This is a genomic window from Bacteroides sp. NSJ-48 (genome assembly GCF_014287405.1).
Lineage (GTDB): Bacteria > Bacteroidota > Bacteroidia > Bacteroidales > Bacteroidaceae > Bacteroides > Bacteroides stercoris.
The window spans coordinates 1-57,671 of sequence record NZ_JACOOD010000024.1; the positions used below are offsets into that span (position 1 = coordinate 1).

Annotated in this window: 51 protein-coding genes, 1 pseudogene and 1 riboswitch (1 of these 53 running past the window's edge); of the genes and pseudogenes, 15 read left to right on the plus strand and 37 right to left on the minus strand. The window is 44.5% G+C overall.

Annotated elements, in window-relative coordinates; all coding sequences use genetic code 11:
- Positions 1–226: 226 nt before the first annotated feature.
- The 11 genes from H8S52_RS11960 to fabD all read right to left on the minus strand — a co-directional run bounded on the left by H8S52_RS11960 (position 227) and on the right by fabD (position 9,217).
- Positions 227–451, minus strand: a complete 225-nt coding sequence (locus H8S52_RS11960) for a DUF4248 domain-containing protein (RefSeq protein ID WP_186909901.1) — start codon at positions 449–451, stop codon at positions 227–229.
- 88 nt (positions 452–539) lie between these two features.
- Entirely contained in the window at positions 540–1,442 is a 903-nt protein-coding gene (thiD, locus tag H8S52_RS11965; protein WP_186909902.1) for a bifunctional hydroxymethylpyrimidine kinase/phosphomethylpyrimidine kinase, read from the minus strand.
- Between the two features lie 20 nt (positions 1,443–1,462).
- Positions 1,463–2,056 carry a thiamine phosphate synthase gene (locus H8S52_RS11970; protein WP_117906267.1) on the minus strand — a complete coding sequence of 198 codons (594 nt, stop codon included), beginning with the start codon at positions 2,054–2,056 and terminating at the stop codon, positions 1,463–1,465.
- Between the two features lie 15 nt (positions 2,057–2,071).
- Positions 2,072–2,767 carry a HesA/MoeB/ThiF family protein gene (locus H8S52_RS11975; protein ID WP_117906268.1) on the minus strand — a complete coding sequence of 232 codons (696 nt, stop codon included), beginning with the start codon at positions 2,765–2,767 and terminating at the stop codon, positions 2,072–2,074.
- Between the two features lie 30 nt (positions 2,768–2,797).
- The gene (gene thiH / locus H8S52_RS11980) at positions 2,798–3,925 is read right to left on the minus strand and encodes a 2-iminoacetate synthase ThiH (protein ID WP_005654091.1); all 1,128 of its coding nucleotides are present in this window, start codon (positions 3,923–3,925) and stop codon (positions 2,798–2,800) included.
- 187 nt (positions 3,926–4,112) lie between these two features.
- The gene (gene thiC, locus H8S52_RS11985) at positions 4,113–5,801 is read right to left on the minus strand and encodes a phosphomethylpyrimidine synthase ThiC (RefSeq protein WP_117857143.1); all 1,689 of its coding nucleotides are present in this window, start codon (positions 5,799–5,801) and stop codon (positions 4,113–4,115) included.
- Between the two features lie 22 nt (positions 5,802–5,823).
- Positions 5,824–6,600: a thiazole synthase gene (locus tag H8S52_RS11990; RefSeq protein ID WP_016662663.1), complete on the minus strand. Its 777-nt coding sequence runs from the start codon at positions 6,598–6,600 to the stop codon at positions 5,824–5,826.
- A gap of 20 nt (positions 6,601–6,620) precedes the next feature.
- Entirely contained in the window at positions 6,621–7,274 is a 654-nt protein-coding gene (locus H8S52_RS11995; protein ID WP_117742409.1) for a thiamine phosphate synthase, read from the minus strand.
- A 3-nt stretch (positions 7,275–7,277) separates the two neighbouring features.
- Positions 7,278–7,475, minus strand: coding sequence for a sulfur carrier protein ThiS (thiS, locus tag H8S52_RS12000; protein WP_005654098.1), 198 nt, complete (start codon positions 7,473–7,475; stop codon positions 7,278–7,280).
- Positions 7,476–7,542: 67 nt separating this feature from the next.
- Positions 7,543–7,633: riboswitch (TPP riboswitch) on the minus strand.
- A gap of 88 nt (positions 7,634–7,721) precedes the next feature.
- Positions 7,722–8,249 (minus strand): hypothetical protein, encoded by a 528-nt coding sequence (locus H8S52_RS12005; protein WP_186909903.1) that lies wholly within the window; start codon positions 8,247–8,249, stop codon positions 7,722–7,724.
- An 80-nt stretch (positions 8,250–8,329) separates the two neighbouring features.
- Positions 8,330–9,217, minus strand: coding sequence for an ACP S-malonyltransferase (fabD, locus tag H8S52_RS12010; protein ID WP_016662660.1), 888 nt, complete (start codon positions 9,215–9,217; stop codon positions 8,330–8,332).
- A gap of 393 nt (positions 9,218–9,610) precedes the next feature.
- Between fabD and H8S52_RS12015 the strand changes: the two genes are divergently transcribed.
- From H8S52_RS12015 to xylE, 4 genes are all read left to right on the plus strand, one after another.
- Entirely contained in the window at positions 9,611–10,342 is a 732-nt protein-coding gene (locus H8S52_RS12015; protein WP_060385105.1) for an NUDIX domain-containing protein, read from the plus strand.
- A gap of 67 nt (positions 10,343–10,409) precedes the next feature.
- A complete protein-coding gene (locus tag H8S52_RS12020; RefSeq protein WP_151870553.1) occupies positions 10,410–11,903 on the plus strand; it encodes a xylulokinase in 1,494 nt (497 codons plus the stop codon).
- 263 nt (positions 11,904–12,166) lie between these two features.
- Positions 12,167–13,483: a xylose isomerase gene (gene xylA / locus H8S52_RS12025; protein WP_034536238.1), complete on the plus strand. Its 1,317-nt coding sequence runs from the start codon at positions 12,167–12,169 to the stop codon at positions 13,481–13,483.
- Positions 13,484–13,648: 165 nt separating this feature from the next.
- The gene (xylE, locus tag H8S52_RS12030; protein WP_022103427.1) at positions 13,649–15,124 is read left to right on the plus strand and encodes a D-xylose transporter XylE; all 1,476 of its coding nucleotides are present in this window, start codon (positions 13,649–13,651) and stop codon (positions 15,122–15,124) included.
- A 247-nt stretch (positions 15,125–15,371) separates the two neighbouring features.
- On the opposite strand, the gene H8S52_RS12035 is transcribed toward xylE, so the two are convergent.
- Positions 15,372–16,565: an ectonucleotide pyrophosphatase/phosphodiesterase gene (locus H8S52_RS12035; RefSeq protein WP_118939797.1), complete on the minus strand. Its 1,194-nt coding sequence runs from the start codon at positions 16,563–16,565 to the stop codon at positions 15,372–15,374.
- Between the two features lie 141 nt (positions 16,566–16,706).
- Here H8S52_RS12035 and H8S52_RS12040 point away from each other — a divergent pair, with 141 nt between their 5' ends.
- From H8S52_RS12040 to H8S52_RS19965, 6 genes are all read left to right on the plus strand, one after another.
- Positions 16,707–18,242, plus strand: coding sequence for a carbon-nitrogen hydrolase family protein (locus tag H8S52_RS12040; RefSeq protein WP_005654113.1), 1,536 nt, complete (start codon positions 16,707–16,709; stop codon positions 18,240–18,242).
- A 181-nt stretch (positions 18,243–18,423) separates the two neighbouring features.
- Entirely contained in the window at positions 18,424–21,912 is a 3,489-nt protein-coding gene (ileS, locus tag H8S52_RS12045) for an isoleucine--tRNA ligase (RefSeq protein WP_117954595.1), read from the plus strand.
- A 33-nt stretch (positions 21,913–21,945) separates the two neighbouring features.
- Positions 21,946–22,326 (plus strand): TraR/DksA C4-type zinc finger protein, encoded by a 381-nt coding sequence (locus H8S52_RS12050; RefSeq protein WP_005654117.1) that lies wholly within the window; start codon positions 21,946–21,948, stop codon positions 22,324–22,326.
- A gap of 2 nt (positions 22,327–22,328) precedes the next feature.
- Entirely contained in the window at positions 22,329–22,958 is a 630-nt protein-coding gene (locus tag H8S52_RS12055; RefSeq protein ID WP_005654120.1) for a lipoprotein signal peptidase, read from the plus strand.
- Positions 22,955–23,899 carry a DUF4296 domain-containing protein gene (locus H8S52_RS12060; protein WP_117954593.1) on the plus strand — a complete coding sequence of 315 codons (945 nt, stop codon included), beginning with the start codon at positions 22,955–22,957 and terminating at the stop codon, positions 23,897–23,899. Before H8S52_RS12055 ends, H8S52_RS12060 begins: the two co-directional genes overlap by 4 nt.
- Positions 23,896–24,234, plus strand: coding sequence for a hypothetical protein (locus H8S52_RS19965; protein ID WP_117906275.1), 339 nt, complete (start codon positions 23,896–23,898; stop codon positions 24,232–24,234). Before H8S52_RS12060 ends, H8S52_RS19965 begins: the two co-directional genes overlap by 4 nt.
- Here H8S52_RS19965 and H8S52_RS12065 read toward each other — a convergent pair.
- The gene (locus H8S52_RS12065) at positions 24,173–24,946 is read right to left on the minus strand and encodes an RNA methyltransferase (protein WP_016662650.1); all 774 of its coding nucleotides are present in this window, start codon (positions 24,944–24,946) and stop codon (positions 24,173–24,175) included. The genes H8S52_RS19965 and H8S52_RS12065 overlap by 62 nt on opposite strands.
- A gap of 79 nt (positions 24,947–25,025) precedes the next feature.
- On the opposite strand from H8S52_RS12065, the gene H8S52_RS12070 reads away from it, so the two are divergent.
- Positions 25,026–27,338 carry a BamA/TamA family outer membrane protein gene (locus tag H8S52_RS12070; protein ID WP_117742415.1) on the plus strand — a complete coding sequence of 771 codons (2,313 nt, stop codon included), beginning with the start codon at positions 25,026–25,028 and terminating at the stop codon, positions 27,336–27,338.
- Positions 27,339–27,429: 91 nt separating this feature from the next.
- Here the strand turns inward: H8S52_RS12070 and H8S52_RS12075 are convergent, their stop codons facing one another.
- Positions 27,430–27,984, minus strand: a complete 555-nt coding sequence (locus H8S52_RS12075; RefSeq protein WP_005654124.1) for a DUF3332 domain-containing protein — start codon at positions 27,982–27,984, stop codon at positions 27,430–27,432.
- Between the two features lie 149 nt (positions 27,985–28,133).
- Positions 28,134–28,562: a DoxX family protein gene (locus tag H8S52_RS12080; protein WP_022103419.1), complete on the minus strand. Its 429-nt coding sequence runs from the start codon at positions 28,560–28,562 to the stop codon at positions 28,134–28,136.
- Positions 28,563–28,846: 284 nt separating this feature from the next.
- On the opposite strand from H8S52_RS12080, the gene H8S52_RS12085 reads away from it, so the two are divergent.
- Both H8S52_RS12085 and H8S52_RS12090 read left to right on the plus strand, forming a co-directional pair.
- On the plus strand, positions 28,847–30,040 hold the full coding sequence (locus H8S52_RS12085) for a BamA/TamA family outer membrane protein (RefSeq protein WP_117985276.1): 1,194 nt from the start codon (positions 28,847–28,849) through the stop codon (positions 30,038–30,040).
- Positions 30,027–31,733 (plus strand): lipid A phosphoethanolamine transferase, encoded by a 1,707-nt coding sequence (locus H8S52_RS12090; RefSeq protein WP_117985275.1) that lies wholly within the window; start codon positions 30,027–30,029, stop codon positions 31,731–31,733. Before H8S52_RS12085 ends, H8S52_RS12090 begins: the two co-directional genes overlap by 14 nt.
- A 97-nt stretch (positions 31,734–31,830) precedes the next feature.
- Here H8S52_RS12090 and H8S52_RS12095 read toward each other — a convergent pair whose 3' ends face one another.
- The 15 genes from H8S52_RS12095 to H8S52_RS12160 form a co-directional block, all read right to left on the minus strand.
- Positions 31,831–32,388 (minus strand): NAD(P)H-dependent oxidoreductase, encoded by a 558-nt coding sequence (locus H8S52_RS12095; RefSeq protein ID WP_117985274.1) that lies wholly within the window; start codon positions 32,386–32,388, stop codon positions 31,831–31,833.
- A 165-nt stretch (positions 32,389–32,553) separates the two neighbouring features.
- Positions 32,554–33,654 (minus strand): toxin-antitoxin system YwqK family antitoxin, encoded by a 1,101-nt coding sequence (locus H8S52_RS12100; RefSeq protein ID WP_117985273.1) that lies wholly within the window; start codon positions 33,652–33,654, stop codon positions 32,554–32,556.
- A gap of 30 nt (positions 33,655–33,684) precedes the next feature.
- Positions 33,685–36,000 carry a rhomboid family intramembrane serine protease gene (locus tag H8S52_RS12105; protein WP_186909904.1) on the minus strand — a complete coding sequence of 772 codons (2,316 nt, stop codon included), beginning with the start codon at positions 35,998–36,000 and terminating at the stop codon, positions 33,685–33,687.
- 201 nt (positions 36,001–36,201) lie between these two features.
- A complete protein-coding gene (locus H8S52_RS12110; protein ID WP_016662640.1) occupies positions 36,202–36,999 on the minus strand; it encodes a DUF1266 domain-containing protein in 798 nt (265 codons plus the stop codon).
- A gap of 30 nt (positions 37,000–37,029) precedes the next feature.
- On the minus strand, positions 37,030–38,016 hold the full coding sequence (locus H8S52_RS12115) for a DUF1266 domain-containing protein (protein WP_118206828.1): 987 nt from the start codon (positions 38,014–38,016) through the stop codon (positions 37,030–37,032).
- A gap of 30 nt (positions 38,017–38,046) precedes the next feature.
- A complete protein-coding gene (locus H8S52_RS12120; protein ID WP_034536213.1) occupies positions 38,047–39,021 on the minus strand; it encodes an ankyrin repeat domain-containing protein in 975 nt (324 codons plus the stop codon).
- Between the two features lie 7 nt (positions 39,022–39,028).
- Entirely contained in the window at positions 39,029–40,609 is a 1,581-nt protein-coding gene (locus tag H8S52_RS12125) for an ankyrin repeat domain-containing protein (RefSeq protein ID WP_186909905.1), read from the minus strand.
- Positions 40,596–41,072 (minus strand): hypothetical protein, encoded by a 477-nt coding sequence (locus H8S52_RS12130; protein WP_259323372.1) that lies wholly within the window; start codon positions 41,070–41,072, stop codon positions 40,596–40,598. The genes H8S52_RS12125 and H8S52_RS12130 overlap by 14 nt, the downstream gene beginning before the upstream one ends.
- Before the next feature lie 101 nt (positions 41,073–41,173).
- Complete coding sequence (locus tag H8S52_RS12135) at positions 41,174–41,665, minus strand: hypothetical protein (RefSeq protein ID WP_186909906.1); 492 nt, start codon at positions 41,663–41,665, stop codon at positions 41,174–41,176.
- 11 nt (positions 41,666–41,676) lie between these two features.
- A complete protein-coding gene (locus H8S52_RS12140) occupies positions 41,677–46,110 on the minus strand; it encodes an Imm5 family immunity protein (protein ID WP_016662634.1) in 4,434 nt (1,477 codons plus the stop codon).
- Positions 46,111–46,395: 285 nt separating this feature from the next.
- Positions 46,396–46,989 carry a hypothetical protein gene (locus tag H8S52_RS12145; protein WP_034536211.1) on the minus strand — a complete coding sequence of 198 codons (594 nt, stop codon included), beginning with the start codon at positions 46,987–46,989 and terminating at the stop codon, positions 46,396–46,398.
- A 67-nt stretch (positions 46,990–47,056) separates the two neighbouring features.
- On the minus strand, positions 47,057–47,590 hold the full coding sequence (locus H8S52_RS12150; protein WP_231376915.1) for an ankyrin repeat domain-containing protein: 534 nt from the start codon (positions 47,588–47,590) through the stop codon (positions 47,057–47,059).
- Between the two features lie 226 nt (positions 47,591–47,816).
- Positions 47,817–48,290 carry a hypothetical protein gene (locus tag H8S52_RS20165; protein ID WP_016662631.1) on the minus strand — a complete coding sequence of 158 codons (474 nt, stop codon included), beginning with the start codon at positions 48,288–48,290 and terminating at the stop codon, positions 47,817–47,819.
- 66 nt (positions 48,291–48,356) lie between these two features.
- Entirely contained in the window at positions 48,357–48,788 is a 432-nt protein-coding gene (locus H8S52_RS12155) for a hypothetical protein (RefSeq protein WP_016662630.1), read from the minus strand.
- Between the two features lie 386 nt (positions 48,789–49,174).
- The gene (locus H8S52_RS12160) at positions 49,175–49,786 is read right to left on the minus strand and encodes a TetR/AcrR family transcriptional regulator (RefSeq protein ID WP_016662629.1); all 612 of its coding nucleotides are present in this window, start codon (positions 49,784–49,786) and stop codon (positions 49,175–49,177) included.
- Positions 49,787–49,988: 202 nt separating this feature from the next.
- Here H8S52_RS12160 and H8S52_RS12165 point away from each other — a divergent pair.
- Positions 49,989–50,210 (plus strand): annotated as a pseudogene (locus H8S52_RS12165) (transposase); the annotation flags it as partial.
- Between the two features lie 19 nt (positions 50,211–50,229).
- Here the strand turns inward: H8S52_RS12165 and H8S52_RS19970 are convergent.
- Positions 50,230–50,553: an Abi family protein gene (locus tag H8S52_RS19970; RefSeq protein WP_016662628.1), complete on the minus strand. Its 324-nt coding sequence runs from the start codon at positions 50,551–50,553 to the stop codon at positions 50,230–50,232.
- Between the two features lie 383 nt (positions 50,554–50,936).
- Between H8S52_RS19970 and H8S52_RS12175 the strand changes: the two genes are divergently transcribed.
- On the plus strand, positions 50,937–51,323 hold the full coding sequence (locus tag H8S52_RS12175; RefSeq protein ID WP_016662626.1) for a hypothetical protein: 387 nt from the start codon (positions 50,937–50,939) through the stop codon (positions 51,321–51,323).
- Positions 51,324–51,899: 576 nt separating this feature from the next.
- On the opposite strand, the gene H8S52_RS12180 is transcribed toward H8S52_RS12175, so the two are convergent.
- The 6 genes in view from H8S52_RS12180 to H8S52_RS12205 are tightly spaced (at most 25 nt apart) and all read right to left on the minus strand, a layout consistent with a single transcriptional unit that may run on beyond the window.
- Entirely contained in the window at positions 51,900–52,598 is a 699-nt protein-coding gene (locus H8S52_RS12180; protein ID WP_016662623.1) for a hypothetical protein, read from the minus strand.
- A gap of 24 nt (positions 52,599–52,622) precedes the next feature.
- Positions 52,623–53,492 carry an AraC family transcriptional regulator gene (locus H8S52_RS12185; protein WP_016662622.1) on the minus strand — a complete coding sequence of 290 codons (870 nt, stop codon included), beginning with the start codon at positions 53,490–53,492 and terminating at the stop codon, positions 52,623–52,625.
- Between the two features lie 11 nt (positions 53,493–53,503).
- Positions 53,504–54,637, minus strand: coding sequence for an energy transducer TonB (locus H8S52_RS12190; RefSeq protein WP_016662621.1), 1,134 nt, complete (start codon positions 54,635–54,637; stop codon positions 53,504–53,506).
- A gap of 16 nt (positions 54,638–54,653) precedes the next feature.
- Positions 54,654–54,797, minus strand: a complete 144-nt coding sequence (locus H8S52_RS12195; RefSeq protein ID WP_016662620.1) for a hypothetical protein — start codon at positions 54,795–54,797, stop codon at positions 54,654–54,656.
- Positions 54,798–54,805: 8 nt separating this feature from the next.
- Complete coding sequence (locus H8S52_RS12200; RefSeq protein ID WP_117985265.1) at positions 54,806–56,392, minus strand: energy transducer TonB; 1,587 nt, start codon at positions 56,390–56,392, stop codon at positions 54,806–54,808.
- A 25-nt stretch (positions 56,393–56,417) separates the two neighbouring features.
- A protein-coding gene (locus tag H8S52_RS12205) for an energy transducer TonB (RefSeq protein ID WP_186909907.1) crosses the window boundary here: on the minus strand, positions 56,418–57,671 show its 3' portion. 756 nt of this gene lie beyond the right edge of the window; 1,254 of the gene's 2,010 nt are visible here — the last part of the coding sequence; the start codon falls outside the window, past its right edge; it ends in the stop codon at positions 56,418–56,420.

The following is a 57,671-nucleotide window of genomic DNA, read 5'->3' on the forward strand; positions in this document are numbered from 1 at the left end:
TGGAAACATAGTGGTAATCGTTTAAATGTTATAATTCAGCACTATAAATTTAATACTTTTATCGCTATGTTTCTAATTATAAGTGAAATATATTTATTCTTATTTCGAACTCACGTTAATTTATTAATAGGCGTTTTAAGACTATAAATGAAATTATGAACTATAAGTACAAAAAAAACGGCAAATCACTGTGTGAAATGCCGTTTTTTTATGTCGTTTTAGGAACTTAATCAGGGTATGGGTCACCCAAATTCTCGAATATAAGCATTTGCTGCTTGGGCGACAGCCAGCGGTGATTGTAAGGAAGATAGCCGGTTTCTGCCAACAATGTTGCCAATTTTGTACATCTTTTGATGCTGCGTTGCAGACATCGCACTGCATTTTTGGGAGTAGCGCAACCGGGGAAATATATTTGCGCCAATTCAGAAAAGGAAGAAGTAGATTTTGCCATTTGCTAAGTTTTAGGTTAATGTTATCAATTGTACGATATGCAAATATACGAAATCAAGATACCCTTTGTCAAGTATTTCGGGCTTTAATTATGAAGTTTCTCCTTGAAAGTTTTCCTCTCTATATTCCGCTTGTTGTTTGTGGGGGAATTTTCTGATAACTTCTTCGGTGGAATTTAAGGGAACAAAATTAATTTCCCCGGAAAAGAAATGGCACAAAGGTCCGTTTCCATGTCCTATATGCAGGTCTTTACCATGATAAATTGCTTTGCTTATATAAACTTTGGCTTGACGGACAGCTTCTTCAAGTCCGTTGTTGCGGGCGGCAAAGGCAGCGATGGCGGAAGAAAGCGTGCATCCCGTACCGTGAAGGTTGCCGCTCTCTATTTTTTGCTGTTCGAACAGGCTGAAACGGCCGTTGTTGTACAGTACATCGCACATTGTATTGCCGGATAAGTGACCGCCCTTTACCAGTACGGCGCAGTGATAGCGGTTTGCTAATTCACAGGCGGCCAGTTTCATCTCCTCTATATCCGTAACGGGATTTGAAAGGAGCAGGGACGCTTCGCCCAAATTGGGGGTTATCAGGGAACAGAGAGGAAACAACTCCTCTTGAATGGTGCGCACGGTATCTTCCGTCATTAGCTTTCGCCCGCTGGTGGATACCATAACGGGGTCATAAACGACAAAACGAGGCCGGAATTTTTGCAAACACTCCGCTACGGTGTGCACGATAGCGGCATTGTGCACCATTCCTATCTTGATAGCGACAGGCTGCAAATCATCCATGACGGATGTTATCTGTGCACGGACAATGTCCGGTGGGATAGGGCATACAGCCTGAACCCCCATTGTGTTTTGTGCCGTAACGGCAGTAATGACAGAGGCAGCATATCCTTTGAGCGCGGAAATCGTTTTAATATCCGCTTGTATGCCTGCACCGCCGGAGCAGTCGGAGCCGGCAATGGTGAGAATGACCGGAATAGTCGACATGATAATAAAATATTTGATGGTTAAAATAAAGACGCCGCATGGAGCAATTCCTTGAAATGCCCGATAAAATCCGTTCCCGTCCGTTTCCATATATCTCCCAAAAGGACCGCACCGCCGAAGCCCAATGAGCTGATTTCAGGGAAATGCGCTGCCGTAACGCCGCCCAATGCCATTACTTTAGCGTCTATAATGCCTGCCTGCCGCGCCTTTTGCAAACTGTCGGTAGTATAAGCAGAGGGATATCCTTCTTTGGAAATGCTGTCGTATATGGGACTGAGAAATACGTAATCGCATGTTGCTTTGTATTTGGCGACTTCTTCCAGCGAATGGCAGGAACGGCTGATGTGTCCGGTGAAGCCTGCCGGTGCTGTCGGGTTGCGTCCGTTCAGATGAATGCCTTTCAAATTTCGGAAAGACGCCAGTTGGAAATGCTCGTGTGTGACGATGCGTTTCAGATATTCAGGCGGAAGCCGGTTCAATAATTGTTCCATGTCTTCATAAGAAGCGCCGGGTTTCCGGAGATGCAGTATCTCAAGTCCTGCATCGAACAGGGAAGTGATTGCTTCGGCTTCTCCCTCAAAGAATGCAGGCTGGGTAATTGTTATCAGTTTCATGTTTTCCGAGGTATTTTACAGTAAAAGAACGAATGATTGCATGGTTCTTAAATCGACAGTCCATAGTTTTCCGGCCAAAACCTCGCCGTAGCCGCAAATGAGCTTCAGCGTTTCGCTTGCTTCCACACTGCCTACCACGGCAGGAGTAACGCCTATGACGGAATTGTCGGGAGCGGGCATCTGCAATGTTGCGGTTTCGTCGGGAAACAAATCCCTGTATGTCCTGGGCCGATCACCGTAACAGAATACGGAGACTTGCCCTTCAAAGCCCTGGATGGCACCGTACACATACGGTTTGTGCAGTGCGCTGCAACTGTCGCTAATCAGATAACGGGTGGAGAAGTTGTCGCATCCGTCTACAATGATGTCATAATCGGCAATCAGACGGCGGGCATTCTCCCGGTTGAGGCGAAAAGGGTGGGCGTGCACTTCTATATTACCGTTCAAAGCCCGCAATCTTTGGGCGGCACAGTGTACCTTAAGCTGTCCTACTTCGTTCTCCGTATACAATATCTGGCGTTGCAGGTTGCTGATACCGACCGTATCATCGTCCGCCAAACCTATTGTACCTACTCCTGCACCTGCAAGGTAGAGGGCGGCAGGGGAACCAAGTCCGCCTGCGCCTACTATCAGAACTCTTGCCTTATGCAGTTTTTCCTGTCCGCCTTCTCCGATTTCGGGAAGGGAAATTTGTCTGCTGTATCGGGTCATGATGAGAATTATAAACTATGAAAAAGGGATTTAAACCCGTTTCAGGTCGAAACTGGCATCCCAGTCTTTCCATACGGGTTCGCGTCCTAAACTCTTTAAGGCTTTGTCTACTTCTACGGCCTTGCGCTCGTCGCTGACGTGGAATTGCTCCAAAGTCTGCGGATAGCTGTAATATCCGCCCGGTTCCGTTTTGCTTTCCGCGCTCATGGTAGTGACTCCCAGAGTGGCCATGTGGTCGCGTATGAAAGCCGGTTCGCGGGTAGAGTAGGATATGTCCACATCATGGTCGAATATCCGCATGGCAAATGTAACTTGTGCCAGTTCGCGGTCGCTCATTACCACATTGGGTTGGAAACCGCCGTTTTCCGAAGGACGCATACGCGGGAAGTTGACGCTGTATTTCGTTTTCCAGTAATGCTTCTGAAGATAACGCAGGTGATACGCCATCATACAGATATCCGTTCTCCATTCTTTCTCCAGACCTATCAGCACACCCATGCCGATGGAATGTACGCCTGCCTGCCCCATGCGGTCGAAACCGTTGACACGCCATTCGAATCTGGACTTCATGCCGCGCGGGTGATAAATGTTATAGTTTGCCTTGTGGTAGGTTTCCTGAAAACAGATAACGCCGTTCATGCCATGCTCTTTCAACTCGGCATACTCTTCGGCTTTCAGGGGCATTACCTCAATCTTCAGGTTGCTGAAATAAGGTTTTGCCAAATCGAGCGCGCGGGCGATGTACGGAACACCGGCTTTGGCAGGATTTTCACCCGTAACCAGCAGCAGGTTTTCAAAAGGCGCGAGCTTCTTGATAGCCTTGTATTCGTTTACAATCTCCTCTTCCGTCAGTATGGTGCGGGGCATGGGATTGCTGATGTGGAAACCGCAGTACACGCACGAGTTGGTACAGGAGTTCGTAATATACAACGGCACAAACATGGAAATCGTTTTTCCGAAACGCTCTTCCGTGTACTTCTTGCTTAAACGTGCCATTGTTTCCAGATAGGGGACGGCAGCCGGTGAGATGAGTGCCATAAAATCCTCTACGTCACAATGTTCTTTGGATAGGGCACGACGCACGTCTGCATCTGTTTTGGCATTGATGCGCCGGGTCGTTTCTTCCCAGGATATTTTCTCTAATTCGTCTGAAAACATTTTATTCTATGATAAAAATAATTCGCTAATGAAACGGATAGAATACAAAGACGTGAAATTTTACTTTTCAGACATAAGAACAAAAGAACATATTTTCTCTCTTTTGTCTTTTTGTTCTTATGTCTGAAAATAAATCTGTCTTCTATCTGAACGTAAATCTGTTGTCTCTGTATTCCAGCCTGACAAGTTATTCCTTTTTCTTTCCCAGTTCCCTTGACAACCGCATTGCGCAGAAGTTAGGCCCGCACATCGTGCAGTATTCTCCGTCGATGTGATGTCCGGCCCGGAAATAAGTCTGTGCCCGTTCGGGGTCGAGCGACAGGTCGAACTGGTCTTTCCAGCGGAACTCATAGCGTGCCTTGCTCAGGGCATTGTCGCGTACTTGTGCGCCGGGGTGTCCTTTGGCAAGGTCGGCGGCATGGGCGGCTATCTTATAGGTGATGACACCTGTGCGCACATCTTCTTTGTCGGGCAGTGCAAGGTGCTCCTTCGGGGTGACGTAGCACAGCATGGCCGTGCCCAGCCAGCCGATTTGCGCCGCACCGATAGCCGAAGTGATATGGTCGTAGCCCGGTGCAATGTCCGTAACCAACGGGCCGAGCGTGTAGAACGGCGCATTGTGGCATTTCTCTATCTGGCGTTCCATATTCTCCTTAATCTTGTGCATGGGCACGTGTCCGGGTCCTTCGATAAAAGCCTGCACGTTCTTTGCCCAGGCGCGGAGCACAAGCTCGCCCATGGTATCGAGTTCGGCAAACTGCGCTTCGTCGTTGGCATCGTACGTAGAGCCGGGACGCAGGCCGTCGCCCAAGGAAACGGCTACATCGTATTGCGCCAATATATCGCAGATGTCGTCGAAATGTTCGTACAGAAAGCTTTCGCGGTCGTGCACCAGACACCATTTGCTCATGATGCTTCCGCCGCGGCTCACGATGCCGCACAGACGCTTGTCGGCCAGGTGTACGTTGTGGCGGCGGATACCAGCGTGTATGGTGAAGTAGTCCACGCCTTGTTCGCACTGTTCAATCAAGGTATCGCGGTAGAGCTCCCACGTGAGGTCTTCCACTTTGCCGTTCACTTTCTCCAATGCCTGATAAATGGGAACCGTACCTACGGGAACCGGACAGTTGCGGATAATCCATTCGCGGGTTTCGTGGATATTTTCTCCGGTAGATAAATCCATCAGGGTGTCACCGCCCCATTTACAGCTCCAAAGGGCCTTTTCCACTTCTTCGTCGATGCTTGAAGTGGTGGCGGAATTACCGATATTCGTATTGATTTTTACCAGGAAGTTACGGCCGATAATCATGGGCTCGGCTTCGGGGTGATTGATGTTGGCGGGGAGCAGGGCACGGCCTTCCGCTATTTCCCGGCGGACAAATTCGGGAGTGATATGCGTTTCTATCCCCAATTCGGCACAGTTCATGTTCTCGCGGATTGCCACATATTCCATTTCGGGGGTGATGATGCCCTGCTTGGCGTAATACATCTGCGTGCAGCATTTGCCCTGTTTGGCACGATAGGGTAGTGAGATATGTTCAAAGCGCAGGTGGTCGAGCGACTTGTCGTCACGGCGCATGCGGCCGTATTCCGAGGTAATCTCCGGCAGTTGCTCCACATCGTTGCGGTGCAGAATCCAGGGTTCGCGCAGACGGGGCAGCCCTTTCTTAAGGTCGATTTCTATATCGGGGTCGCTGAACGGACCGCTGGTGTCATAAATGTAAATGTCCGGATTGGGAGTAATGACTTTTTCTTCGCCTGCAAAGGTTGTACTGGGCACTTGCTCTACTTTGCGCATACCTACGCGAAGTTCCGGATAGATTGTTCCCGGCAGATATACTTTCTCCGAGCGGGGATATTTTATTCTTGATTTCATAGCTTATATTATATAATGTGTGTCATTCATCGAGAAATGCAGTGAGAGGCGAACTGGCTTCCGCCACAAAATTGTCGGCTTGCAGTCCCAATCCGGCTTCATAGGCCGTGCGTCCGGCTTCTACGGCTTGCTTGAAGGCTTCGGCCATAGTTACGGGATTGCCCGCTACAGCAATGGCAGTGTTGACCAGGCAGGCAGAAGCGCCCATCTCCATTGCTTCGGCGGCATGGCTGGGAGCACCGATACCGGCATCTACCACCACCGGAACGTTTGCCTGCTCGATGATAATCCGAAGGAAGTCACGGGTCTGTAATCCTTTATTCGTGCCGATAGGCGCACCCAGTGGCATGACGGTAGCGGCTCCGGCTTCTTCCAGACGTTTGCAAAGCGTGGGGTCTGCCTGGCAATAAGGAAGGACTATGAACCCCAGTTTCACCAGCTCTTCCGTAGCTTTCAAGGTTTCGGTGGAGTCGGGAAGAAGGTAACGCGGGTCGGGGTGGATTTCCAGTTTCAGCCAGTTCGTTCCGAATGCTTCGCGTGCCATTTGCGCGGCAAATACGGCTTCTTCGGCAGTGCGCACACCGGAAGTATTGGGCAGAAGCTGGATATGCGGATGACGGATATGTTTCAGCATATCGTCTTCTTCATTATCCAGTTCTATACGCTTCATGGCTACTGTTACCATTTCCGTACCGGATGCCAGAATGGACTGTTCCATGATTTCATTGGAATTGAATTTTCCCGTTCCCAAAAACAGACGGGAGTTGAATTCGCGTCCCGCAATGATTAATTTCTCCATATCTTTTTTTATTTGTTATTTCAGTAATTGGCTGTTTGGTTGATTTTGCCTGTCTGATTGGTTTCCGTAAGAATTCTTTGCATCTCTTCCACCGGATTATCCGCCCGCAGCACCGTGCCCGAAAGGGCGATGCCCGTGACGCCTGTCTGCATGACAGACGGAATATCGGCAAAAGTAATCCCGCCGATAGCGACGATAGGCAGGTTGATATTATCTGCCCGCATTTGACGGATAATTTCTTTATATCCTTCCAAACCCAGAATAGGGCTGAGTTTCTGCTTGGTGGTGGTATATCTGAACGGTCCGCAGCCGATGTAATTTACTCCGTCGAGCCAATGTTTCTTTACGTCTTCGTACGTGTTGGCTGTACCGCCTATGATATATTCCTCTCCGAGTATGCGCCGCGCTTCGGCAACAGGCATGTCGTTCTTGCCGAGATGCACGCCATCCGCCCGGATTTCTTTTACCAGTTCCACGTGGTCGTCGATGATGAATATGGCGCCATAATCGTTGCAGAGTTTTCGCACTTCCGCGGCTACGGGCAGTATTTCGTTTTCCGCCGCATCTTTCATACGTAGCTGTATCCAGCGGCAACCGCCTTCCAAAGCCATGCGGGCGGAGTCGAGGTAAGAATACCTTTCGGTATAATGTGTAATGAACTGAACCTTTTCCATAGCCTATCCGCCGCAGGCAGCTTTTATTATTACGATGGATATTCCTTCGGACAGAGCATAATCCGCCCATTCCGTACGTGGAATCATACGGTTATTGGCAGCAACGGCCACGCCCTGCGCCGGTAAGGAAAGCTCGGTTGTGAGTTGTAAGAGGGTAACGGCATCGGTTTCCACTTCCTTGTTGTTGATTGATACTTTCATGTTTCTGTTTCTGTTAAATAAAACAATGGAAGTAAATACAAAGAAGTACCGTAAAGGTAAGTTCTAAGAAGAAAAAATATCCAATTCCTACGGCAGTACTAACTGCATCAGGTTCGAGGGTATAATCTCAGCCCGTCGGGGCACCCCTTTGTCTTTACGGTGACAAAGGTAAGGGAAAATAGGAGATAAAAAAGAAAAGAAGGGGATTTTTTATTTATTAAGTTGTTATCAAGGGCGGTAGAACTGTTATTTCTTTATTTTCTTCAGGATGTTCCGAATGGCAGTTTTGACACCAGTCGAATAAAATTCGGTATTGGCATGCTCCAATATAAGCTTTAATTCACTTAACAGCTCCGGTTCGTGTTTACAAAGCCGGTAAGCCATGCGTATGGAAAGGGATTGTACGCCGATGCTTTCCTGCAGGGATAACATATGGTCCAGAGAATAATTAAGCAGTTCAACGGAAACGGGAACGGTTACCGGCAGGTTGTATAATATAGACAGCAACAGGCGTTTGGAGCCCTGATGTTTGCAATCCGATAAACGGTAGACGAGGTCATCGTACAGCGGGATAAACCAGGCTGGATGTATTTCGCTCAGCTTCTCGCATACCCATGTCGCCCGCCACGCAACACTTTGTTTTTCGTCCGACATCAGCCGATACATAGCTTCGAAGCATTCCGGCTGATGACAAATTTCCTGTACCAACATGTCTACCGACAGATTACGGATAGGAACGTCCAAAGCTTTTCTGAATTCTTCCAATTTCGACATAAGTATATCCTGAAAAAATGAAAAAGGGACTATCGTTTTTTTGAATAGCCCCCCTTTCGCGTTTAACTGTCTTTTATCGGTTATGCAATGCCGTGAGCCGATACATTGCCGTCGATTTTCTTGATAAGTCCTTGCAGTACTGCACCCGGACCGCATTCCGTAAAGTCGGTGGCACCATCGGCAACCATATTCTTGACTGTTTGAGTCCAGCGTACGGAAGCTGTCAGTTGTGCAACAAGATTTTTCTTGATTTCAGCAGGGTCGGTATGAGGAAGGGCATCCACATTCTGATATACAGGGCACTTCGGAGTGTGGAACTCGGTTGCGTTGATAGCCGCTTCCAGTTCAACTTTGGCAGGGTTCATCAACGGAGAGTGGAATGCACCGCCTACTTTCAAAGGCAAAGCACGTTTTGCTCCGGCAGCTTTCATCAGTTCGCAAGCTTTGTTGATGCCTTCGATAGAACCGGAAATAACGATTTGTCCCGGACAGTTGTAGTTGGCAGCTACGCAAACTTCACCTTCGGCACTAACCTGTGCACAGATTTCTTCCACTTTTTCATCCGGCAAAGCGATAATGGCAGCCATTGTAGAAGGCTGTGCCTCACAGGCTTTCTGCATAGCCATGGCACGGGCATAAACCAGCTTCAAGCCGTCTTCAAAGCTTAACGCACCGGCAGCAACCAATGCGGAGAACTCACCAAGTGAGTGACCGGCGGTCATTTCGGGTTTAAAGTCATCGCCCATGCAGAGTGCGGAGATTACGGAGTGAAGGAATACGGCAGGCTGTGTTACTTTGGTCTGGCGCAAATCTTCGTCTGTACCGTTGAACATGATATCTGTAATACGATATCCGAGGATATCATTTGCTTTTTCAAAAAGTTCTTTGGCCAAAGCCGAATTTTCGTACAGGTCTTTACCCATTCCTACGAATTGGGCGCCTTGACCCGGAAATACAAATGCTTTCATATTCATTTATTTTTAGTGTTTAATAAAAAGTAGTGCAAAGGTATAGGTTTTTCTGATAACCACCGCACAAAAGGGCGTTTTTTGTGCAATGTACCTTTTTCAAATACGTCTGCAATACAATATGTCCCCCTCTGGCAAGATAAATGTACGGATATAGAAATCCTTAAGAATTAGGTACTTCATAGTTATTGTATCTGCTACAATTACCCCTTGCTGCGACGGATTTAAATTACATATTGTATTTTATACGATAACACAATAAGATGATATTGTAACATATACGATATGTATATATTTGAAAAATAATGCTTTATAACATTATAAAAATATCCTTTTTACTTATTGCATATTTGAAAAACCTCATTATATTTGCAGCGCTTAAACGAAAATATTATGCAAAACGTGGAACAAAATACGCCGTTGGCAAACAATCATATTTCGGTAGACTGTGTGGTGATTGGTTTTGACGGAGAGCAGTTGAAAGTCTTGCTGGTTAAACGTGCCGGAGAAGAAGAGGGTGAAGTCTTCCATGATATGAAGTTGCCCGGCAGTTTGATCTATATGGACGAAGATTTGGACGAAGCTGCCCAGCGGGTTCTGAATGAACTGACGGGACTTAAGAACGTAAATCTGATGCAGTTCAAGGCGTTCGGCTCCAAGAACCGCACCAAAGACCCCAGAGACGTGCATTGGCTGGAACGTGCCATGCAGTCCAAAGTAGAGCGTATCGTGACCATCGCTTATCTTTCTCTCGTGAAGATAGACCGTACGCTTAACCGCGGTCTGGACGAGTATATGGCAAATTGGGTTGCCTTGCCGGATATCAAAGCACTGGCTTTCGACCACAACCTTATCATAAAAGAGGCGATAACCTACATCCGCCAGTATATCGAGTTCAACCCGTCCTCTCTTTTCGACCTGCTTCCGCGTAAGTTCACCGCATCCCAGCTCCGTACGCTGTATGAACTCTTGTACGGGAAACAGATAGATGTGCGCAATTTCCACAAAAAGATAGCTCTTATGGAGTATGTGGTTCCTTTGGAAGAGAAGCAGCAAGGAGTTGCCCATCGTGCGGCACGGTATTACCGGTTCGACAAGAAGATATATAATAAGGTAAGGCGGTAGGCAAGACACCTGAATTCAAAACCTGATACGGAATAAATCGAAAATTTAACAATATAAACTCAAAGACATGTATTTATTAGGATATGACATCGGCAGCTCGTCCGTTAAAGCGAGCTTGGTAAATGCAGAAAGCGGTAAGTGCGTATCTTCCGCATTCTTCCCGAAGACGGAAGCGGAAATCATAGCCGTGAAGCCGGGATGGGCGGAACAGAACCCTGAAAACTGGTGGGAAAACCTGAAGCTGGCAACGCAAGCCGTATTGGCGGATGCGCGTGTGGATGCGGCAGACATCAAAGCCATCGGTATCTCTTACCAGATGCACGGATTGGTGTGCGTGGACAAAGACCAAAAGGTATTGCGTCCTGCAATCATCTGGTGCGATTCCAGAGCCGTTCCTTACGGACAAAAAGCATTTGAAACGCTGGGCGAGGAGTTATGCCTCTCGCATCTGCTCAATTCTCCGGGGAACTTCACCGCGTCCAAACTTGCCTGGATAAAGGAGAATGAACCGGCTGTCTATGAAAAGATATACAAGATTATGCTGCCGGGCGATTATATTGCCATGAAACTGAGCGGCACAATCTGCACTACAGTCTCCGGACTGTCCGAAGGCATGTTCTGGGATTTTAAGAACAACCGGGTAGCAGACTTCCTGATGAAATATTACGGTTTCGATTCCTCGCTGATAGCCGACATCAGACCTACATTCTCCGAGCAAGGCCGTGTAAACGCCGCTGCCGCACAGGAGTTGGGGCTGAAAGAGGGAACGCCTGTCACATACCGTGCCGGCGACCAACCCAACAACGCATTGTCGCTGAACGTATTCAACCCCGGTGAAATAGCATCCACAGCGGGTACTTCGGGGGTGGTTTACGGTGTGAACGGTGAGGTGAACTACGACCCGAAATCGCGTGTCAATACCTTTGCGCACGTCAATCACACGGCGGAACAAACCCGCCTCGGCGTACTTTTGTGCATCAACGGTACGGGTATCCTCAACTCGTGGGTGAAGCGCACCGTTGCTCCCGAAGGCATTTCTTACAGTGACATGAATGTTCTTGCCGCCCAGGCGCCTATCGGAAGCGCCGGTATCAGCATCCTGCCTTTTGGCAACGGTGCCGAACGTATGCTGGAAAACAGGGAAACGGGCTGTTCCATTCAAGGAGTCAACTTCAACCAGCACGGCAAGCAACATATTATCCGTGCGGCACAGGAAGGTATCGTATTCTCTTTCAAGTATGGTATCGACATTATGGAGCAGATGGGCATTCCCGTACAGAAAATCCATGCGGGCAAAGCCAATATGTTCCTCAGTCCGCTGTTCCGCGAAACGCTGGCAGGCGTAACGGGTGCCGTTATCGAACTGTACGACACCGACGGTTCGGTAGGTGCAGCCAAAGGTGCAGGTATCGGTGCGGGCATCTATAAAGACAACAACGAAGCCTTTGCTACGCTCGAGAAGCTCGAAATCATCGAGCCCGGACAAACCGACCGTCAGGCATATGCCGATGCCTATGCGCGCTGGAAACAATATCTGATGCAGAGCTTACGGCCTGCTTAAGTTTTATTCTGCATTCTTCGGAAAGTTCTTTTTGAGACCGGCTTGCTGTTTTTTATGAGGAGCGTCTATGCAACGAATAAAAAGGAAAACAGACCGGAAAGAAATTCCAGAGAAACAGAATAAAATGCTTCTTGAAGAAGATTGAAACAGATATTGAAAGTAAAAAAGTAAACAAAAATAAAACAACAGTAACAATTAACCCGCTGGTAATGTGCCCGTTGTCAGCACATCGGCGCATTACCGCATTAACACATTTAATCATTATGGCAACAAAAGAGTATTTTCCCGGAATAGGAAAAATCAAATTCGAAGGTAAAGAAAGTAAGAATCCTATGGCATTCCGCTACTACGATGCGGAAAAAGTAATCATGGGCAAGAAGATGAAAGATTGGTTGAAGTTCTCTATGGCATGGTGGCATACACTCTGTGCAGAGGGTGGCGACCAGTTCGGCGGTGGAACGAAGCATTTCCCCTGGAACGGTGATGCCGATAAACTGCAGGCTGCCAAGAACAAAATGGATGCTGGTTTCGAGTTCATGCAGAAAATGGGCATCGAATATTACTGCTTCCACGATGTTGACCTCTGCGACGAGGCCGATACAATCGAAGAGTACGAAGCAAACCTGAAAGCCATCGTTGCATACGCCAAGCAAAAGCAGGAGGAAACAGGCATCAAGCTGTTGTGGGGTACTGCCAACGTATTCGGCCATGCACGTTACATGAACGGTGCCGCTACCAATCCCGACTTTGACGTTGTGGCCCGCGCTGCCGTTCAAATCAAGAATGCCATTGACGCAACAATCGAACTGGGCGGTTCGAACTACGTGTTCTGGGGTGGACGCGAAGGCTATATGTCTTTGCTGAATACCGACCAGAAGCGCGAAAAGGAACACCTTGCACAGATGCTGACCATTGCACGCGACTATGCCCGTGCACGCGGCTTCAAGGGTACGTTCCTGATTGAGCCGAAGCCGATGGAACCGACCAAGCATCAATATGACGTAGACACGGAAACGGTTGTAGGCTTCCTGAAAGCCCACGGTCTGGACAAAGACTTCAAAGTGAATATCGAAGTGAACCACGCCACGCTGGCAGGCCATACTTTCGAACATGAACTTGCCGTAGCAGTAGACAACGGTATGCTGGGTTCTATCGATGCCAACCGCGGTGACTACCAGAACGGCTGGGATACAGACCAGTTCCCTATCGACAACTACGAGCTGACACAAGCCATGATGCAAATCATCCGCAACGGCGGCTTCGGTGACGGCGGTACAAACTTCGACGCCAAGACACGCCGTAACTCTACCGACCTTGAGGACATCTTCATTGCTCACATCGCAGGTATGGACGTAATGGCACGTGCATTGGAAAGCGCAGCCAAACTGCTCGAAGAGTCTCCTTACAAGAAGATGCTTGCCGACCGCTACGCTTCTTTCGACAGCGGCAAGGGTAAGGAATTCGAGGAAGGCAAGCTGACACTGGAAGATGTCGTAGCCTACGCAAAAGCTAACGGCGAACCGAAACAGACCAGCGGCAAACAAGAATTGTACGAAGCAATCGTAAATATGTATTGCTGATAAATAGCGGTTAGTGGTTAGCGATGAGTGATTAGCGATTATTGGTTAGTGATAAAAGATGGGGAATAAGCAATTATCACTAAATTACTGACCATTAATCACTCATCGCTCATCGCTCATCACTAATCACTAACCGCTAATCACTAACTCCTAACCACTATTATCATGAATTATACAGAAAAAGGCAGCAAGCTCTATCTCTTTTCGATTGTGCTCGTGGCTGTCATTGGCGGTCTGCTTTTCGGTTACGATACGGCAGTTATCTCCGGCGCAGAAAAGGGACTTCAAGCTTTCTTCATGGGAGCCGATTTTGAATACACAGACGCGATACACGGCATCACATCATCCAGCGCATTGATAGGCTGTATCATAGGTAGCGCCGTTTCCGGATTTTTTGCATCCGGATTGGGCCGTAAAAACTCTCTCTTTTTGGCAGGTATCCTGTTCTTCTTGTCGGCGCTGGGTTCCTATTATCCCGAATTCCTGTTCTTTGAGCATGGCGTTCCTTCCTATTCTCTTCTGGTGGCTTTCAATTTCTACCGTGTCTTGGGCGGTATAGGTGTGGGGCTGGCTTCCGCCATTTGTCCGATGTACATTGCCGAAATCGCTCCGAGCAACATTCGCGGAACACTGGTGTCGTGGAATCAGTTTGCCATTATCTTCGGTCAGTTGGTGGTTTACTTTGTCAACTTCCTTATTCTGGGCAGTCATGCCAATCCGGTGATAGACCTCGTTAACGGAGTAAATCAGATAATGAATCCCGAAGCTGCCGCATGGACCACGGAGACGGGGTGGCGACTGATGTTCGTCAGCGAAGCCGTTCCTGCCGGATTGTTTGCTCTGTTGGTGTTGCTGGTGCCGGAAACGCCGCGTTATCTTGCCATGTGCGGTAAGGACGAAAGGGCGCTGAATGTGTTGAGCCGTATCAACGGCGCTTCTCAGGCAAAGGTAATCCTTGCGGAAATCAAGGCAACCACCGAAGAAAAAACAGAAAGACTCTTTACCTACGGCTGGATGGTTATCTTTATCGGTATCATGCTGAGCGTATTCCAGCAAGCTGTCGGCATCAATGCCGTGCTTTATTTCGCTCCGCGCATATTCGAGACAATGGGCATGGCCAATCCGATGGTACAAACCGTGCTCATGGGCGTTGTCAATATCCTCTTTACCTTGCTGGCTGTGTTCACGGTTGAAAAATGGGGACGCAAGCCGCTGCTTATTTCCGGCTCTGTCGGTATGGCGATAGGGGCTTTCGGCGTGGCTATGTGCAACGTCGTAACAGGACTGCCGGCAATAATATCCGTTATCAGCATCATGGTTTACAGCGCTTCGTTCATGTTCAGTTGGGGACCTATCTGCTGGGTACTGATTGCCGAAATCTTCCCGAACACCATCCGTGGCGCTGCGGTAGCCATTGCGGTGGCATTCCAATGGATTTTCAACTTTATTGTTTCGTCTACTTTCCTGCCGATGTACAATATGCGTCTCGGGGAGATGGGAGATAAGTTCGGCCATATGTTTGCATATGCCCTTTACGGGATTATCTGCGTGGCAGCCGCCCTCTTCGTGTGGAAGCTTGTACCCGAAACGAAAGGCAAGACGCTGGAAGATATGACCAAACTTTGGAAGAAAAAGAAATAAGTCCGCAGGAACTTCAATCCGGCAGAATATAAAAGGCTGTGCAGTTCATCTGAAAGGAATTGCACAGCCTTTTGTGTCTGAAGTCCCGGACTTTTGGTGCCTACCACCCGGTGGTACGGCTCATACCATTAGGTGGTACGACGACTTTCACCTAATGGTACGGCGTGTACCTTACTAAGGTACGGCTCGTACCAAAGCGTGGAATAAATTGGTACACGTATCCGTTTGATTATAAGTAAACTGTTTGTCACCGTAATATCTCCTTTATCCGTTCGAACCGTCCGTCTGTCTTTTCCGGAACAATTTGCAGAAGATGCGACAATAGCGGGTAGATGTCCACATTCACAAATCCTCCGGATATGTAACCTTTCTTGAAATCAGGTCCGATGGCCCGAAACATAACCTGCATGTCGGGGCTTTGGGGAAAATATCCGTGAGCGCCTTTGGTGTCGCGTGCCACGTCCGTAAACTGCCAGCCCAGTTCAGGAGCCACTACGATATCGCCTATACGGTCGCTGCTGCCATAATGCAGTTCGGCGGGAATCTCTTCTTTTTTCCACACACGGATGTGAGCTGCTTTTTTCAGAGCATTGCAGATAGAATCGCGGTATTCCGGTTTCGAGAATATGGAAGTTGGTGTACGTCCGTCTATCACTTCGCACCATTCCGGTTTTACATAATCGTTTATGTTGACAACCCGTTCGGGACTGATGTCGGTCATGCCGTGGTCCGACGTGACGATAAGATTGATGTCCTCGCCGAAAGGAAGAGCTTCTATCTTTTTTCTTAATACCCCCACAAGGCTGTCCATGTGTTGGACCACCGCACCGGTAGGCAAACTGCACGGGCCGTTGTGATGTCCGCTTCCGTCGGGCTCTTCAAAATATAGCATGATGAGTCTGGGACGCTCCGGCTCGGGCTTTTGCAACCAGGTGAGCACCGTGTCTATCCGTTGTTCAAAAGTCAGAAAAGGCTTGGCGTTCCAAGGTCTGTAATAAGTGGGATGAGACTTTTTAATCGCAATATCCGAGCCTACCCAGTACATATTGCCGGTTTTTACGCCTTGTTTCTGGGCCGTTATCCATATCGGTTCCCCCAAGTAGTATTCCGGATTGTTGCGGGTGGCGGAGTCTCCCATGGAATACTGGCGTCTGTTCTTTACATCCCAAAAAGTATTGTTGATTATGCCGTGATGGTCGGGAACCAATCCCGTGGCCAGCGTATAGTGATTGGGAAACGTAGAGGCAGGATAGGAGGGAAGCATCACGGCCTTTACCCCGTCTGCCGCCATGCGGTCCAGGTTGGGAGTCTTATACATGTCGGGATAGTCCCAGCGGAAACCGTCGAGTGAAACAATAACGGTGTAATGTGTTTCGGGAGTTGCCGCATTCAGCGATAGCAAAAGCAAGGCACTGAATGCCAGTGTGATAAATCTTTGCATATCTCAATCTATATTTAACGTTTACAGAGATAAATGTTGTTTTGGCAGCAAAGGTAGGAAAAAATCATATCCCATAGGGATTAATGTATAAGTAAAACTGTAACTTTGCACCGTTTTAAACTCAGGTATAACACAAAAATTATGGACGAAATTAAAATTAATAAGGTACAGATACGTAACCTGCAGATAGAAGATTACGACCAGTTGGCACAATCATTCACACGCGTCTATTCGGATGGAAGCGATGTTTTCTGGACGCACAAGCAGATAGAGAAACTCATCCGCATCTTTCCGGAAGGGCAGATTGTAACGGTGGTCGATGAAAAGATAGTGGGGTGTGCACTCTCCATTATCGTGAATTACGACGATGTGAAGAACGACCACACCTATGCCCAGGTTACGGGCAAGGAAACTTTCAATACGCACAATCCCAAAGGAAATATCCTTTACGGCATCGAAGTGTTTATCCATCCGCAATACCGCGGACTGCGCCTGGCACGCCGTATGTACGAATACCGCAAGGAAATCTGCGAAACACTGAATTTGAAAGCCATCATGTTTGGCGGGCGCATTCCCAACTATCATAAGTATGCCGACCAGTTGCGCCCTAAGGAATATATAGATAAGGTAAAGCAGAAGGAGATATACGACCCGGTGCTGACGTTCCAGTTGAGCAACGACTTCCATGTGCGCAAGGTGATGCGCAACTATCTTCCCAATGATGAGGAATCCAAGCATTATGCCTGCCTGCTCCAATGGGACAATATCTATTACCAGGCGCCTACACAGGAGTATGTAAGTCCGAAAACGACGGTGCGCGTCGGTCTGGTGCAGTGGCAGATGCGTACTTACAAGACGCTGGACGATTTGTTCGAGCAGGTGGAGTTCTTCGTAGATGCCGTTTCCGACTACAAGAGCGACTTCGTTCTCTTCCCCGAATACTTCAATGCGCCGCTGATGGCCAAATTCAATGACGAGGGAGAGTCGGAAGCCATCCGCGGACTGGCGGCTTACACCAACGAAATTAGAGAGCGGTTTGTGAAGCTGGCCATCAGCTACAACATCAATATCATTACGGGCAGCATGCCGCTTATCAAGGAAGAGGACGGACGTTTGTACAACGTAGGTTTCCTTTGCCGCCGCGACGGAACGTACGAAATGTACGAAAAGATACACGTCACTCCCGACGAAATCAAGAGCTGGGGATTGAGTGGCGGCAAATCCTTGCAGACATTCGATACGGACTGCGCCAAAATCGGTGTGCTGATATGTTATGACGTGGAGTTCCCGGAGCTTTCGCGCATCATGGCAGACCAGGGCATGCAGATACTGTTCGTTCCTTTCCTTACCGATACGCAGAACGCCTATTCGCGCGTTAAGGTATGCGCCCATGCCCGCGCCATCGAGAACGAGTGTTTTGTGGTCATAGCAGGCAGTGTGGGCAACCTTCCCCGTGTACACAACATGGACATACAGTATGCCCAGTCGGGTGTGTTCACCCCCTGCGACTTCGCTTTCCCTACCGACGGAAAGCGTGCCGAGGCAACTCCGAACACCGAAATGATTCTGGTGTCCGATGTGGATCTGGACTTGCTCAACGAACTGCATACCTATGGCAGCGTCCGCAACCTGAAAGATCGCAGAAACGACTTGTATGAAGTGAAAATGAAGAAGTAAAGCGAGAGACGCGGGCGGCTCATCTTAAAATTATCCGCTCAAAAATCTCTTTTCTCTAACTTTTTTGTAAATTTGCACCCTTAAAATAAAGAGGATAGCATCGGAAAGCACCGGAAAAGCCTTTCCGGGCTATCTTCAGGAAAAATAGTAAATCGTAAATAGTCAAATCGTAAATATCAAGATGGGTAAGAAGTTTGCCGAATATTCAAAGTTTGACCTTTCGGAAATAAACAAGGAAGTGTTGAAGAAATGGGACGAAAACCAGGTTTTCGCCAAGAGTATGACAGAACGTGAAGGTTGTCCTTCTTTCGTGTTTTTCGAAGGACCGCCCTCGGCCAATGGCATGCCGGGTATTCACCATGTAATGGCGCGCTCCATTAAGGATATTTTCTGCCGCTACAAAACCATGAAGGGCTTCCAGGTGAAGCGCAAAGCCGGATGGGACACACACGGGCTTCCTGTGGAACTGGGTGTGGAAAAGGCGCTCGGCATCACCAAAGAAGATATCGGCAAGACTATTTCCGTTGCCGAATACAATGCCGCCTGTCGCAAGGATGTAATGAAATTTACCAAGGAGTGGGAAGACCTTACCCACAAAATGGGTTATTGGGTGGATATGCAGAATCCCTACATCACCTATGACAACCGTTACATCGAAACGTTGTGGTGGCTGTTGAAGCAACTTCACAAGAAAGGACTCCTTTATAAAGGATATACCATACAGCCGTATTCACCGGCTGCGGGAACAGGCTTGAGTTCGCACGAGCTGAACCAGCCCGGTTGCTACCGCGATGTAAAGGATACAACCGTAGTGGGACAGTTCAAGATGAAGAACCCGAAACCCGAAATGGCGGAGTGGGGTACTCCTTATTTCCTGGCATGGACTACGACTCCGTGGACACTGCCCTCGAACACCGCTCTCTGCGTAGGCCCGAAAATAGACTACGTGGCCGTACAGACCTACAACGGCTATACGGGCGAGAAGATGACCGTGGTACTTGCCAAAGCATTGCTCTATACTCACTTCAATAAAAAAGCGGAAGAGCTTGCATTAGAGGATTATAAGCCGGGAGACAAACTTATCCCGTTCAAGATTGTAGGCGAGTACAAAGGTCCGGACTTGGCAGGAATGGAATACGAACAACTCATTCCGTGGGTGAAACCGGTAGAGGTGGACAACGACGGCAACTGGAGCGTCAGCGACAAAGGCTTCCGTGTAATCCTCGGCGATTATGTAACCACGGAAGACGGTACGGGTATCGTACACATCGCTCCCACATTCGGTGCGGACGATGCTTTCGTAGCCCGTGCGGCAGGCATTCCTTCTCTGTTCATGATTAACAAGCGCGGCGAGACCCGTCCCATGGTGGACCTTACCGGTAAGTTCTATCTGCTGGACGAGCTGGACGAAAGATTCGTAAAAGAGTGTGTCGATGTAGATGCCTACAAAGAATACCAGGGACGTTGGGTGAAGAATGCCTACGACCCGCAATTCACCGTCGACGGCAAGTATGACGAAAAAGCCGCTCAGGCCGCCGAGACTCTCGACATATATATATGTATGATGATGAAGGCTGCCAACCAGGCATTCAAGATAGAGAAGCACGTGCACAACTATCCGCATTGCTGGCGTACGGACAAACCGGTGTTGTACTATCCGCTGGATAGCTGGTTTATCCGCAGTACCGCCTGCAAGGAGCGTATGATAGAGTTGAACAAGACCATCAACTGGAAACCGGAAAGTACCGGTACGGGACGCTTCGGCAAGTGGCTGGAGAACTTGAACGACTGGAACCTGAGCCGTTCGCGCTACTGGGGTACTCCGTTGCCTATCTGGCGCACGGAAGACGGTGACGAGGAAAAATGTATCGAATCCGTAGAGGAGCTTTACAACGAGATAGAGAAATCCGTAGCTGCGGGACTGATGGCATCCAATCCTTATAAGGACAAAGGTTTCCAGCCGGGCGTGTACACGCAGGAAAACTACGACAAGATAGACCTTCACCGTCCTTATGTAGATGACATTGTCCTTGTTTCCAAAGCCGGCAAACCCATGAAGCGCGAATCGGATTTGATTGACGTATGGTTCGACTCCGGCTCCATGCCGTATGCGCAGATACACTATCCGTTCGAGAACAAGGAACTGTTGGACAGCCACCAGGTATATCCCGCCGATTTCATCGCAGAAGGTGTGGACCAGACACGCGGCTGGTTCTTTACCCTGCATGCCATCGCCACAATGGTGTTCGACAGCATATCCTATAAAGCCGTCATATCGAACGGTCTGGTACTCGACAAGAACGGCAACAAGATGTCCAAGCGTTTGGGCAATGCCGTAGACCCGTTCTCTACCATCGAGAAATACGGTTCCGACCCCTTGCGCTGGTACATGATTACCAATTCTTCTCCGTGGGACAACCTGAAGTTCGACGTAGACGGAGTGGAAGAGGTGCGCCGCAAATTCTTCGGAACCCTGTATAATACGTATTCTTTCTTCGCCCTCTATGCCAACGTGGACGGATTTGAATACAAGGAAGCTGATGTGCCCATGGCGGAACGTCCGGAAATAGACCGCTGGATTATCTCCGTGCTGAACACATTGGTGAAGGATGTGGATAACTGCTACAACGAATATGAGCCTACCAAAGCCGGACGACTGATTTCGGACTTCGTGAACGACAACCTCTCCAACTGGTACGTCCGCCTGAACCGCAAACGTTTCTGGGGCGGCGGCATGACGCAGGATAAGCTGTCCGCATTCCAAACGCTCTATACGTGTCTGGAAACCGTAGCTAAACTGATGGCGCCTATTGCTCCGTTCTATGCCGATATGCTCTATTCGGACCTGACGGCAGCTACCGGACGCGACAACGTTGTTTCCGTTCATCTGGCAAAATTCCCCGAATGCAAGGAAGAGATGATAGACAAGGAGCTGGAAGCACGCATGCAAATGGCACAGGACGTTACTTCTATGGTATTGGCGCTGCGCCGTAAGGTGAACATCAAAGTCCGCCAACCGCTACAGTGCATCATGGTTCCGGTAGTGGACGAAGAGCAACGCGCCCACATCGAAGCCGTAAAAACACTTATCATGAACGAGGTGAACGTAAAGGAAATCAAGTTTGTGGACGGTGCAGCCGGTGTGCTTGTGAAGAAAGTGAAGTGCGACTTCAAGAAGCTGGGCCCGAAATTCGGCAAGCAGATGAAAGCCGTTGCCGCAGCCGTTGCCGGAATGCCGCAGGAAGCCATTGCCGAGCTGGAAAAGAACGGTTCCTATACGCTGAATCTGGACGGTGCGGAAGCCGTAATCGAGACATCCGACGTGGAAATCTTCAGTGAAGACATTCCGGGTTGGCTGGTGGCCAATGAAGGCAAGCTGACTGTAGCTTTGGAAGTTACCATCACCGAAGAGCTTCGCCGCGAGGGTATTGCCCGCGAATTGGTGAACCGCATCCAGAATATCCGCAAGTCGAGCGGCTTTGAGATAACGGACAAAATAAAGATTACATTATCAAAAAATCCGCAAACGGATGATGCGGTAAATGAATATAAAGACTATATTTGTAACCAGGTTTTAGGAACATCACTGACGCTGACGGACCACGTGGAAGACGGAACGGAACTCGAATTCGACGATTTCAGACTGTATGTAAGCGTTGTGAAAGAATGAATTATTAATACTAACGATTAAACACGTAAAGTTATGGCAGAAAAGACAAGATACTCGGATGCGGAATTGGAAGAATTCCGCGCCATTATTCTGGAAAAGTTGGAGTTGGCGCAACGCGACTATGAGTTGCTGAAAGCCAGCCTGACAGGTGCGGACGGTAATGACACCGACGACACATCTCCAACGTACAAAGTGCTGGAAGAAGGGGCAAACACCTTGTCCAAGGAAGAAACGACCCGTCTGGCACAACGCCAGTTGAAGTTTATCCAAGGATTGCAGGCCGCTTTGGTACGCATCGAGAACAAAACGTATGGTATCTGTCGCGAAACAGGCAAGCTGATTCCTGCCGAACGTCTGCGTGCAGTGCCTCATGCTACATTGAGCATCGAAGCTAAAAACAACGGCAAGAAATAAGGATGAAGAATTTTTTCACGAAAGGGCGGATAGCCTTACTCGTTATTTTCTCGGTATTGATTATCGATCAGGTAATCAAGGTGATTGTAAAGACGCACATGTATTGGCATGAGAGCATACGCATCACCGATTGGTTTTACATTTATTTTACCGAAAACAACGGTATGGCTTTCGGTTTGGAGATATTCGGGAAATTGTTCCTTACTTCATTTCGAATCGTTGCGGTAGGAGTGATAGGCTGGTTCCTGTACAAGTTCATAAAGCATGGAATGAAAACAGGGTTTATTGTCTGTGTCTCGCTCATCCTGACGGGTGCGCTGGGCAATATCATCGACAGCGTATTCTATGGAGTGCTGTTTAATGAAAGCACCTATTCGCAACTGGCAACCTTTATGCCCGAAGGCGGCGGATACGCTCCGCTGCTCTACGGTAAAGTGGTCGATATGTTCTATTTCCCTATTATCGAAACAAACTGGCCTGCGTGGATGCCGTTCATAGGTGGAGACCATTTCATCTTCTTCAGCCCGATTTTCAACTTTGCCGATGCGGCAATCAGTTGCGGTATCATAGCGCTGTTGCTCTTCTACAGTAAGTATTTGAATGATTCCTATCATGTTATAAAGAAATCATGAAAAGGAAAAGACGGATTCAATGGTATTATAGCGTAATCCTTCTGGCGTTCGGTCTGACGGCATGTCAGGTTAAAAGACCTGATACGGTTATATCGGACGCCAAAATGGAAAACGTACTTTATGACTTCCACATAGCAAAGGCAATGGGAGAGGAGGTTCCTTACAGCGAAAGTTATAAGCGTGTGCTGTACATTGAATCGGTTTACAGGAAACACGGCATTACCCAGGCCGACTTCGATACTTCCATGGTGTGGTATGCCCGCCATCCGGATGCCCTTACAAAAGTCTACGAAAAAGTAAACCAGCGGTTGAAAGCCGAGAGGGACGGCATCAATCATTTAATAGCCTTGCGCGACAACAAGCCCAAAGAATCTTCTCCGGGCGACAGTATAGACGTATGGAGAGGTCGGCACATCTATTATCTTACCGGAACTCCGATGGACAACAAACTGACTTTCACACTTCCTTCGGACACCAATTTCAAGGACAGAGATACGCTGCGTTGGACAGTCCGTTTCCGTTTCCTGAACGGAACACCCGACAGTCTGCACGCACCTTTAATGGCAATGCAGGTTCTTTATGCCAAAGATACGCTGAACGATATGCTCAAGGTAAAGCAATCGGGTACGGAGACTATTTCTTTATTTGCCGACACATTGGGAGAAATAAAAGAAATACGAGGCTTTATCTATTATCCTGCACAGCAATCCACACGGGATGTGTTGGCAGACCGCATCAGCCTGATGCGCTACCACGCAAAGGATACCTTGTTCAAGGCCCCGGCAGATAGCCTTGAGGCAGGCGACAAAGAACTGAAGAAAGAACCCGTTCCGGGCAAACCGGCAGAACTGAAGCGGCAGAGTGAAAAGAAAGATACTGTCCGTCATCGCTCTGAAAGGCGTCCGCGTCCAAGATTGCTCCAAACCACAGAAAAACAATGAAACGTTTCGCTTCACATTTTTTATTCCTGCCCGCATACGGTTATCTCAAACAATATGCGATAGAGACGGAAGAGGGGATAGTTGTACGCTTATTTCCATTAACCGAAGAGATGGAAAATGTGGAATGGCTGCCGGGAGCAATCGTTCTTTTAACGCAAAACGAGTTGAAAGAACCTGACACAATTTTCTCCTTGACAAACGCTTCTCGGAATTTATTAATAACTCCGCCATCCTTTATTGACGGAAGTTGCGGACTAATGCCTGTCTATTTCCCTAATTTTGACACTGCAACATTGCTGCCTGCCGCCGGAACTCGGCACAAACTACTGCGGTAGCAATGGCAACATTCAAAGATTCGGAAGTTTCGCGTTCTGCCGGATAATTGGGAATGTACAGTTTCCGGTTGATGAGCCGTTCCACTTCATCTCCTATGCCGTTGCCCTCATTCCCCATTACTATCAGTCCGTACGCCGAAAGCGGTTGTGTATACATGTTTTCTCCGTCCAGGAAAGTGCCGTATACCGGTATGTCTTCCAGTGAAGCAATCAGTTCGGGCAGGGAAGTATAATGCAGTTTCACCCGTGCGATGCCGCCCATGGTAGCCTGTATGGTTTTAGGATTATAGACATCCACCGTGTTGGGCGAACAGAAGATATGTTCGATTCCAAACCAGTCGGCAAGGCGGATGATTGTTCCCAAATTGCCGGGGTCCTGCACATCGTCCAATGCCAGGCAAAGGGAGCGGCTTATGACGGAAACATCCACAGATTCGTCCGGCTGTTCGAACACGGCGAGTACCTGTTGGGGAGTTTTCAGCAGGCTGGCGCGCGAAAGTTCCTCTTCGGAAACTTCGGTCACATCTTCCACAGCCAAATGCCTGTGGGCGGAAAGCCATTCGGCAGTTGCAATCAGGAAACGGCAACGGAAGTGCCCCAGCAAATCTCCTACCAGTTTCGGACCTTCTGCCAGAAATACTTTATCGGCCTTGCGATTCTTTTTCAATTCCAGTGAACGGATATATTTAATGCGATTCTTGCTCAGTGCCATAAGTTGTTCGGTTTTATTTGGCAAAAGTACATGATTATTTCTATATTTGCAGTATTTTATGCGCAATTAATAACTTAGTATGAAGAAAGGCTTTCGCTACGCACTATTTGCTACCGCCGTACTCTTATTAGCTTCATGTTCTGCCACGAAATATGTGCCGGAAGGTTCATATTTGTTGGACGAGGTGCGCATACAGACGGACAACAGGGAAATCAAGCCTTCAGGCCTATCGATGTATGTCCGCCAGAATCCGAATGCCAAATGGTTCAGCCTGATAAAGACACAGTTGTATGTCTATAACTGGTCGGGCAGAGACTCTGCACGTTGGATAAACCGTACTTTGCGGCGCATAGGGGACGCTCCGGTCATTTATAAGGAAGAAGAAACGAAGCGCTCCGGTGAGGAAATGAAAAAAGCCGTACAAAACATGGGCTATATGAGCGCCACCGTAGAGCCGGTTGTACAAATAAAGAAGAAGAAGCTGAAGCTGACCTATAAGGTGTCCAGTGGGAAACCTTATAAGATTCGCTCTCTTAAATACGATATCAGAGACGAGAAAATCAGAGAATATATGCGGCAGGATTCGGCAGGTACTTATCTGACGGAAGGAATGTATTTCGATGTAAACCGTTTGGATGCAGAACGTCAGCGCATTACCGACAATCTTCTCCGTAACGGATATTATAAATTCAATAAGGAATATATTTCTTATACGGCAGATACGGTGAGGAATACCTACCAGGTGGATGTAACCATGCATCTGGCGCCTTTTCGGCAGCACAATGACGATAGCCCGCAAAATCATCGGCAGTACTACATCAACAAGGTAAATTTTATAACGGATTATAATGTGTTGGAATCATCTGCTTTGAGCAGCATAGAAATCAACGACTCCGTACATTACAAGGGTTTTCCCATATATTATAAGGATAAACTTTATTTGCGCCCGAAGGTGCTGACCAATAATCTGAGTATTGTGCCGGGCAGTTTGTACAACGAACCGGATGTGCAACGTACCTATTCCAATTTCGGACGTTTGCAGGCATTGAAATATACCAATATCCGTTTCTTTGAAACGCAGGTAGGCGATACAGCCAAATTGAATGCCTACGTAATGCTGACAAAGAGCAAATACCAGTCCGTATCATTTGAATTGGAAGGAACCAACTCCGCAGGAGACTTGGGAGCTGCCGCATCCGTATCATTTCAGAACCGGAATATGTTCAAGGGTTCCGAGACTTTTATGATAAAGCTACGGGGGGCTTACGAAGCGGTATCTGGTTTGCAAGGCGGATATAACCACGAGGACTACACGGAATTAGGGGCGGAAGCAACGATCAACTTTCCGCGGTTTCTCTTTCCGTTTCTTTCCAACGACTTCCGGAGGAAGATACGTGCTACTACGGAATTTGGCGTACAGTATAATTATCAGATACGTCCGGAGTTTTCACGCATCATTGCTTCTGCCAATTGGAGTTATAAATGGGGATTGCAACGTCAGCGTGCTCAGCATCGCATTGATTTGCTGGATATCAACTACCTGTATATGCCTTCCATTTCGCAGGAGTTCCGCGACAAATATTTGAATAACGAACAGAACTATATTTTAAAATACAACTACGACGACCGTCTGATTGTCCGCACAGGATATAGCTATACATACAATAGCGCAGGGCAAGCCCTGATGAATAATGCAATCATCGGCAACTCATATTCTATTCGCTTTAATTTTGAGTCTGCCGGTAATCTTCTGTATGCTTTTGCCAGAATGACAAACATGAAGAAGAATGAAGACGGGGAGTATTCATTGCTGAGTATCCCATTCGCACAATATGTCAAAGGGGATTTCGATTTTGCCAAGAATATCGTTATAGACAACCGCAATTCCATTGCATTCCATGTGGGAGCCGGCATAGCCGTCCCTTACGGCAATGCAACGATTGTGCCTTTTGAAAAGCGTTATTTCTCCGGTGGTGCAAACAGTGTACGCGGTTGGTCGGTACGTGATTTGGGTCCCGGTGTGTTTCCCGGTGACGGAAACTTCATGAATCAGTCGGGAGATGTTAAGTTGGATGCAAGTATCGAATACCGCACACGCCTTTTCTGGAAGTTCAGAGGAGCGGTTTTTGTGGATGCGGGCAACATCTGGACCTTGCGCGATTACAAAGACCAGCCGGGCGGGAAGTTTGAATTCAATAAGTTCTATAAGCAGATAGCCGTAGCTTACGGATTGGGCCTACGGTTGGATCTGGACTTCTTTGTCCTGCGCTTTGACGGTGGTATGAAAGCTGTCAATCCGGTGTATAACACTAAAAAGGAGCATTTCCCTATTATACATCCTAAATTCAGCCGCGATTTTGCATTTCATTTTGCGGTAGGATATCCATTCTGATGCCAAGCAGATATCCGTCTGAAAAAACAAAAGGCTGCGCGGTTCTTTGACGAACATTGCGCAGCCTTTCTGTTTTATCTTGTTTCAACTCTTAACGTGCGGCGTAATAGGTATTGACCATAGTTGCCTGACGTGCAGCAGATACTCCCTGTGCATCCAAAGTAACGGTCAGGTCTTCACCGTTTGGTAAAGTCATCTGTGCAGTACCGTCATTGTTAATCTGCAAAAGTTCAGTGCTGACGCCTTCTGCAACTACATTCCAGGTATTCAAATCTTTATCGTAAATTAATTCCATAGATGCGGTTTCGCCTTCTTTTGTAATAGAATAACCGTTCTCAAGAGTTTCTACCAGATAGTTTCCGTTTTCGCCTTTTACTTTCTTTACCTCACCAATGCTTGCCATAGGGTTGCTTCCGCTCCAGAATTCAATAGAATTGATAACCAAAGCATCTGCCAAATAGCATATACCATATACCGGAATGATATTGAATGCCAGGTAAACAAGCTCATTGACAAATTTATTTCCAATACCTTCGTTCCAACTCAACAGCTTGCTATGCAATCCGAAAGAACCGATACATGAACTGAAAAGAAAAGCACCGCATACCATTACAGTTGCAGCCAATTTCAAATTGAACTTTTTCATAATAACTTTCTTTTATTTTACTGTATTTTATTGAGATAAAATCTCAATATTTATATATACTAGTGCAAATATAACCATTTTTATAACATAGACATTAAAAAAGCTGCAAAAAAACAGTATTCTGTAAAATAAAAGAGCCTTATTTATTTCTATTTGCGAGAAAGAGATTGGGAAATCCAGCGGTCTACGGCAAATTTTCCCGGTCCTATAATATACATCAATACAAATACCACCAAATAAACAAATGCAAGTTCTTTTACCGCAAACGGATCATTGCCATGAACAATGAAGAATGCCACACACATCGTAAATATCATAGGAATCATTGCCAATCTGTATAAGAAGCCTATGATGAATGCCATTGAGCATGCCAGTTCGCCAAAGATGGCCAATCCCAGAGAAAGGGGACTGCCGATGCCGAGAGGATCGGGGAACACCGTAGAAAGTTCCTGATAGTTTGCCCATTTATCAATACCGTGATTCATCATCAGAATACCGAATACAATTCTGACTACTAATAATATAACAGATATAAAAACGCCATTCGGATTGGTAGGAAATAAAAATCGTTTTAACATAATCATTCGTTTTTTTAAGTTGATATATGTTCTTAACAAATAAGAATGAATAAATGTTTATTTCCGTTTTAATGGTGTGGTGATTATCCGTAATGACAGATCGTAGGTAAAGTAACTCCACATCCAGGCTGCAAATATAAACAAACGCTTCTTTACGCCCACAATACTTTAAGGAAATAACAGACATTAAATAGGAAGAAACGGAAACAAAAAGCCCCGTAACATTGTTGTAACATGAACTATTTACAACTAACTTTGTTTCGAGGTTTTCTTAATAATAGAGAATGAACACAAAATTAAAAGGATGTCTGTTATCTTTAATCTTGTTGGTGGCTGTAACTGCTGTGCATGCACAAACACGTTTGGCAGAAGCAAATACTTCGGCAGACATGGATTCTGCCGTCATTCTTGATTCTGTTCCTGTAAAGCGGAACTTTTTCAGAAAATTTCTGAATTATTTTAACGATGCCAATAAAGAAAAGAAAAATAAGAAATTCGATTTTAGCATTATCGGCGGACCGCACTACTCCAGCGATACCAAATTAGGGTTGGGACTGGTGGCTGCGGGGCTTTACCGTTCCGACCGGAACGATACGATTCTGCCGCCTTCCAATGTATCATTGTATGGAGATGTTTCTACGGTAGGCTTCTATCTGTTGGGAGTACGTGGAACGCATTTGTTTCCTCATGATAAGTATCGTTTGAACTACAATCTGTATTTCTATTCTTTTCCCAGTCTGTATTGGGGTGCAGGATACGACAATGGTGCCAACAGTAACAATGAGAGCGATTATGACCGCTTTCAAGCACAGATGAAAATGGACTTTATGTTCCGGTTGGCACGTAATTTCTACGTAGGTCCCATGGCTGTATTCGATTATGTATACGGACATGGTTTTGAAAAACCGGAACTGTGGGAAGGCATGAGCACGCGTACTACGAATCTAAGTGTAGGTTTATCGTTGCTTTATGATTCGCGCGACTTCCTGACAAATGCGTATAAAGGATACTATTTGAGGATAGACCAACGTTTCAGTCCGGCATTTTTGGGAAATAAATATGCTTTCAGCAGTACAGAACTGGATACGAGGTATTATCATACCATATGGAAAGGCGGCGTTCTGGCGGGGCAGTTTCATACACTGCTCAATTACGGAAATCCACCTTGGGGACTGTTGGCAACTTTAGGCAGTTCGTATTCCATGCGTGGCTATTATGAAGGGCGTTATCGTGACAAATGTGCCATGGATGCTCAGATTGAGCTTCGCCAGCATGTATGGAAACGAAACGGAGTGGCTGTATGGGTAGGAGCGGGGACTGTTTTCCCAAAGTTTTCCGAGTTTGACGTGAAGCATATTCTTCCTAATTATGGCTTCGGCTATCGCTGGGAATTTAAAAAGAGGGTGAATGTACGTTTGGATTTAGGGTTTGGCAAACATCAGACCGGATTTATATTTAATATCAATGAAGCTTTTTAGAAAAATTCAAAAATGGTTTGAAAACCAAGGGAACTTGTATTACTTGTTCCTGATAATTCTGATAGTACCCAATATCGTACTATGTTTTACTGAGCCTATGCCACTTGTGGCGAAGGTGTGCAATGTATTGCTTCCATTCTCCATATATCATATGATAATGAGTTGGTCGGGAAATTGTGGCAAGACTTTTTGGATATTGTTTCCTTTCCTGTTTTTTGGAGCATTCCAGATTGTATTGTTATATCTTTTTGGCCAGTCTGTTATTGCAGTAGATATGTTTCTCAATCTGGTGACAACAAATCCCGGTGAGGCTTTGGAATTGCTGGATAACCTGATTCCCGCCATTATTATTGTTGTGCTGCTATATATACCGGCACTGGTTTTGGCTGCGGTGGCCGTCAGCAAGAAACGGAGACTATCGGAAATGTTCGTTCGCAGAGAACGTAAACGTGCCGGGATAACGGTCATTGCAGGAATTCTGTCATTGGTAGCTGCTTATCTGTTTGATGCCCGTTATGAATTGAAATCGGATTTGTATCCGGCAAACGTATGTTATAATATTGCACTTGCCTTCCAACGTACTGCACAGACACAACACTATGCGGAAACCTCTAAAGATTTTACTTTTCAGGCAAAAACCACCCGTCCGGAGAAGAATAGGGAAGTTTATGTTATGGTAATCGGAGAGACATCCCGTGCCGCTAACTGGTCTATTTACGGGTATAACCGCAATACGAATCCGGAACTTACCAAAATAAAAGGATTGACAGCCTTCTCTCATGTACTGACAGAATCCAATACTACGCACAAAAGTGTCCCTATGCTGATGTCTTCGGTTACGGCGCACGACTTCAATTCCATCTATCGGCAAAAAGGAATTATCACAGCATTTAAGGAAGCGGGCTACCGGACTGCTTTCTTTTCCAATCAACGCTATAACCATTCTTTCATCGATTTCTTTGGAAAAGAAGCCGATATATGCGATTTCATTAAAGAAGATACAGGAGATGGTGGTTACAACCCTTCGGACGATGAACTTTTGAAACTGGTAGCCGCCGAGTTGGCAGAAAATGTTTCCAAGCAATTTATCGTTCTCCACACCTATGGTTCCCATTTTAATTATCGAGAACGCTATCCGGCGGACAACGCTTTCTTTTTGCCTGATTTTCCGGTGGATGCAGAATTGAAATATAAGGATAATCTGATAAATGCTTATGATAATTCTATCCGGTATACAGATAATTTTCTGGCTCGTCTCATCCGGATGTTACAGGAACAGGACATAGATGCGGCAATGCTTTATACCTCAGATCATGGAGAGGATATTTTTGATGATGACCGTCACCTTTTCCTGCATGCTTCACCCGTTCCGTCCTATTATCAGATACACGTGCCTTTTCTGATATGGATGTCCGACAATTATCGGAAGAATTATCCGGACCTTTTTAAAAATGCAGAGATAAACCGACAGAAAAATATTTCATCCAGTGCATCTTTCTTCCAGACGATGCTGGAATTAGGTGGCATAGACACACCCAGCCGAAACGATTCATTGTCTGTAATAAATGCTTCATATACCGAAAAAAACAGAGTATACCTCAATGACCATAACGAAGCCCGTTCATTGAACGATATAGGAATGCGTGAAGAGGATTTTACCATGCTGCAAACGAAAGGGATAGTATACCGGTAAAATCAATATGCCGATTACTAAAACAGCCAAGCACCATTCGAAATTTCAGACGAATGATGCTTGGTTCTGTTATTTTATGGGCATTGCCGTTGGAGTATCACCAATCACCGCTTACGTGACTCTTTCCTATTAGGGACTCTATTTTCAGTTTGTAGTTATTAACTCCCTCTGCAATGTTTTTCCCGGCATCTGCCGTTCCCATTCCGTATGCGACAACAGGTGTCTGCCATACCATTCCGGCATGTAGGGCACTTGCCTGATAAGGTCTTAACAATTCATCCATTGTAAAGTTGTTTCTTCCCCCACTGCGATATGCACTGTATTCGGAACCGGTAGTGACCGCTACCAATAATGCCTTTCCTGCCACTGCCGGAGTTTTAGCCAAATAAGTAAATACCTCATCCTGCCATTTTTTCAACAAGGAAGGAGCCGACATCCAATATAACGGGAATTGAAACACAAGAGCAGATGCCTGCGATATAATCTTGCTCCATAAATCAATATTATAGGCATCTTCCGGACGCATTTCATATAAATTGTATATTGCCACTTCTTCCATTTCTTTAACAGCATCCATTAATACCTTATTGGCTTGCGAACTTTTAATGTCGGGATGTGCCAAAAGAATCACAACTTGTTTTATACCTTTATCCATATAGAGTATATTTTTTATAAATTAGAAATAGCTGCCTATTGATTACAAAAATACTAAAACATAGATATATAACAAAAAAGTTGTGCCAGTGTTTTGACACCTTTTCACGATACCGGCATTATCCTTAATTTGAGACAAGCAGAATAATCCAAATCTGCTTTTTAGTTAGAACGTACCGGAGGGAATAGGTAACGGCTTCCCGGATTCATCATATAGTTCCGTAACGGTGAGAATTTTATATCCATATACACTTTGTATCTTTTTGACGCATTTCAGTTGCTTGTTTTTATAGTATTCTTTGGCAAATACCACTTCTCCGCCTTTCATATGCCCTTCTTCCTGTATTGTACCGTCTTCATAAAACTGACGATAGTCACGCTTGAAGTTTTTGAAATCAAGATTATATTCTTCTTTCATTATCTTGTCCGTTCCGGGATAGAACTCCTGTATGCTCTTCACCGACAGGTCCTCATTATAGTAGTACCGTTCTAACGGATAGCTATTCTTGTCAAATTTCACAGAATAATATGGCATTTCCGTATAATTTTCCTCTCGGACAAGTTTCCCGTTTTCATCCCATTCCTGCCACCGGCCGGTTTTCTCGCCTTTCTCTGTGTAATGCTCTATACATTTCGGCTTTCCGCTCAGTGCCCAGATTTCCTTATATTCGCCTTTCTTGCCGCGCCATCCCCAAGCATACCCCTCTCTTATAAAAGGCGGCATATCAGTACCGCCTTCTTCATAGATGCGGAAAGGACCATGCTGCATACCTTTACTGTACGAAACAAACGTGATTAATTGACCGTTATTGTCGAATGTTCGTTGTTGTCCGTCCACTTCGCCATTCTTGTAGTCCCATTCCGTTCTTCCTATCCGGTTGTATTCTATCATCAACCCGTCTATCTTACCTTGTTCGTTCCAGACACATTCTTTCTTCACAGTACCGTCTGTGTAATATTCATATCCTTTTCCCCTTAGTATACCTTTTACATAGGTCAGCTTTTGTACAAGATGATTGTCTTCATATTTTTCGTATAATCCATCGAGAATGCCATCCTTGTTGAAATGGGCTATGGTGTAAGACCTGTAGCTTAATATAATCCGGCACTTTCCATGTAGTGGAGTACGGTCATATATATTCCTCCATTGGTATGTAAAATCTCCCAATGGAACTCGTTCCACATCGTTAATATCCAGTGGCTCTTGTGCAAAGAGCATACTCCCGTAAAGTGAAAGGAGCAGCAGAGATAATAGTCTATTCCTCATAAGCGTTGAATATTTTATATTTTTCACTGTCTAATTTATTCTTATGGTTTTTATAATCTCCTGAATTTCGGATTCAGAACTGTCATCAGATGTTGTGGAAGTAATGATGAAGTTTTCCAGTGTCTTCTCATTCATATGGATAACAATATTCTGATTTATATGGATACTTCCACCGCCTGCTACAGCACATTCCATCTTCCCCGAAATCCTTTCGAATGTTTTTCCATGAATATTTATGTTTTCTGACCGGGAGTCTTTCATGGAATTAATCAATAAATCATACATATGTTCCATTGCTTCCTTAGAAGGAGCTTTGATGTAGCTAACGGTTAAACTGCTGACACCATGTCCTCGAAGTTGCAATATCTGTTCCGTATCGGATTTTCCTATTGTTTCCCAAGTTGACGGATATTGGCAACTGAAGCCACAGTTATTATTTATGTATTCTTTCATCCCGTTGCCCAAATCTGTTTCACTTCCGGTGAAAGTGGAAACATCCGTTGTATTTTGCGGCATATAGTACGAGGTGTTGGGATCTGTTTCAATAGTATCTTTTTCAGAAGAAACGTTTTGTGCGTATTCTTCAAGTGTACCATTCTCCCACATCTCTCTGATTTCTATAAAATCTGCCGGCAGGTTGGATGTCTGTCCTGCAAAAAGCGCCGTAAAGATCAGCACAAAAGAAATTTCCGTAATCGATATAAAGAGGGTAGAGGTTCTCTTCGTTGCAAACCGGTCAGTCAGCAAGTATATGATGCCTAATATGATTCCGGACACAAGTCCGCCAATATGGGCGGCATTATCTATGCCCTCTGCTCTTGCACCGGACATAAGGTTATAGAATACAAAGAAACCGATACTGTATAACAAGGACTTGCGTTGCCCTTTTTCTATCCTGTGATGGAACACCAGATAAGAAAGGAATATTCCATAAAGTCCGAATATCGAACCGGAAGCTCCGGCGCTTATGGTTTCAGGGTGCATTGCCAAGCTGGCAAGAGCCGAAAACAATCCTGTCAGAAAATATGCGCTTATAAGTCTCCTTCCGCCGATAAGCTGTTCCAGGAATATTCCGATATACAGCAGTGCGTACATATTCATAAGAACATGAATCACTCCTATATGAATGAAATTACAGGTAATGGTCCTCCACCAGTCGCCGGTAAGTGTAAGGGGGCCGAAATCCGCTCCCCATTTTATGATGGATATTCCTGTCGGAGCAAGCAGATTCACTCCGCATATCAACATGACGACAAATAGGGCAATATTGATATAAACAAGCAGGGGTGTTGCCATATTCCCTTTACGGATTGTCAGAATTGAACGTAAGGAAGCATTCGCTTTTTCATCCATGCTTATGGAACTATCCCCGTTTTCTTCAAAAGCAGAAAAATTTCTACATGTGTTTTCTCTGTGTGTATCGACAATATATGATACATTCTTCATCTTGTCCAATAGAGGAATGATGCCATTGGCTTGTTTGAACAGAACTTCTTCCGTATATACAGGAACCAGTTGGTAAATAGCCACAGAATCTCCATTGGGCAGTTGACAGTTTTCCGCACCTTTGTCCCGTTCTTCGGGAATGGTAAGCAACATGGATGTCATGAGAGTATCATCCTGCAACGGTGTACCATCGGACAGCGAATGCCCACATGCAAGCCAGGAATTCCCTTGTTGAAGCCATGAGACACATTGCAAAAGCCAGTCAATCGGCCATGAGTCTTCTGTATTCCATGTTGGTGGCATACACATACAGAATTCACACCTCGAAGGAGTTGCTTTATCCGGCACCGGCATAACAGAAGCACCTGCTCCACATGTTACCAATGTATAACAGTCAAACCTGCTTGTTGGTTCAACAATGAGGATTTCCACTCCTGACGGTGAAACAATGTTTTTTGTAATGCCTTTAATACCTCCATAGAAGTGACGGATATGAGAAATGACAGTATTCTTTTCTTCCGGAGTATACGCACACGTGGTTTTATTTGCAGTATCGGCTTCCGTCGGAGAGATATTATGAACATTTTGCAACTGCTGCATGGTAGCTGTAAGCTTATTAAGGTTCTGCTTGTTCTTTCCCCAGTCCATAAACTGCATGGATGTGCATATGCTTGTAGCAAGAAGTTGTCCGTCCTTCCCGTCTGTTACAGAAAGAATAACCTTTTCTTGCCACGATCTAAAACTTGTAGGCGTATAAAAATCTGATTTATCACGTTTTATACTGCCCGCTTGCCAACCGAGAGATTTGGATGCTTCAATGGCAAGAAGCATCAGCTCTTCGGCTGAATATCCGGCTAGCTCTATTGTCCGCTCATATTTCGGTCTGAATCCTGTTGCCATAATTAAATTATATAGAATAAATGTAAACACAAGTTATAATATATATTGCTTGTGTTATTCTTTTTCTTGTGCTACATATATGATATATGTCCTATAATTGAAATTATAAATAGAAGAAACCGCATTTCATACAGACAAGACAGATAATGCGGTATCTGTGAAAAGCCGGTTTCTTACTAAAGTAGAGTGTAGAAAAGTTGTTTACCAAACGTATTTTCTCCACGGGCTGTTTTCATGTGTCAGCAATTCATCGGCAGTACTTTTCATTACAGAATTGTATGCACTTTTTCCTCCCCACAAGGAACGTCCGATAACATAGCTCATAGCCATATCATTCCACGAAGAGAATGCCGAATGTGCCATGTCGTATGCCACATCTATGTATCTCCAGGCATCCGCTTCGGAGATGTAGTCCATTTCGCAGCAAGCACGGGCAAGGAAGCAGATTCGTCCCGCATCCCAACCGGCAACGCCATAACGCTTTAAATCTTCCTTGCTCACAATCACTTTGTAGGAAAGGAGTTCCTCATAGGTTTCCTGCAAATTCTGAAATTGCATGACAATCTTGTCGTAATCTTCTTGAGAAGTCATGTTCTGCTGAAAGATTTCATCTTGTTCTTCCGGTTTGTCCAGCAGGAATGCCTGATAGACAAAGGGAAAATAATACCGGTATCCTTTTTGGCAAAGATAGTCCAGTTCTTTCCGGGCATCTTCCGTAGTCTCAATTCCCCACCATTCTCCAAGTATTTTGGGAAGCATATCGGGAATACCGGTTTCTATCGAGTTTTGATATGCTCCTTGCTGAGAGGCATACATAGCACCGATGGCAATCTTCTTGCATTGCTCGTCGGTCAATCTTGATTTAGGGTTCAGACATACGCCTTTAAAAGACCTGCGTATTTTTCTGATAAATGAATATGCACTTTTCCCTTTCTTGAAAAGCCAGGCCCCACCCACAACAGCAGCTATTGCAGCGGATATCCAAAAATTGTTGTCCATATTATTTCATACTTATAAAGGTTTCTGCCGTTATTCTTTCCACATAGACTGTTTCCAGGGTGATTCACTGTTCTTCAGCAAAAGCTCTACTATCTCGTATGCTGTTTCGCTGTCTGTCGGATCGCCATGCCATACTCCACGCCCCATGATGAAACTCCGTCCGTATTCTTCCCATGAAGAAAAGTGTTCGAGTGCAGTATCTGCCGCTACCTGCATGATATGCCACATCTCATCTTCACGGATATAATCGCAAAGATATGCCCAACGTCCCAGGTTCACCAAACGCACCAAATCCCAAGCGATGACACTCTGAGGCATTTGTCCGGCAGGACACCAGCCGTTCTTCTGCATTTCCTCTGCAATCAAATAAACATCTTCCATCTTGTCATCCCCATTACAGTGTTCCTCTGCCGATATGTTTTCCAATCCGCGTTTGCGAATTTTTGCCAATGCCCGGTCTGCTTCGGCATGATGCCCCTCCTCAAGCAGCCATCGCACAATATCCAGTGTACTTTCCCGGTCTGTCACATTCCACCATTCCCGAAGTGTACATTTGATACTGTCAATATCGTTTTCGCAATCAATAGTGTCTACATTTTCGTCATTATATACCAACATAGGCGCACCGAAAGCCAACAGACGAAGCTGACCTGCATCCAGTTTACTGTCACCGGCTTTGCTGATAGTCCATTCCTCATTCAGATTCTCCATATCATAAAAGCCCTGCATCATCTGTTGGGCAAATGCCATGTTTTGCCGCCCTGCTTCCGCTACTGTTTCCATACCGATTCCGGCTGCTTTCAGCATCGCTTCCTGCTGTGCCTGTATTTCTGCCATATTGGGAATACCAGCTGTCATTTGCGTCATTATCTGTTCCTGCATACCCTCCGGCATCTGAAATCCCGGAATGCTCCCGAACATAGATTGGGCCTGTTCCATTGCTGCCTTTACTGCGGCTTCCTGTGCCGCTTTTGCCATATCCTCAGGACTTTGAGGGGCTGTTCTTTCTTTTGTCATATCCGTTTACTTCTTAATGATGTTTATAAATTATCCTTCGGCTTCTGCCGCCAATAAAATTTCCGTAATTTCGTTGTATCCGCGCTCACTGGCATAATACAATGCCGTCCGTTGAAGATTATCTGCCAGATTCACATTTGCCTGATGCTCCACAAGAAGTGAGACAAACTCGTTATTTCCTTCTCTGGCTGCAAGAATGAGCGGAGTTTCTCCATGTTCGTTCTGCACATCCACTTGCGCATTTGCCGTTATCAAGTCCCGGCCAATAAATTTGTTTCCCGACCAGGCTGCAAAGTGTAGGGGAGTATTCCCGTTCAGAAGAGACTTATTCACGTTCGCACCGGCGTCAATCAATAGTTTCGCTACTGTAAGGTTTCCTTTCATACAAGCAATAATCAGTGGCGTTTCCCCCTCATCGTTGGGTGTGTTCAACATGTCGTTCGAAGCGGTAAGTAATGCACGGACTGTTTCAGACTGCCCGTTGAAAACAGCCTGGTGAAGAGGTGTGTTTCCGTGTGCATCGCTTGTTCCGTCTACGGACAAGCATATCACGATTTCCCGCAACCCGTGAGCAGTGGCATAATCTATTGCTCTGTGTCCTGAGTTATCCGCTATTTCCGTATCTGCGCCCTGTTCTATCAAGAACAAAGCTGCATCAGAACGTTTATTGTCGAGAAGACGGATTAGAGGTGTACATCCTTCCTTATCTGTTGCATCCAAATCCGCTCCATATTGTACCAGTTTTCCTATTATTTCCTTGTTTCCGCTTCTGGCAGCTGCATGTAAGGGCGTTTCCGAACAGTTGTTTGCAATGGAGACATCTGCATCGCTGTCAAGCAAAAGGCCTACAATATCTCTAAATCCCTTCAAACAAGCATAATATAACGGTGTATTACCCTCTGCATCCCGTTTGTTTACATCAATGCCTCCTTTTTTCAAGAATATCTGTACGATGCTTTTCTGTCCGTTACGGCATGCATTTAAAAAAGTCATGTTATTATCCATACTTTTCTCAATAATATTTCAATAAAAATTTTATAAGAGCTTCGTCATTCTTTTCCGTTGCAATGTCTAAAACGGTCTTTCCTTCATTGTTCACGGCATTCACATCCGGTCTCCCAAAGTCCATGACCAAGCCGACCGCTTCTTTTGCTCCTCTTTGAGAACTTCCTGCAATGTAATGCAACAAGGTATTGCCCCATTTGTCTTTTGCATTTACATCTGCACCGGCTTCAAGCAGGGTTTCAAGCATATCGGCATCTTCTGCCGTACAATAACGTCCTCCATAGGGATATGACCTCGGCAGAATGGCAATACGCGGAATGTTCCCGTCCCAAAAGCACCCTCCGTAGAGATTCATTGCCGGAGTCTGCCCCTGCAAATTAACAGTATTGACATCTGCCCCGTTCTCTATGAGATACCGGGCAGCCCAAATTCCTAATTCGCATCCAGCTTCCCGGCAGGCAAGAGACAATGCTGTGTTACCTTCTTTATCAGCAGACTTTTCCGGATTCCATCCGCATTGCATCAAGTACTGAAGAAGATGCAGGCAGTCTTCTTTCTTTTCACTGCCGTGTTTTCTTTTTTTAAGCCATACGGCAAAAGCTGTCTGCTCTTCCAAATCCTTGAAGTCCGGGTCTGCCCCGCTTCTCAGCAACATTTCCGCAGCTTCGGCATTGTCCCATAAAAGGGCGCAGGCCAAAGGTGATCTGCCTTTGAAATCGTATAGCTTTTTATCCTCGCAAACGGTTTGCAATTCTGTTCCGGATCGCAAAATAGCATCCAAAGCTATCATATCTTTGTACCATAATGCCTGAAAAACATCCAAGCCTCCGATGAGCGCAGAAAGTTCATCTGTATCAGGATCTTGTCCGGACAGTAGTGCTCCGATTCTGCGTGCTCCTGTTTCCCAAGCAATATCAAGAGCGGTTTTTCCGATGTTATTCTTGTCTTCTGTATCTATTTGCCCATTTTCTAAAATACGTTTTGCAGTTAGAAAGCATTGTCTGTCTGCCTCTTCCAGATATTCCATGTTTTCATATGCTTCCCGTTTATCCTTTTCCGAATACCACCGTTCGGAGAAGTCTGCTATTCTTTCTTTTGTACGCTTGATGTCGTATACAATGTCTCCGGCTGATTGGCAAATGACGTGAAGTACATTGTTACCGTTTGAATTGGTCGAATCAATGCGGCAACCGGACATTAAAAGAATATCCGCCATCAGAAAATGCCGGTTGCCCACAGCTTCAATCAGGGCGGTCGTATTTTTTCCGGAGCGCGGAACTCTCGCTTCTTTGGAAACCAGCAGTCCGGCGATACCGGCAATCGTGGTTTCTTTCCCGCAACACTTACGTTTGGCCAATACACATAATGGTGTGTCTCCATCATCATTCCTTACATTTACATCTGCTCCACGTTCCAGCAGTATGCGCACCGCATTCTCATCGGCAAATGCACAAGCCATATGCAAAGGAGTATCATTTTTCCGCATGCTATTTCTGCTGTCAAGCGGAATCTCCCTATATGCCTCGCATAAAGCGGATTCCAATGCACCAGTAGTATGCAAGTCATATATTTCTTCACAAGTTATCATTGTCAGCTATATTATTTATCAGTTTCTCAATATGCTTGTATTTGCCTCCCAAACAAGCGGATATAGACTTGACTTCACTATACAGATGTAGTCTGAAAGCCGTTTCTGCCTTTAACAGCAGCAACTGCCTGTATGCCAAGGTTTCCGGAATACCTTGCGGCATGGGATGAAAAGGATGCCCTTCGGCATGGTCATAACGGAGAAATGCTTCGGGTAACTCTGCTTCACGGGTAATATTTCTTCCGGACATAAGCTGTTCCGACTCACAAAGCAATCTGTAACATTCGTCATACCACTTTACCATGAAGCAACACAATGCCTTGTTGTATAGCACACTGAAATCTTCATCAGAAATACGGTTGAAGCATGAATAAGCAGCCGGATATGCCTTGCTGAGCAAAAGCGATATTCCGGCTGAGAACAACTGCTCCGTTTCTTTGCCGGTTATTTTTTGTTTATCCACAAATAGTGTCATAAGCTATAAAAGTTATTGTTTTATTTTAATTTCACCGGCATTATTTGTTTTTCATAATCATCAAATTGTTATAGGCTATAAAGAATTGATTAATTAAATAAAGAACGGAACTCATCAAAGTCTTCCTGCGAAGCAAAATATTTGATCTCGAATATGATGTATTTATCAGGAAGACTTACTTTAAATTGATTTTCTTCATCATCGTCTTTTATATAGTTGATGTCGGAAATAAGGAAAGAGTTATATTCGATTTTGTTTTTATTTACCTCAGGATATGTCACCCGTCCTTTATCCACAGTAATGGTTCCTCCCTGTGCAGCCAATACCCGTGCCTTGCGTATACTGAAGAATGTCATTAAAAGCAGCAGCGCCCCACAAATAATCAAAATCGTAGACAAGACTTCTGGAGAGAGGATGACAGTCCGTCTGATACGTAATCCAAAAGGATAAATCAAGGGCACGATAACCATACCTATTCCAAATGCCAGACTTGACCATTGATTGGTTAATGCACTTTTGGGAGTGTAACTGAAAGTTTTATGCACACTCTGAAATTTTTCGGTTGTTTTTGTTGTTTCCATACTATTTATATTTAAAATGTTGATGTAATCAGCGCATCTGCTATCAGGATATTTTCTGAAATACAAGAAATCTTCTGTAATGCGGCTCTTGCTTCTGTCATGTTCCGGCTTTTCGTTTGTGAAGTTATCCATTCCTTTACCTCCGGAAATACGGTATATTCCGTGACTTCCCAATCTGGAATACGATATCGGATAAGTGTGTCAAATACAAAATCACGAACACCGTTTTTCATCATAATTTCACTCAACCGCTTCATAGTCATTTTTTCGCAATTGAGAAGTACGCAACCCGAATATACGGAGAGCATATCGGAAGATTTAATTGTACCATGTTCAATGCATTTGATTGCTGCTTCTGTCAGAGGCAAAAGCATATTGCTTTTTAGATAACGTTCACCCCGTCCCATAGCATATCCGGCATGAAGGGCCTGAATCATACAAACCAGAAATGTTTCGCTCATTTCTTCCAACAGGTGTACGTTTTCCGTCAGATTTTTAGTCGGTTTACCTATGCGGATATTCTTTTCCAATTGTTTGATGCAATCTCTTTTTATAAGTGCATACTGGAAGTTTTCAACCATTATCTTCCGATAGTTCTGCCAAGTGATTTTCTGGTCGCGGGTACGGGCAAATGTAATTTCCATATAACCGCCCGATGAGGATGCTACGATTTCCATCTCTCCACTGCGGGTAGTCATATCCGCCTTTTGGGACCATAAGGTTCCGTCTACCGTAATTTTACAGTCGAACAGTCCGGTGGGAGCAGGCAAAGAAGAGATGGACTTTTTGTTCTCAGCCACCCATAAATATATGACAGAAATATTATAGATATTTTCTTCGTTTCGGATAGCTGTTACTCCTGCTTTGTCCCAAATAAGAAAACTTCGTTTATCATATTGTACCATCTTACCGTTACCGTCTTGCATGTTCCGATGGGTAAATACGACTTTCTCTCTGCCGAAAATGTTCACCATTGTTGTATATGACAAGGGCAGACTGATTTTTTGACCGTTAATTTTTAACATGCCTTCGGTTATTTCCACTCCATCTGTTGCCGACAAAGTGGAACACTCCTTTGGAGTAATTTTCTCCACCGGCTGTTGCCCGGTAATCTGTGTTTTCACATATGGTGGAGCAAGCATTAGGCTAACATCTTCCGATACAGGTGGCAATAAATAGTCTATGTTTGGATAGGGGTTCGGGTAATTAAGCCAATAGCCTAATTTTTTCGGACGGCTTGCCGTGCGAAGAAAATTCCATAAATCTTCCGGCAAGCTGAGTATGTCATCAGTGTGTTGGTGTGTATTTACTACAATAGTACCGTTAGGCAACGCATGAAGAGCCTTGAATGATTCGCTGCCAAACACGCCGGGGCGGATACGCAAAACTTCATCCGTGCTCCAGTTCCAAAGGCGTGCATAATCGGAACGGTTTCCGTTCGTGTAGTGGTCTCCCTCTATCAGTATCCAGTCCTCGTAAAATATACGCAATCTGAATAAACCGTCACCGATGTGATGCAATGGAGCGATACGGCATCTTTGTGTTGCCATATCAAGGTCGAGCAATCCCGGTTCCAGCCATATTCCGCTATTGTTACTTACTGTATATTCATGTAGCAAAAGAAGGCGTGTTGTATTCGGTACAGGGCTGCTGCCAGTATAGAATGTTTCATAGCCGGACATGGAAAATGGCATAGTTATATATTTCCCATTATCATCATATCGGATAATTTTTGATTGGCTGTATTCCCCCATTACTATATATAACGTTCCCTTTCCATCTATCCCGAAGCTGGGAGCATATATCAAACCTTCCGGTAAAATGATTCGACTTACATATTTTACTCCATGTTCTGTCATTGTGTGAACAATAGCACTATGGACATCCCCCAAACAGAGATAATGTCCGCACCACTGGAATTCATATTTATCGTAAACACTCAAATCACACACACGCGGCCATTTCTCTGCTTCCAAAGGATTCTTTCCGGCAACGGGCATTTCTCCTAAAGAGGTAGAATACAATGCTGCATAAAAGTCCAGTTCTTTCGAATATATAAAACTATGGATTTTCTTCGTTTTAAATTTTACCGGTTGAAGAGGGACAACACGCAAATCTACTATAAATGTTCCTTGCCATTCTATCTTGCTTTCTTGTTTCCATTCCCCATAGGCGAAATAACCGGCAAAGCCTCTTGTAATATAGCAGATATTGTCATTGGGCCATACCATTTGCATACGCGGCATCTGCTTGCGTGGGGCAATATGCCTGGCTTGTATGCCGAAATCACGATGCGGCTGTTTGAGTAGTTTGCAATATTGGCCGTATTTGTGACATTTCTTCTCAAAAGCTTCCATTTCTGCCTGCGGAATCAGTTCCAACAGATAAATATCATCTTCGTCTAAATTGTAAAGAGCATATCCGCAAGCTGTAAGTTCTTGTCCTAAGGCAGATATACCAATCTCATGTGAAAAACAGGAATATTGGTTTACGATTTCATCAAAACGTTTATCTTTCAATACGGAAACAACATCTCCCCACTTCTTTCTCAATTCTACTACCGTATCTTCTATATCTCCTTCGTATTTGAGAATATCGAGGGCATTGTCACGAGTTTCTTGCATCCTATCATCCTCATACGCTTTCATTACGTTCTTTATCCAGTTTTCTACAGATTTCTGTGATATTCCTTTGCTGGCATACAGTCTTGCCGGAACTTTCGAAAACCGTATACCATACTCAGCCAGTCTGTGCATTAGGAGTACAAGAAGGTTAGGAGTATAAAGTTCATCCTCCATCAATGATTCTCCATCTCGTATAAGGAAACCGTCTTTCTCATTCCAACTTCCATGAATACTGTGGTCACCATTGCGCAGATAAATTTGATAACTTGTGAAACGCGTGTAGTCATTGAAAAGCGTTCTTGGACCAAACATATCAACTCTTAGGATATGCCATGCTTTCTTTTCTTCTCGATTATTTGATGTGGGAAACATTTCCCCGTTGGAAGTAAAATGAAAAGATAGGTTCCATTCAAAATCATCAGGATAAGGAATCTCTGCTTCTGCCAGCCATTGGGCAGCTATAAGAGTTGGAATCGTATTCTTGTAATAATCAGACAGTTCTTGGCGTAGTCTGTTTAAAGAACTCTGTTCCGGTAGCAGCAACAGTATGCGGTATAAAACATGTAGATCTCCCGGACCTTGTTCCATCAGGGTACGGGTAAGTCTTGTCAGACAGTCAAGAGCTGCAGAATCTGAAGATAGAGCCAATAAAGCCACACAATACCAGAATCTTATAATGTCATAATAGAAATGTCCTATCATACAATAATTTTCCAGTTCTTGAGCATTGGAAGGAATGCAGCAATAGCCTTGCAGAAAACCGGCTACTATGCGGACAAGTTTTTCGTCTGTTGCATACGGCTGCATACGCAATATCTCTTTTCTGTTAGTAGGAGCATGAACATATGAGTCGAGTGCAGAGTTGAATCGGTTGATGCCGTCATACAATATTGCATTGCAATTTGCCGGTATCGGGATATTAATTCTGTTATCGGTATAATATCGGGGATGTTTTTCACTTTCGTAAACGAGTGGAATACAGCATGTAAGATACCACGTCCAAAATTTTCTGTTTAATTCGGGGTCGATTTCCTCTATATCTGCTGTTCCTTTATTATAGGAAAGACTTGCCAAAAATGCTGCATCCCATTTGTCGGAGTCAATTTGCCCATCATTTTCAAAAACTTCTTCACTGAGGCTGGAAGCCGTTACGGCATAAGCTGCCCGCACTGCCGACATACCAGCCATAAATGGAACAGAATTGGTTCCATAATCATATCCTTGTACGAGGGCAGATATACGGTCTGCCGCTTCTATCACATCCTTTTCATTTGTTTTTCCCCATAAATAATATTCTGCCTTTCGGAGCAATTCAATAATTTCATAGCTGTTCCCTGACCATTTTCTCCAAGTTGGCAAAACCTTAAAGGCACATAATATGCCTATTCTTCCTACCATGCGTAAGGAGCGGAGTGACCGTAAAATTTTATGTCGTGACGGGCGGGACAGATGCCCTTGTGCAGATAAGGTAATTTCCATTAATCCTTCTGTTATCAAATTTCTCGGAAAATCCGGAGTTTCAATAGTTTTTTCCGGCTTGATAGAAGGAATAAAATTCTGTTGCTGTAGGAAATGTAGGGAATAGACCTTACTGTAATCAATGAAAGCATAGGGGGAGTAGCGTTTATGGAAATCGACTGGTTTGAAAGAGGCAGCTTCCATATAAGCCCAGCCGCTGCCCGTTGTTTCTATGTCCTCATCATAAGCAAGCAAGAGCGCGACAGTCGGACTATTTGCATACTCTATCTGTATATAGTCCGTACCGTTCCTTTCTTCCTTGTACAGAACGATGCTTCCTTTCTGTTTATAAACATTGCCCATGTGACTGAAATAATATCATATGGTCGCAAATATATGAAAAGAAATATAAAAACCAACCGAGTGGTTTGTTTTATTTTGTTAAAGTCTCTCCAATGAAAAAATATTGCAATTTTACTTCTGTTGTTGCTTAAGTCTATACAATCTATTACTGTCCTGCACAGCCTCTCCATCTTCATTTGCCGAATAAGTATAAGTCTAAACTGAAAGATGCGAAAAACAGTATAAACTGATTACTGTCATTGTTGGGTATTGTTAATATTTTAGCAGGAATAGAGAGGGTTACTGTCAGGTGTTATCTTCCGTTGTTTGATATATTTTGTCCTTTTCAACTTGGGTATATGGAACCAACTTTGCCTTTATAATTCGATTATTACGGTTAAATGGTACATAAGTCACCTTACTATCAATACTTACTGTGTCATTCGGCTGTTTTAAATGAGAGTGCCTATTTATTAACAAGACTTCCCCTTTTGAAAAATCTGCAGAACTGCATATCGGATAGAAATCGGAAAAGCAAGCTGGTGTCATGTGAATAACCTTACTTTCATAATCATAGAATAAAAATCGATTTCCATCTGCCACATTATCATATACAGCAAAACAATCCAACTTTCTTATTCCATTGACCATATAGCTTTGTACAAAATCAATGCTGCTATCATCTGCTGTTTTCAGCTCGTAGACAACATTCTTTCTACCTTGTTGATTCAGGCATAGCCTATATATAATTTCAAACTCTGCTTTTTCTGTTTCAATATAGAGGGTGTCCTGTCCAGCTGAAGAATGACGCCTTGTTGAATTTTGTTCCATATAGCTATCTTTTGTTATGGCATAGCTAAGTGGAAAAAGAAATAAGCAATATAATAGAAATGCTTTCATCTGTTATATCTAATGGTTTAGCAGAGAATGGCCCGTGTGTTATCCTGCATTGTCAGTATTCCTTTTGTTATCTCATCCATTGTAAAAGTAAATTTTCAATCTCTTGTGAACCTGCTTCTTTTGCTAAAGTGAAAGGAGTGTTGCCGTTACTATCCTTTATTTCAAGGTCTGCACAATACTCTAAAAGCAACTGTACCAGTTCTATGTTTTTATTGGCAATGGCTTCCATAATCGGATATACCTTGTAGGTGTCGTATGGACTTTGACAGCCATTTACGTGAATGCCATGCTCCAACAAAATACGGGCTAACTTTACGTTGGACAATCTACAGGCATATGTCAGGAGTGTAAGTCCGTATTCATCGCTATATACTCTATCGTTAATGTCCTTGTATCGGGTAAGGGCATACTTCAGCACGTCTTCTTTGTTAAAGTAGATTGCTGTATATAGTATATCAAATTCGTAACAATCGCTACTCATTGCCATCGGTTCATCTTTTCCTGCCAGCAACTGTTTTATGGTTGTTATGTCGCCGTTGCGACAAGCAATTCCCAACGGATAAAGTCGGTAGGTTTTATCCTGTATGGTATCTTGTAGCAATGGGGTTGCTTTTACGCCATTCAAACAACAACAAAACATTGCAAGGGAAAGTAACATTCTGTTTATTATATTCATATTTACCAAGTTATGTATCTTGTTCATTATCAGTCTATCATTGCGATAGACATTATATCGAACTTGCGCAATTGTACGTTGCTTTGGGCAATGGGTGGCAGTTTGCAGTCATAAGGTGAAACCGGCGTTTACAGGCAGTTCTATTTCTTTTTTAGTTTATAAATGACTCTTTCCTTGCTGCTGATTTGTTTATAATTCCCAATCCGGTGAATAAACACCCAATCCCAATAAAAGGATAAATAATACCACATAAGACCGCAAGCATATTCAATCCCTGTTCATCTCCTTCGAAACCCTCCAAACCGACAACTTGCAATATGAAGTTTGTAATTTTCCACTCCAACAAACTTTGGTCTATACAGATAAAGGCAAGCCACAAAAGAATAGAACAACATTCCAACCCTAACCATAATATTATAACTTTAGGTTGCGTTATATATAATTTATAGACCTTGTAGATTACCAGTATATCTATAACTGTAAGCATACTTAAAAAACAATATTCCATAATACCAGATATTCTGAACAGACGACCAAAGCCTAAACCGCCACAAAATAATGTTATGATTATCAGTATAATACTGAAAGGTATCAAGGATATTATGGACTGGACTGTTTTATTCATTGCACGATTATCGGTAACTGTTTGGCAAAGAATAGCGTTCAGCTATTACCTTTCCCTGTTATAAACCTATCTTATTCCTTTCAATTCCTCTTTCATTTTTCCTTTCAGATGAAAATAAGCCAACACGCCCAAAGCATTGAACAACGCAGTTTCATCTTCATTGCGCCCCAATGCTTTATAAAATCTTGCAACATTTCTATAAGCCATAATCAAAAAGATTAAATAGACAATAATCAAAATTCCCCCACTAAATACAAGTGTACAAATTCCTATTAATGAATTTCTTTTGTATGCTTTGTACTGTTTTTCTGCTTCATCGTAATTATTGTTTGTTAAATAACCAAATTGCTGCAAATCCTCTCTGCTCCAGCCCCTCTCTCCCAATAAATTGATAACATAATTACGAAGTGCATCATTATAGCCATAGCGCTTATAATTTTTCACTATGTCTATTAGTTTGTCATTGTCAAATTTGTTAAGAATATCAAAATCTTCCATACAATTTTACTTTATCATTTATATAACGGGACAAGCAGGAACATTATTAAACATTGACAGTGCAACATCAGTTTCTTTTCTACCGGATTTCTTCTATCGGGCGGATTCTTGCAGGTGGGGTAGTACTGCATGTACATCTCTGGCTATAATCAATGTAAATGTGGGGAGAAACGGATGTATGGAAAAGCCGTCCTTCCCTTTTTCTTTGTAGAGTACGCGATGTTTTCTTTCTGTTTCTGAACATTGTCCATGTAACTGACAGCAATATTATATAGCCGCAAATATACACAAAGAAACAGAAAAACAAACCGAATAATTGGTTTTATTTGATTAAAGTCCCTTTTGTGGGAATATATTGCCTCCTTACATTGTAAGGAAGCTGAATTTCAGGCTTTCAACAGAGAGTAGAGGAAGTGCAGGCTTCGCGATAGTTTTTGGGTATCCAACCCTTGAAAAAAGGATGCTTCAAAGGACGTACCGAAGAACATCTGCCAGAACATTGAAGCTGTTTCTTCCACATCCAGATCCTGCCGTATTTCCCCATTTTCTTTAGCCTTCTGAATGGCGGACTTCCATAGTTGGTAGTTCTGTTCAAATATGACGGCTAGTTTTTCCTCTACATTGGGATAATACAGCCTTACTTGCATCAATAGGTGATAATAGTAAAAATTGAAGCTACAACTGCTGGGATTATTCCCATCATCCAACAAGTGTACGAGCCGCTGCATCGTGTTTTCCACTCCGGCTACATACTGGTCGATAAACTCCGACAGTGAGTTTGCAGTGAAGTTAAACTTGTTTTTCGAATGCTGGGTATCGAACACATACTTGTCCACTACAGCCTTGAACAAGTCCAACTTGAATGGAAAATAATAAACAAGTCCTGCTTTAGACAATCCGCAGGTCTTGGCAATTTCCATTTGGCTTGCTTTCTCGTAATTCATCTTAGCGAATATTCTCAAAGCTTTTTCCAATACTTCATCCCTGTTGGTAAACATATTTTTTTAATTCTTTGGTTTTCGGCTTCAAATATACTGATTTTAAGGGAAATTCTTTCAAGATCAAACCATATTCATCGCTGATACTCTGAAAGAACCCCATATTTTTCTTTGCCTGCCGCACATTCAGACTATACTCCAAATTCCATATAAAACGGGGTAATTTATTGAAAAGCAATAAAATATATAAAAATAGGCTTTTTCTCTTGTAGCAGTTGTGGCAAACACCAAATCGGAAGATGTAATAGCTGTACTTCAGCGAATTGACGAAGAAAGTCGTTATGCCGTTAAAGAAGTGATACTTGACCTTTCAGACTCCATGCGCAAGATCGTACGGACTGCATTTCCTAAAGCCAGCAGTGTGATAGACCGTTTTCACATTCAGAAATTAGCTTGTGATGCCGTGCAGGAATTACGCATCAAGATGATACTTCTAAAGTTTTCTACGCAGGTGGAGAAGGTGGGGTATCGTACTTGGCAAAATGTTCAATCAAAAAATCTTCTTTTGAGCGTTTTAGTTCCTCCTCTATATTTGAGAGGCATTTAGAAAAGATTGTTGTGTTGGAGAACAATGATTCATCAGCAAACCAAAATGCACCACAGTTGGATGATACTATCTGGATTACTTTAGTGCGGAGAGCTATTTCAACGCTTTGTATAGCTGAAAAAATGAGAGTACGCAATTCTTTGTCAAAATTATACAGGGCTACTACGTTCTCAAACTTACTCTTAGGCTTAAATACATGGTTCACCTTATCGCTTTCCATAGGTTTCCAATAATTAGCAAACCGGAAATAACTGATTATTTTAAATATTCGATTGCTGCCTGTTCGTTGTCAAATAAGATTCCCCTGCTTTTCAATATTTCCATTTGGTCGGCAATACTTAGGGGCTGTTTCGCGTATGTTACCATAGGTGTATAAAAAAAGTTCCGCCCTAGTACGCATTGTAAAGAGGCGTGGCGGAAATTGTTGATACAAAGGTAATACTTTTTTAGCTGTGCTCCAACTAATTTGATATTTTCTATCAAAATAATAATTATGTCCTGTATGTTGCATTAATTTTATTGTGTTATCTTTGTTATCTTAAGTTAAGTAGAACCATACAGGAATAGGAGATATAAAGAGTGACAAAAAGGAAAAAGAAACGCATGAGTGAAAAGATGCGGAGATACAATCTCAGTTTACAGCGTCCCCAAGAGAAACTTCGTCAGCGTGCAATAGAATCGGAGAGAATGAGGAAGGAAAGGGAACCGGAAGAACGGTGGAAAAAATGGAAGAAATGGCTTGGATTAGCTGATTTTACAGAATATGACGGTCCGTTTCCATTTTTATTATGTGCATTTTTCTTTTTAGTGATTTTTTTTGGCGGGATAAGTTTATGCGTTTTAGGATTGTTCAAGTACCCATACAAGATTCAAGTGATGAATGTTTTATATGGTATATTTTTCACTATTTTGAGTGCAAAAGCCTTGATAGTTTTTTATCCTGTTATAAAAGCTGCTATACTCTATTTTTTTAAAGACAAAAAAAAGTAGACCTAAGTGTCGATATTTTATATAGCCAGCAAACCTGCAACAGTCAGCAATATGTGTACTTTGTTTTTTTGTTACATTCATTTTTCTGATAAACAGTTACATCTATGGTTTGTAAAGATACGAAATACAATGAAAGAACAAGTTCATAAGCAGATAAAACACAATGGAAATTGCTGTAAACCACAAAAGTTTTTGGGGCTCTGCATCCTGATAGCAGCCTGTATCATAGATGAAATTCCACATCTCCGTATCTCTCAATTCTATCTCCATACGATACAGAAAATAAGTAACGGTTAAGGCTGAAACTGATAGTATGATTGACAGCAACAGAACTGATATCAGATATTTTGCGGTGCTTGTGATGTTGTATTCATGAGGCATGTGTTTTTAATGGCTTGTTATCTATTTGTAATACAGCAAATATAGAAAATGATTCTTTAGTATGCTTATAGATGGATTTTTTTTCACCGGAATGTGTTGTAGAATATGTTTGAACATGCTTTCTTGCTGTGTTTCCGTATCCCACATTTCTGCCATTTTCATGTGACTTAAAAATAGCTTATTATAGCCTGTTTCTTATCTCTTGAACATTTTTCTCTCCAATTTTTGCAACTCTATTGTTGCCTCAATGTAAGGACCATTTACTTTGATGAGCAAATCTTCAAATTCTTTTTTTGCCCGGAAGAGCTTTACGATGTCCTCGCCTTCCATGAACAGTCCGATATATTCGTCATCCAGCTTCCAAAGATACACGGGTATGTTCTTGCCCTTTGATACCATCGAGTTTATCAGAATCTTTTTAAGTTCGTCTTTACCTGTTTCTGCTTTCCTCAGGGCAGGTTTGCCACATTTCTGTCTAACAGCCTTTACCAGTTCCTTGAAGCTTGTTTTGTTCATCTTCGTTTCGCAGACCATCGATATTAATTTGCCTTGTGCATTGGTTATTAAATTCAGTTTCCCGAAGTCGGTATCACAAAAAGTTGCTTTCTTGGTAACGAGACTGTCCATACTTATATAATATATTAAAATCGGATATCTCTCAGAAAACGAAACGTTCATGTTTTGTGTGTATTTCACATAGCGATAGCTTACTTCTTTGCTGGTCTCTTTGGGATTATCGAAATCAATATATGGAGAACATAAACGTTCCACATCGATGTCATAGTCCGGGTTATCCATGTTGATAATCTGTTTGTCTGATTGTGCATGGGCTGTTGCGCCGGATAAGCATAAAAATGCTGTCAATCCAATGATGATAAGTATTTTAATTTTCATATTCGTTCATTTTATAATAAATGGTCAGTTCCTGTTTCTCCGGATATTTACCGGTGTATCACCGAGATTCCGCTTGCAGAAATCAGACAGGTAAGACTGGTTCGCAAACCCGCATTGTTCGGCAATCTCCGGTAAGGGAAGGTGTGTAGTCCTCAACAGTTTCAGCACCTGCTCGGCACGTTTTTGCCGAAGCCACTGGGCTACCGGACAGTTAAACAATCTCAGGAATGTCCGACGGAAGGTAACGGTGCTGTTTGCTCCGCATAGTTCCGCCAGTTCTTCTGCTGTCTTCGCTTCAGTATGGCATTCCATCACTTTCTGAATGAAAGAATGGTCGGTATGGATACCGAGCAGTTCTTCCGCTTGCAAAATGATTTTACGGTTGATATGTTCGTAGGAGGCATCGAGCAGTTTGAATGATACTTCAATGCCTTCTGCCGGCTCGGAAGTGGAAGGCATTCCGCATTGTATTCTCGCTTCGCGGAAGTAGTAGAGTATTCTGTGATAGATGGCTTCCAGATGTTCTTCACAATGCCTTTGTAGCAACCGGCATAAGGTCAGTAACTCTTTTACGCAGCAATAATGCGTGTACCATATTTGCAAACGCATGACATAGAGGGTGGATTCTGCTTCACCGGCAGTCATGAACAGCTCCAGCCATCTCTCAAAGTCCGGCTGTTCATGGCTAATTGCTTCGGGAAGCCCGTTCATCCATCCGGCAATCATATTCATGAATTCCATGTCCGATGCAAAGGGACGCAGTTGCCGCTCTCTTCTCTCCTCCGGCATATCCTTGGATATGGTCACACAAAGCATACGCAGACGTGCTTCCCGGGGATCGTCCGGTTGCAAGCATGAAAGGAGATGACCGCTTATTGAAAAGCCTTTGTCCATATAGAGAAAATTTATCGTTTTTCAAACCTGAGTGCCACCGTCATGCGGAATGCCACGGGTTTTCCGTTTTGGGTGGCAGGTATAAACTCGGGAAGCCGTTGAATGGTATATAGTGCTGCAACTTCCAGTTCGGACGATGTGGTCTCCCGGTTTTCCACCTTGGCATCCTTCGCTTTGCCGTCCTTTCCCACTGTGAAGGATACACTTACATTCCCTTCGGCATTTCCCTGGTTTCCGAGGCCGGTATTATAGGCCATCCAATGGCGCACGGCAAGCCTGAAATCCGGGAATTTCGCGAACGGTCCTTCCTTGAACTTGGGAAGTTCTCCGTCCGGAATGTTCATATATCCCTTGGCGGTGTCCGGGACAAGGTCTTCCTCTGTAAACAGCTCGCCGGTGTCGTATATGCCTGCTGCCGGATTGATTTCCATGCTCCTGACATCGGATAAGAGGTCATTGAAATACATCCAGTCTCCAAACTCGATGCAGTCGATAAACGGGTCATATTTCGTCTTTGTCACCGTCAGGCGCACTTCGTACCAGGTATGAGGTTGGCTGCCTCCGCCGACAATTTTCCGTTCTCCCTTTTCGTTCTCTTCAAGGTAAATTACGGCATCAAGGTGTTCTGGGACCGGCTTGCATACATACAGTTGGATAGTCCTGTCATTCATGTACCACCCGAAATTCCGTTCTCCGAAATATTCTTCTGTCATATAGCATTTCTGACCGTATTTTTCCGCCAGAGCATATAAAAGCGAATCCACTGCTGCCGTTCCGTCCAGCCTTCCCTGTGCCAGAATGCCGATAAGTTTTCCTGATTTGTCCGCCAGCATACCGGTATAAGGGAATTCAAAGTTCCCGAAGCGGGCAAGCACTTCTCCGTAGTTCGTTTCTATCGAGCTGTATTGATAAATGACCGCCTTTTTGCCTTTCTTGGTTTTGCATATCTTTTTCTCCTTATCGAAATAGCGGAATGATTTGTCAGGATACCCGTCGTATGGCTTTGCCTTGGAATAATACTTGTCCACCTTCATTCCGAACACCACATTTTCCAAATCGTATGCACCCTCACCCCAGTATTGAGGCTGTGCGGCACTGATGCCGCAAAAGAAACTCAAGATTCCCATGATAAAAATAGTTTTCATAATTTGTATGTTTTTGTTAATATTGATATACTGTATTAGAAACGGCTGGATGAACCTCCGCCGCCAGACAACCTAACGGCTCTTTGGAATCCAGCTTCCTTCTCCAGATAATCAGTCCGATTATCAGAATCTGTAGTACAATCAGTATATATCCTTCCATAGGCTCGGTCAGTTAAAAATGACGGGAAGAGTAGCGACAAAGGAGATTGCTTTTCCATTCCATTTTGCCGGGACATACTTTATGCTGTAGAGGCAGTCGCAGACCGCTTTTTTCAATAGCGGGTGAGGGTCTCCGTTTATTTTTACGTTGCTGGCAACGCCGTCGGTTCCGATGGTTATTTCCGCCGTCATTCTTCCTGTAATTCCTTGCTCGACTGCCTCTTCCGGCTTCCTGAGCAATTGTGCCAAGACCATGTTCCATTCGTCCGGCATTCCTGTCTGCGGGTTGATGGGCTTGGCTGGCTGGAAATCAGGACTGAAATAATCCACTTCCTCCATCTCTTCCGGTTCGGTCTGCTTTGTATTGTCCGGTGATTTTTCTGTGCACAACCATTCGATAAGTTCGTTGCATCGCTCGCGGTTGATTATTAACCGGGATGCTTCGCCTTCCGATGGGGCAAATACGGTTATCTCGGCAATTTTCCGTCTCTTTTCGTCCGGCATGTAGAGCAACAGACTATCTCCCTGCAAGGCAACCGTGTAGTGCTTTCCCATCACTCCGGCAGCGTCTGTATCGTCATTTCCCTCTGAATCTTCATCTTCCATAAAGTGTTTCAAGGTCTCTTCCAGGTTGTTCGGGTCGATGCCTTTTCCTTTCAACCACTCTTCAAACGTGATTTTCCCTGTACTATTTTTCAGAATCTTGTCCAAATCTCCTGTTGTGAATGTTGAAGAGGGCGGCTCGTACCAGTTTCCATCCCTGTGATAAAGGTAATCCATGCGTCTCAGTTTATCGATAGTTTCTGCGTCTGCGGAAATGGTGAAGCCGTTGCTGTCAACCTTTTCTATGGAAAAAGTCTTGTTGCCCCAAGTCACCTGCACCGGTTTGTCTCCAAAATCCTTTATGGGTACTGTGATGCGGTCGTATTTCTCAGGCATATAGAAAGACAAGGAGATGTGTCCGCCTGCAATTTCCTGATAAGGGACAGTCAGCGGTATCTGCAATCCGAACCATATATTCAACATGTCTTTGTTCTTGGCATAGTCGCCGCCCTCAAGCAGATAGATATCTTCATCCGGGTGTATATAGACCGGTTTGCCCTGTTTATCCGCCAGATGAAGCTGCAAATCAGTCTCCAGGTCGAAGAAAAGTTCTTTGCAGAACCCCGTGAAGTTCCCGTTCTCATCCTCGTGATAATACTTTTTCCACAGGCCGGATCCTTGTCGACCACCGAAATATGAAGATACATCTTCGTCTTTGCCCCTTAGCATAAGGTTGAAAAAGATAGGAGAATCCTTGTTCGGCTCTATGAATGCCTTGTCAAAGCACATGAACAGTCTTGACAGGCTCTTTTTAAAGCTCTTGTGTTTGAATTTGTCCGCCCATTTTTCCCAAGGGAGCCTATCTTGTTTGAACTCTTGGCTTTCTGTTAATGAATCAAGTTCGCCGAATGCCGCTCCTGTCTCGAACTGATAGAGCACTTCAAGTTGCTTCATGGCCTCTTTTTTCTCTTCTTCTGTCATTTTCGTCTTGTTTTGTGCCCATGCTCCCAGTACGAAACATGCAAGCAGGACGGTTGATAATAATCTTTTCATGGTGAATGGTGATATTGTGTTTTCATTAGAATAATACAGGAATAATGGCAACCGATGCAACGCATTTTCCGTCATATTTTGCCGGCATGAACCGCATGCGATAGATGCAATCCGTTACAGTTTCGCTCAAAGCCGGATGCGGCGAACTTGTAATTTCCACTTTGCTGACAGCACCATCGGCCTCAATTACCACCATGGCCATCACCTTGCCCGTAATGTTCTGCCCGGCAACTTCTTGTGGGAGTGTAAGCATCTGCGACAGTTCTGCACTTAATTCACTTTGAGAGCCAGTTTCTATATTAAGCGGAATGGCAGGCTGGAATCCGTTTTCGGACAAGTCTATTGTCTCCGTATCTTTTTCATATAAATGCCAGTCAATGGCATTGCGCCCCTTGGTCAGTGTCCGGGCATATTCGACACCCATTTTCAAATGTCCCTCCATATAATCCCTGAAACCTTCAAGCACCCGGTCCTTATCAAGCCGCAATCCGCTGGCCGTTTGTTTTTCAGGAATATCCCACTCGGCACCGGCCCTGTATATTTCAACGGCATCCATTCCGTTCATAAAGACATAACCATAAACTACGTTTTGTCTGTATGCTTTGTTCAATTCTGCTTTGATGGCTTTGTTCATAAGACATATCGAGTCGCAGACCTGACACAGAATCGCATTTTTGAAACGTTCCGTTATATCCATGGCACTCCTCAGTCCGTCTCCAAAAGCGGCCATGATGGCAGGACTGTTACCCCGGGAAAGTAGCATTGCATCAAACTCCTCTCTGTGAGCTTCTCCTATAAACCACTTATATTCCATAATCCAGCCAGCCTGTGCTACTCCCACTGCATACGAAATCATATCATTAGGTGCCAGCAAGGCATTCCGTTCGTCGGGTGTAAGTTTCATGTTGTCTTTCAGTTTGCGGATGCCGTCCGGAACGGCAGGAGAATCAAATTTTGCAATTGCCGAAGCCAGGGCTTCCGATTGGGTGAGGTCATTGCTTGCTGTGGCGGTATCTATCCACTCTGGAAGAATAAGGGCATCGTCGGCATGCTCTTGACACAGGAAATAAGGTCTGTTGTGATTTGCGATGTCGTAATAGCGTTCTTTCTCTCCATTGAAAAAAGAAAACCATTTATCAGATAAGGTGTCATAGTGTCGGGATATCTCATTTTCAGAAGCTATATGCTTCCTTACCTGTTTCAGCACATCAGAAATTGCGGTATCGATATAATCCAGTTCCGGATAGGGATTTGTTGAGTATGCTCCCATAAGGGCTCC

Bases quoted from the DNA above. Each gene is read 5' to 3' on its own strand.
- H8S52_RS19970 (WP_016662628.1), bottom strand. From the start codon at position 50,553: ATGGAAAGCGATAAGGTGAACCATGTATTTAAGCCTAAGAGTAAGTTT.
- H8S52_RS12040 (WP_005654113.1), top strand. From the start codon at position 16,707: ATGGACGAAATTAAAATTAATAAGGTACAGATACGTAACCTGCAGATA.
- H8S52_RS12035 (WP_118939797.1), bottom strand. From the start codon at position 16,565: ATGCAAAGATTTATCACACTGGCATTCAGTGCCTTGCTTTTGCTATCG.
- H8S52_RS12090 (WP_117985275.1), top strand. From the start codon at position 30,027: ATGAAGCTTTTTAGAAAAATTCAAAAATGGTTTGAAAACCAAGGGAAC.
- H8S52_RS12180 (WP_016662623.1), bottom strand. From the start codon at position 52,598: ATGAAAATTAAAATACTTATCATCATTGGATTGACAGCATTTTTATGC.
- H8S52_RS12105 (WP_186909904.1), bottom strand. From the start codon at position 36,000: ATGGCAACAGGATTCAGACCGAAATATGAGCGGACAATAGAGCTAGCC.
- H8S52_RS12160 (WP_016662629.1), bottom strand. From the start codon at position 49,786: ATGTTTACCAACAGGGATGAAGTATTGGAAAAAGCTTTGAGAATATTC.
- H8S52_RS12110 (WP_016662640.1), bottom strand. From the start codon at position 36,999: ATGGACAACAATTTTTGGATATCCGCTGCAATAGCTGCTGTTGTGGGT.
- fabD (WP_016662660.1), bottom strand. From the start codon at position 9,217: ATGAAAGCATTTGTATTTCCGGGTCAAGGCGCCCAATTCGTAGGAATG.
- H8S52_RS12075 (WP_005654124.1), bottom strand. From the start codon at position 27,984: ATGAAAAAGTTCAATTTGAAATTGGCTGCAACTGTAATGGTATGCGGT.
- thiH (WP_005654091.1), bottom strand. From the start codon at position 3,925: ATGTTTTCAGACGAATTAGAGAAAATATCCTGGGAAGAAACGACCCGG.
- H8S52_RS12185 (WP_016662622.1), bottom strand. From the start codon at position 53,492: ATGGACAAAGGCTTTTCAATAAGCGGTCATCTCCTTTCATGCTTGCAA.
- thiC (WP_117857143.1), bottom strand. From the start codon at position 5,801: ATGAAATCAAGAATAAAATATCCCCGCTCGGAGAAAGTATATCTGCCG.
- H8S52_RS12200 (WP_117985265.1), bottom strand. From the start codon at position 56,392: ATGAAAAGATTATTATCAACCGTCCTGCTTGCATGTTTCGTACTGGGA.
- H8S52_RS12085 (WP_117985276.1), top strand. From the start codon at position 28,847: ATGAACACAAAATTAAAAGGATGTCTGTTATCTTTAATCTTGTTGGTG.
- H8S52_RS12190 (WP_016662621.1), bottom strand. From the start codon at position 54,637: ATGAAAACTATTTTTATCATGGGAATCTTGAGTTTCTTTTGCGGCATC.
- H8S52_RS12020 (WP_151870553.1), top strand. From the start codon at position 10,410: ATGTATTTATTAGGATATGACATCGGCAGCTCGTCCGTTAAAGCGAGC.
- xylA (WP_034536238.1), top strand. From the start codon at position 12,167: ATGGCAACAAAAGAGTATTTTCCCGGAATAGGAAAAATCAAATTCGAA.
- H8S52_RS12080 (WP_022103419.1), bottom strand. From the start codon at position 28,562: ATGTTAAAACGATTTTTATTTCCTACCAATCCGAATGGCGTTTTTATA.
- thiD (WP_186909902.1), bottom strand. From the start codon at position 1,442: ATGTCGACTATTCCGGTCATTCTCACCATTGCCGGCTCCGACTGCTCC.
- H8S52_RS12140 (WP_016662634.1), bottom strand. From the start codon at position 46,110: ATGGGCAATGTTTATAAACAGAAAGGAAGCATCGTTCTGTACAAGGAA.
- H8S52_RS11975 (WP_117906268.1), bottom strand. From the start codon at position 2,767: ATGACCCGATACAGCAGACAAATTTCCCTTCCCGAAATCGGAGAAGGC.
- ileS (WP_117954595.1), top strand. From the start codon at position 18,424: ATGGGTAAGAAGTTTGCCGAATATTCAAAGTTTGACCTTTCGGAAATA.
- H8S52_RS12015 (WP_060385105.1), top strand. From the start codon at position 9,611: ATGCAAAACGTGGAACAAAATACGCCGTTGGCAAACAATCATATTTCG.
- H8S52_RS20165 (WP_016662631.1), bottom strand. From the start codon at position 48,290: ATGAATAAAACAGTCCAGTCCATAATATCCTTGATACCTTTCAGTATT.
- H8S52_RS12070 (WP_117742415.1), top strand. From the start codon at position 25,026: ATGAAGAAAGGCTTTCGCTACGCACTATTTGCTACCGCCGTACTCTTA.
- H8S52_RS12175 (WP_016662626.1), top strand. From the start codon at position 50,937: ATGAGTGAAAAGATGCGGAGATACAATCTCAGTTTACAGCGTCCCCAA.
- H8S52_RS19965 (WP_117906275.1), top strand. From the start codon at position 23,896: ATGAAACGTTTCGCTTCACATTTTTTATTCCTGCCCGCATACGGTTAT.
- H8S52_RS11995 (WP_117742409.1), bottom strand. From the start codon at position 7,274: ATGGAAAAGGTTCAGTTCATTACACATTATACCGAAAGGTATTCTTAC.
- xylE (WP_022103427.1), top strand. From the start codon at position 13,649: ATGAATTATACAGAAAAAGGCAGCAAGCTCTATCTCTTTTCGATTGTG.
- H8S52_RS12120 (WP_034536213.1), bottom strand. From the start codon at position 39,021: ATGGATAATAACATGACTTTTTTAAATGCATGCCGTAACGGACAGAAA.
- thiS (WP_005654098.1), bottom strand. From the start codon at position 7,475: ATGAAAGTATCAATCAACAACAAGGAAGTGGAAACCGATGCCGTTACC.
- H8S52_RS12135 (WP_186909906.1), bottom strand. From the start codon at position 41,665: ATGGAAACAACAAAAACAACCGAAAAATTTCAGAGTGTGCATAAAACT.
- H8S52_RS11960 (WP_186909901.1), bottom strand. From the start codon at position 451: ATGGCAAAATCTACTTCTTCCTTTTCTGAATTGGCGCAAATATATTTC.
- H8S52_RS12125 (WP_186909905.1), bottom strand. From the start codon at position 40,609: ATGATAACTTGTGAAGAAATATATGACTTGCATACTACTGGTGCATTG.
- H8S52_RS11970 (WP_117906267.1), bottom strand. From the start codon at position 2,056: ATGAAACTGATAACAATTACCCAGCCTGCATTCTTTGAGGGAGAAGCC.
- H8S52_RS11990 (WP_016662663.1), bottom strand. From the start codon at position 6,600: ATGGAGAAATTAATCATTGCGGGACGCGAATTCAACTCCCGTCTGTTT.
- H8S52_RS12060 (WP_117954593.1), top strand. From the start codon at position 22,955: ATGAAAAGGAAAAGACGGATTCAATGGTATTATAGCGTAATCCTTCTG.
- H8S52_RS12145 (WP_034536211.1), bottom strand. From the start codon at position 46,989: ATGAAAGCATTTCTATTATATTGCTTATTTCTTTTTCCACTTAGCTAT.
- H8S52_RS12065 (WP_016662650.1), bottom strand. From the start codon at position 24,946: ATGGCACTGAGCAAGAATCGCATTAAATATATCCGTTCACTGGAATTG.
- H8S52_RS12055 (WP_005654120.1), top strand. From the start codon at position 22,329: ATGAAGAATTTTTTCACGAAAGGGCGGATAGCCTTACTCGTTATTTTC.
- H8S52_RS12050 (WP_005654117.1), top strand. From the start codon at position 21,946: ATGGCAGAAAAGACAAGATACTCGGATGCGGAATTGGAAGAATTCCGC.
- H8S52_RS12155 (WP_016662630.1), bottom strand. From the start codon at position 48,788: ATGGAAGATTTTGATATTCTTAACAAATTTGACAATGACAAACTAATA.
- H8S52_RS12100 (WP_117985273.1), bottom strand. From the start codon at position 33,654: ATGAGGAATAGACTATTATCTCTGCTGCTCCTTTCACTTTACGGGAGT.
- H8S52_RS12115 (WP_118206828.1), bottom strand. From the start codon at position 38,016: ATGACAAAAGAAAGAACAGCCCCTCAAAGTCCTGAGGATATGGCAAAA.
- H8S52_RS12095 (WP_117985274.1), bottom strand. From the start codon at position 32,388: ATGGATAAAGGTATAAAACAAGTTGTGATTCTTTTGGCACATCCCGAC.
- H8S52_RS12195 (WP_016662620.1), bottom strand. From the start codon at position 54,797: ATGGAAGGATATATACTGATTGTACTACAGATTCTGATAATCGGACTG.
- H8S52_RS12005 (WP_186909903.1), bottom strand. From the start codon at position 8,249: ATGTCGAAATTGGAAGAATTCAGAAAAGCTTTGGACGTTCCTATCCGT.